General features: G+C 40.2%; 48 protein-coding genes and 1 riboswitch (1 of these 49 cut by a window edge). Of the genes, 26 read left to right on the plus strand and 22 right to left on the minus strand.

All coding sequences use genetic code 11. From position 1 onward, the window contains the following. Window positions 1–127: 127 nt before the first annotated feature. On the plus strand, window positions 128–1,021 hold the full coding sequence (locus FFU37_RS16330) for a bifunctional GNAT family N-acetyltransferase/hotdog fold thioesterase (RefSeq protein ID WP_138489943.1): 894 nt from the start codon (window positions 128–130) through the stop codon (window positions 1,019–1,021). Window positions 1,022–1,093: 72 nt separating this feature from the next. Here FFU37_RS16330 and FFU37_RS16335 read toward each other — a convergent pair whose 3' ends face one another. The 5 genes from FFU37_RS16335 to dapA all read right to left on the minus strand — a co-directional run bounded on the left by FFU37_RS16335 (window position 1,094) and on the right by dapA (window position 6,479). Then, a complete protein-coding gene (locus tag FFU37_RS16335; RefSeq protein ID WP_002958796.1) occupies window positions 1,094–2,128 on the minus strand; it encodes a phospholipase A in 1,035 nt (344 codons plus the stop codon). Window positions 2,129–2,506: 378 nt separating this feature from the next. Next, the gene (locus FFU37_RS16340) at window positions 2,507–3,628 is read right to left on the minus strand and encodes a succinylglutamate desuccinylase/aspartoacylase family protein (RefSeq protein ID WP_039488628.1); all 1,122 of its coding nucleotides are present in this window, start codon (window positions 3,626–3,628) and stop codon (window positions 2,507–2,509) included. 5 nt (window positions 3,629–3,633) lie between these two features. Further along, window positions 3,634–4,839: a PLP-dependent decarboxylase gene (locus tag FFU37_RS16345; protein ID WP_138489944.1), complete on the minus strand. Its 1,206-nt coding sequence runs from the start codon at window positions 4,837–4,839 to the stop codon at window positions 3,634–3,636. After that, window positions 4,839–5,579 carry a 2,3,4,5-tetrahydropyridine-2,6-dicarboxylate N-succinyltransferase gene (locus tag FFU37_RS16350; RefSeq protein WP_002958799.1) on the minus strand — a complete coding sequence of 247 codons (741 nt, stop codon included), beginning with the start codon at window positions 5,577–5,579 and terminating at the stop codon, window positions 4,839–4,841. The genes FFU37_RS16345 and FFU37_RS16350 overlap by 1 nt, the downstream gene beginning before the upstream one ends. Window positions 5,580–5,594: 15 nt before the next feature. Next, window positions 5,595–6,479 (minus strand): 4-hydroxy-tetrahydrodipicolinate synthase, encoded by an 885-nt coding sequence (gene dapA, locus FFU37_RS16355; RefSeq protein WP_002958800.1) that lies wholly within the window; start codon window positions 6,477–6,479, stop codon window positions 5,595–5,597. Between the two features lie 190 nt (window positions 6,480–6,669). Continuing rightward, window positions 6,670–6,870: riboswitch (Lysine riboswitch) on the minus strand. Window positions 6,871–7,061: 191 nt separating this feature from the next. Between dapA and FFU37_RS16360 the strand changes: the two genes are divergently transcribed. From FFU37_RS16360 to FFU37_RS16385, 6 genes are all read left to right on the plus strand, one after another. Continuing rightward, window positions 7,062–7,760: a DNA-3-methyladenine glycosylase I gene (locus FFU37_RS16360; protein ID WP_138489945.1), complete on the plus strand. Its 699-nt coding sequence runs from the start codon at window positions 7,062–7,064 to the stop codon at window positions 7,758–7,760. 8 nt (window positions 7,761–7,768) lie between these two features. Beyond that, window positions 7,769–9,178 carry a protein adenylyltransferase SelO gene (locus tag FFU37_RS16365; RefSeq protein ID WP_138489946.1) on the plus strand — a complete coding sequence of 470 codons (1,410 nt, stop codon included), beginning with the start codon at window positions 7,769–7,771 and terminating at the stop codon, window positions 9,176–9,178. Window positions 9,179–9,568: 390 nt separating this feature from the next. Further along, window positions 9,569–10,624, plus strand: coding sequence for an OmpA family protein (locus FFU37_RS16370; protein ID WP_039488619.1), 1,056 nt, complete (start codon window positions 9,569–9,571; stop codon window positions 10,622–10,624). A 292-nt stretch (window positions 10,625–10,916) separates the two neighbouring features. Next, window positions 10,917–13,514: a bifunctional aconitate hydratase 2/2-methylisocitrate dehydratase gene (gene acnB / locus FFU37_RS16375; protein WP_039488618.1), complete on the plus strand. Its 2,598-nt coding sequence runs from the start codon at window positions 10,917–10,919 to the stop codon at window positions 13,512–13,514. A 200-nt stretch (window positions 13,515–13,714) separates the two neighbouring features. After that, window positions 13,715–14,347, plus strand: coding sequence for a 2OG-Fe dioxygenase family protein (locus FFU37_RS16380; protein ID WP_002958808.1), 633 nt, complete (start codon window positions 13,715–13,717; stop codon window positions 14,345–14,347). An 11-nt stretch (window positions 14,348–14,358) separates the two neighbouring features. Beyond that, window positions 14,359–15,594: a cysteine desulfurase-like protein gene (locus tag FFU37_RS16385; RefSeq protein ID WP_138489947.1), complete on the plus strand. Its 1,236-nt coding sequence runs from the start codon at window positions 14,359–14,361 to the stop codon at window positions 15,592–15,594. A 21-nt stretch (window positions 15,595–15,615) separates the two neighbouring features. Here FFU37_RS16385 and FFU37_RS16390 read toward each other — a convergent pair whose 3' ends face one another. Further along, complete coding sequence (locus FFU37_RS16390) at window positions 15,616–16,320, minus strand: 2OG-Fe(II) oxygenase (protein WP_138489948.1); 705 nt, start codon at window positions 16,318–16,320, stop codon at window positions 15,616–15,618. Window positions 16,321–16,353: 33 nt separating this feature from the next. On the opposite strand from FFU37_RS16390, the gene FFU37_RS16395 reads away from it, so the two are divergent. Continuing rightward, window positions 16,354–16,752, plus strand: a complete 399-nt coding sequence (locus FFU37_RS16395) for an acyl-CoA thioesterase (protein ID WP_039488613.1) — start codon at window positions 16,354–16,356, stop codon at window positions 16,750–16,752. Window positions 16,753–16,895: 143 nt separating this feature from the next. Then, window positions 16,896–17,411 (plus strand): RNA polymerase sigma factor, encoded by a 516-nt coding sequence (locus FFU37_RS16400; protein ID WP_039488612.1) that lies wholly within the window; start codon window positions 16,896–16,898, stop codon window positions 17,409–17,411. Window positions 17,412–17,490: 79 nt separating this feature from the next. Here the strand turns inward: FFU37_RS16400 and FFU37_RS16405 are convergent, their stop codons facing one another. Together FFU37_RS16405 and FFU37_RS16410 are read right to left on the minus strand one after the other, a co-directional pair. Continuing rightward, window positions 17,491–18,375 (minus strand): metallophosphoesterase, encoded by an 885-nt coding sequence (locus FFU37_RS16405; protein ID WP_138489949.1) that lies wholly within the window; start codon window positions 18,373–18,375, stop codon window positions 17,491–17,493. Between the two features lie 54 nt (window positions 18,376–18,429). After that, window positions 18,430–21,126: a TonB-dependent receptor gene (locus FFU37_RS16410; RefSeq protein WP_138489950.1), complete on the minus strand. Its 2,697-nt coding sequence runs from the start codon at window positions 21,124–21,126 to the stop codon at window positions 18,430–18,432. A gap of 416 nt (window positions 21,127–21,542) precedes the next feature. Between FFU37_RS16410 and FFU37_RS16415 the strand changes: the two genes are divergently transcribed. The 6 genes from FFU37_RS16415 to FFU37_RS16440 all read left to right on the plus strand — a co-directional run bounded on the left by FFU37_RS16415 (window position 21,543) and on the right by FFU37_RS16440 (window position 31,937). After that, complete coding sequence (locus FFU37_RS16415) at window positions 21,543–22,517, plus strand: aldose epimerase family protein (RefSeq protein ID WP_138489951.1); 975 nt, start codon at window positions 21,543–21,545, stop codon at window positions 22,515–22,517. Window positions 22,518–22,704: 187 nt separating this feature from the next. Next, on the plus strand, window positions 22,705–25,452 hold the full coding sequence (locus FFU37_RS16420; protein ID WP_138489952.1) for a TonB-dependent receptor: 2,748 nt from the start codon (window positions 22,705–22,707) through the stop codon (window positions 25,450–25,452). A gap of 192 nt (window positions 25,453–25,644) precedes the next feature. Continuing rightward, window positions 25,645–27,171 (plus strand): tryptophan halogenase family protein, encoded by a 1,527-nt coding sequence (locus FFU37_RS16425; protein WP_138489953.1) that lies wholly within the window; start codon window positions 25,645–25,647, stop codon window positions 27,169–27,171. A gap of 12 nt (window positions 27,172–27,183) precedes the next feature. Next, complete coding sequence (locus FFU37_RS16430; RefSeq protein WP_138489954.1) at window positions 27,184–27,945, plus strand: SapC family protein; 762 nt, start codon at window positions 27,184–27,186, stop codon at window positions 27,943–27,945. A gap of 53 nt (window positions 27,946–27,998) precedes the next feature. After that, window positions 27,999–29,483: an SLC5 family protein gene (locus tag FFU37_RS16435; protein ID WP_138489955.1), complete on the plus strand. Its 1,485-nt coding sequence runs from the start codon at window positions 27,999–28,001 to the stop codon at window positions 29,481–29,483. Window positions 29,484–29,804: 321 nt separating this feature from the next. Continuing rightward, complete coding sequence (locus FFU37_RS16440) at window positions 29,805–31,937, plus strand: alpha-galactosidase (RefSeq protein WP_138489956.1); 2,133 nt, start codon at window positions 29,805–29,807, stop codon at window positions 31,935–31,937. A 160-nt stretch (window positions 31,938–32,097) separates the two neighbouring features. Here the strand turns inward: FFU37_RS16440 and recG are convergent, their stop codons facing one another. Genes recG through asnC form a run of 3 tightly spaced genes read right to left on the minus strand, consistent with a single transcriptional unit; the run spans window position 32,098 to window position 35,424 of the window. Further along, window positions 32,098–34,179 (minus strand): ATP-dependent DNA helicase RecG, encoded by a 2,082-nt coding sequence (recG, locus tag FFU37_RS16445; RefSeq protein ID WP_138489957.1) that lies wholly within the window; start codon window positions 34,177–34,179, stop codon window positions 32,098–32,100. 58 nt (window positions 34,180–34,237) lie between these two features. Continuing rightward, complete coding sequence (gene trmH / locus FFU37_RS16450) at window positions 34,238–34,924, minus strand: tRNA (guanosine(18)-2'-O)-methyltransferase TrmH (protein WP_138489958.1); 687 nt, start codon at window positions 34,922–34,924, stop codon at window positions 34,238–34,240. A 41-nt stretch (window positions 34,925–34,965) separates the two neighbouring features. Beyond that, window positions 34,966–35,424: a transcriptional regulator AsnC gene (gene asnC / locus FFU37_RS16455; protein WP_002958822.1), complete on the minus strand. Its 459-nt coding sequence runs from the start codon at window positions 35,422–35,424 to the stop codon at window positions 34,966–34,968. Between the two features lie 197 nt (window positions 35,425–35,621). Here asnC and asnA point away from each other — a divergent pair, with 197 nt between their 5' ends. Continuing rightward, window positions 35,622–36,617: an aspartate--ammonia ligase gene (gene asnA, locus FFU37_RS16460; RefSeq protein ID WP_138489959.1), complete on the plus strand. Its 996-nt coding sequence runs from the start codon at window positions 35,622–35,624 to the stop codon at window positions 36,615–36,617. Window positions 36,618–36,656: 39 nt separating this feature from the next. On the opposite strand, the gene FFU37_RS16465 is transcribed toward asnA, so the two are convergent. The 5 genes from FFU37_RS16465 to gmk form a co-directional block, all read right to left on the minus strand. Then, on the minus strand, window positions 36,657–38,264 hold the full coding sequence (locus tag FFU37_RS16465) for a flagellar assembly protein A (protein WP_138489960.1): 1,608 nt from the start codon (window positions 38,262–38,264) through the stop codon (window positions 36,657–36,659). Between the two features lie 159 nt (window positions 38,265–38,423). Then, window positions 38,424–38,816 carry a deaminase RidA gene (ridA, locus tag FFU37_RS16470; RefSeq protein ID WP_039488601.1) on the minus strand — a complete coding sequence of 131 codons (393 nt, stop codon included), beginning with the start codon at window positions 38,814–38,816 and terminating at the stop codon, window positions 38,424–38,426. 12 nt (window positions 38,817–38,828) lie between these two features. Continuing rightward, window positions 38,829–40,934 (minus strand): bifunctional GTP diphosphokinase/guanosine-3',5'-bis pyrophosphate 3'-pyrophosphohydrolase, encoded by a 2,106-nt coding sequence (spoT, locus tag FFU37_RS16475; RefSeq protein WP_039488599.1) that lies wholly within the window; start codon window positions 40,932–40,934, stop codon window positions 38,829–38,831. Between the two features lie 387 nt (window positions 40,935–41,321). Next, window positions 41,322–41,597, minus strand: coding sequence for a DNA-directed RNA polymerase subunit omega (gene rpoZ, locus FFU37_RS16480; protein WP_002958829.1), 276 nt, complete (start codon window positions 41,595–41,597; stop codon window positions 41,322–41,324). Window positions 41,598–41,721: 124 nt separating this feature from the next. Beyond that, window positions 41,722–42,342 (minus strand): guanylate kinase, encoded by a 621-nt coding sequence (gene gmk / locus FFU37_RS16485; RefSeq protein WP_138489961.1) that lies wholly within the window; start codon window positions 42,340–42,342, stop codon window positions 41,722–41,724. Between the two features lie 239 nt (window positions 42,343–42,581). On the opposite strand from gmk, the gene FFU37_RS16490 reads away from it, so the two are divergent. Then, window positions 42,582–44,057: an NAD(P)H-hydrate dehydratase gene (locus tag FFU37_RS16490; RefSeq protein WP_138489962.1), complete on the plus strand. Its 1,476-nt coding sequence runs from the start codon at window positions 42,582–42,584 to the stop codon at window positions 44,055–44,057. Window positions 44,058–44,079: 22 nt separating this feature from the next. Here FFU37_RS16490 and FFU37_RS16495 read toward each other — a convergent pair whose 3' ends face one another. Together FFU37_RS16495 and FFU37_RS16500 are read right to left on the minus strand one after the other, a co-directional pair. After that, on the minus strand, window positions 44,080–44,496 hold the full coding sequence (locus FFU37_RS16495; protein WP_138489963.1) for a VOC family protein: 417 nt from the start codon (window positions 44,494–44,496) through the stop codon (window positions 44,080–44,082). Window positions 44,497–44,588: 92 nt separating this feature from the next. Further along, window positions 44,589–44,792, minus strand: a complete 204-nt coding sequence (locus tag FFU37_RS16500; RefSeq protein WP_175413879.1) for a hypothetical protein — start codon at window positions 44,790–44,792, stop codon at window positions 44,589–44,591. Window positions 44,793–45,122: 330 nt separating this feature from the next. Here FFU37_RS16500 and FFU37_RS16505 point away from each other — a divergent pair, with 330 nt between their 5' ends. The 4 genes from FFU37_RS16505 (at window position 45,123) to FFU37_RS16520 (ending at window position 49,588) form a co-directional block, all read left to right on the plus strand. After that, window positions 45,123–46,412: a tyrosine-type recombinase/integrase gene (locus FFU37_RS16505; protein ID WP_138489964.1), complete on the plus strand. Its 1,290-nt coding sequence runs from the start codon at window positions 45,123–45,125 to the stop codon at window positions 46,410–46,412. Between the two features lie 16 nt (window positions 46,413–46,428). Next, window positions 46,429–47,934, plus strand: a complete 1,506-nt coding sequence (locus FFU37_RS16510; protein ID WP_138489965.1) for a GIY-YIG nuclease family protein — start codon at window positions 46,429–46,431, stop codon at window positions 47,932–47,934. 128 nt (window positions 47,935–48,062) lie between these two features. Beyond that, window positions 48,063–48,626 carry a recombinase family protein gene (locus FFU37_RS16515; RefSeq protein WP_138489966.1) on the plus strand — a complete coding sequence of 188 codons (564 nt, stop codon included), beginning with the start codon at window positions 48,063–48,065 and terminating at the stop codon, window positions 48,624–48,626. Further along, window positions 48,626–49,588, plus strand: coding sequence for a ParB N-terminal domain-containing protein (locus FFU37_RS16520; RefSeq protein ID WP_138489967.1), 963 nt, complete (start codon window positions 48,626–48,628; stop codon window positions 49,586–49,588). Before FFU37_RS16515 ends, FFU37_RS16520 begins: the two co-directional genes overlap by 1 nt. Before the next feature lie 123 nt (window positions 49,589–49,711). On the opposite strand, the gene FFU37_RS16525 is transcribed toward FFU37_RS16520, so the two are convergent. The 4 genes from FFU37_RS16525 to FFU37_RS16540 all read right to left on the minus strand — a co-directional run bounded on the left by FFU37_RS16525 (window position 49,712) and on the right by FFU37_RS16540 (window position 53,395). Further along, on the minus strand, window positions 49,712–50,464 hold the full coding sequence (locus FFU37_RS16525; protein ID WP_175413912.1) for a hypothetical protein: 753 nt from the start codon (window positions 50,462–50,464) through the stop codon (window positions 49,712–49,714). A 358-nt stretch (window positions 50,465–50,822) separates the two neighbouring features. After that, window positions 50,823–52,472 carry a chaperonin GroEL gene (gene groL, locus FFU37_RS16530; protein WP_138489968.1) on the minus strand — a complete coding sequence of 550 codons (1,650 nt, stop codon included), beginning with the start codon at window positions 52,470–52,472 and terminating at the stop codon, window positions 50,823–50,825. Between the two features lie 48 nt (window positions 52,473–52,520). Beyond that, a complete protein-coding gene (locus FFU37_RS16535) occupies window positions 52,521–52,808 on the minus strand; it encodes a co-chaperone GroES (RefSeq protein ID WP_002958836.1) in 288 nt (95 codons plus the stop codon). Between the two features lie 110 nt (window positions 52,809–52,918). Then, window positions 52,919–53,395: an FxsA family protein gene (locus tag FFU37_RS16540; protein WP_002958838.1), complete on the minus strand. Its 477-nt coding sequence runs from the start codon at window positions 53,393–53,395 to the stop codon at window positions 52,919–52,921. A 178-nt stretch (window positions 53,396–53,573) separates the two neighbouring features. Between FFU37_RS16540 and cutA the strand changes: the two genes are divergently transcribed. The 5 genes from cutA to accC form a co-directional block, all read left to right on the plus strand. Next, complete coding sequence (gene cutA, locus FFU37_RS16545; protein WP_002958839.1) at window positions 53,574–53,894, plus strand: divalent-cation tolerance protein CutA; 321 nt, start codon at window positions 53,574–53,576, stop codon at window positions 53,892–53,894. Next, window positions 53,894–55,723, plus strand: coding sequence for a protein-disulfide reductase DsbD (locus FFU37_RS16550; protein ID WP_138489969.1), 1,830 nt, complete (start codon window positions 53,894–53,896; stop codon window positions 55,721–55,723). Before cutA ends, FFU37_RS16550 begins: the two co-directional genes overlap by 1 nt. 228 nt (window positions 55,724–55,951) lie before the next feature. Further along, window positions 55,952–56,404, plus strand: coding sequence for a type II 3-dehydroquinate dehydratase (gene aroQ / locus FFU37_RS16555; RefSeq protein WP_138489970.1), 453 nt, complete (start codon window positions 55,952–55,954; stop codon window positions 56,402–56,404). 38 nt (window positions 56,405–56,442) lie between these two features. Beyond that, window positions 56,443–56,907 (plus strand): acetyl-CoA carboxylase biotin carboxyl carrier protein, encoded by a 465-nt coding sequence (gene accB, locus FFU37_RS16560; protein WP_002958842.1) that lies wholly within the window; start codon window positions 56,443–56,445, stop codon window positions 56,905–56,907. Between the two features lie 26 nt (window positions 56,908–56,933). Continuing rightward, window positions 56,934–57,671, plus strand: the 5' portion of a protein-coding gene (gene accC / locus FFU37_RS16565; RefSeq protein ID WP_002958843.1) for an acetyl-CoA carboxylase biotin carboxylase subunit. Its footprint extends 603 nt past the window's final position; the window shows 738 of its 1,341 coding nt (coding positions 1–738); its start codon is at window positions 56,934–56,936; its stop codon lies off the right edge, out of view.

Raw genomic sequence — 57,671 nt, forward strand, 5'->3', positions numbered from 1 at the left:
GCCATAAATAATACCAACGGACTTAATTATTTAAGCTTTTTAGTTTGGTAGATAATCAATACTATTAGTATAGCGCCGTAGCCTTTTTTGACTTTTATTTACGGCTTATATAACAACAGGAGTATGTATGTTTCAGGTAAGCACCCCACAAAGTAGCGAAGATTGGCAAGCGTATTACCAATTGCGTTGGCAGGTATTACGCGCGCCTTGGGGCGAGCCACGTGGCTCTGAACAAGACGATATGGAACAAGACTCTGAGCACCGCTTTATAAAAAATAAAGAAGGTGAAGTGCTAGGTGTAGCACGTTTGCACTTTAACAATCATGAGCAAGCACAAGTGCGCTATATGGCGGTTGCAGAGGGTAATCGTAACCAGCATATTGGTAGTCGCTTACTGCACGAGCTTGAAAAAATTGCATGGGTTCAAAACGCAGGTGAGCTTGTATTGTTTGCACGCGAACGAGCGCTTGAATTTTATAAACGCCACGGTTACGAATTAAAAGAAAAAGCGCACTTAGCGTATGGCGATGTTCAACACTTTAAAATGGTAAAGCAAAAACCGTCTGAGCCAGGTTGGTTTCGTCACCCTAATTGGACGCAAGTACTACAAAATACGTGGCGTGAGTCTATTCCAATTAGTGACGCGATGGGTATTAAGGTAGAAAGTTATACCGATTGGCAATTTACAACCAGCGCCGACCTAGACGCTAACTTAAACCTACATAAAACTATGTTTGCAGGTTCTATTTATAGCTTGGCCACGCTAACAGGTTGGGGCGCTACGTACTTAGCACTTAAAGAAGCTGGGCTTGAAGGTAATATTGTATTAGCCGATGCTAACATTAAGTACTTAAAACCGCTTACTACCGACCCACGTGGTTGTGTCGATATACAAACCTGTAAGGGCAAGTTAAGCGATTTAGAAACCGATGGTAAAGCAAGTTACGTAGTGCCTGTAACTATTTACGATGGTGATAATGTGGTTGCAGAATTTGAAGGGCAGTTTGTAGTAAAAAAATAACTGTTTAGCTGCTCTAAACACAAAAAAGCCAAGCAATGCTTGGCTTTTTTGTGCGTAAAACTTAGGGAAGTATCACAGCAGATCGGTTAATAATATACCGACACCAATACGTTCTACATCCGCATTGTAATCAATTAAGCTTTCGCCATAACCGTTAAAGTATTGTGCATAACCACGAACGCGACCCCATAAAGGAAACGACCAGTCGAGTTGAATTGCACCACGATTATCTGAATTTAAATTGTTACGTGTCATAAAGCTAAATTCATGGTCATGAAAACGATACGCGCCGCTAAACTCAAAGTAACCCATGTATTTATATATGTCTGGGTTGTCGTCGCCATTGGCTTCTAAAATATCTTCTTTTTCGTCCTCAGCTATTCGGTACCAAGGTTTAAAGCTAAAAACAAAGCCTCTGTTTTCCCAGATAAAGTCTGCATAAATACGGTTCCACGAACGCGAGTTTGGTTGGCTTCGACCATTTGATTGATGCGAAATACCTAATGCGATTGCCATTTCGTCGCCCCATAATACGTTTTCTGGGTCGAGGTAATTTATCCAAAATATCTCTGGTTCGTAGTTTGTTTCACGAAATGGAGACGAAATTTCTGAGTTATAAATTTGCCAATATGATTGCAGTGTAAAGCCAAAAAATATGGCTTGGTCTTTATCCGAAAAATCATCGTAAAGAGGCACTTTTATCGATAGCTGATATTTTGCTTCTAGGTTGTCGAGCGGTTCACCATCGTTGTCGTCGGTTAGTGCATCAAAGCCATCAAATGGGCGATCGTTTGGGTGTGATACGTACGAAAGCGGTAAAATATAGTTACGCTTATGTGGCGTAATTACATTTCTATTTTTTTTACCTACTTCTTCACGAGCTTGGCGTTTATCAAGCGCGGTAAGTTGTTTATTTTCTTCAAGAGCTGAACACTTTTTACGAAGGTCGTCTAATGTCTGTTTACCATCCCCGCCAATTACCTCATTTAAAATACACTGTTTTACAAGCTCGATGTCGTTATCTTGCTCGTTTGTAGCAACTTCTTCTTGTGCGAAGGTAGCGGTACTAATTAAAGCAGAAAGAGTTATCCAGTGGCGCCAGCTCATTGTAATTCCTTGTGAGTTTGGGTTGTTGTATGCGTTAATTTAATTATAACGTCTTTTTACATATGTAACGGTGAACTTTTACTGAATTTGCATTTATAACAAGTTTTATACGTATACAAAGTAAGTATAGATCAAAAGAAAAGCGGCCTAAGCCGCTTTTCTAATGCAAATTAACTTTTTTAGTTAATTTATACCAATTTTATTAAAAACATGATCATTCTAGCGTATTAAATAACTCACTAACTACGTTAAAAATTATTTATATAGAACAACTATGTACCATAATTTTAGCCTTGTTATTAAGCTATTTTCTTATCGCTATAATAGATCACTAATTTAATGCAATTGGTATTACTCTCACGCAATGAGAAGGGTGAGCTAAAGCTCAAATATGTTAGTAAAAAACTTATAAAGCTCGGTACCTTGATTAACACTCGCTGAGGCAAAGTGCAAAATAGCAATTGCATCGCAATCAAGAGTAAGTGTTTGCAGTGGTTGCTCACTTAAGTAGCGCTCCATGCGTAAAATATTGGCAATAGGCTCACCAGCTTTAATGTGCCCGCCAAGTGGGGCTAAGTATTCAACCATGCCGCCAATAGGGGCATAATAGGCAAAGTAGTCATCTAAATTACATGCATAACGAGTGATATTAGCTGGCGTATGCGGTGCGTTTTGTAATACGCCTTTGTGATTTAAGTAACTTAAAATGCTGTTTGCATCGTTTAATGCTTCTTTTAAGTCTATTTTTTCTTGGCTGCCTAGCTCTACAGTAAATGCTTCTACAGGTATTGATAATTCGCGACCTTGTCCGCTAAGTGCATCACTTAAATGCCACCATGGGCAAAAGTTAGCTTCATCCATAGCGCCGTCAAAATCACTAGGAATAAGCAATACATGTTCAATATTAAAGTAACGTGCGCTGTCGGTTGCATAGCTTGGGCAGTACAGATGCTTGCTTGAAATAGGGCCTGTGTGTAAATCGAGTACTATATCAGCCTGATGAGCGAGCTTTTGTAAGTTAAGCGCAATGCGTTTACCCGTATTGAGTAAATAAGCCGGGCCGTTAAGCTTGCTGTCTACTTCGTCAATAAGTGCCTGTTTGAAGTTACTTTTTAATGTAGCGTCGTCATACTGAGTATGATTTTGTGCAAACTGTGCCACTAAATTTTTATTGTAGTGATACATGCGATTCCAATTAGTGCCCGTAATCGGATCGAACCTGCCAAGGGTAAACTCGCCAGATTTTTGATTACAACCAATCGGATTTGCATAAGGTACAAGGGTAATATCGCCACTAAGGTTAAGGTGTTTTAATTGCTCAAGCAGCTGAAAAATAACTGCGTTACCTTGCACTTCAGCGCCATGCATATTGGCCTGAATGTAAACACTTGGCCCTGTGCCATCGCCTTTTAAACGATACACAGGAATTGTAAGCGGTAAGCCGTTTGCAACTTCCCCTACTACAATGTTCTCTTGGCTAATGTGTGTTGTATTACTCATACTTGTTACCTTAAATAATGGCTGGCATTTTCGGCTTGGCGAACACAGGTAAGTGTACCGTTTTGCAAGGTGTACTCAGCAGCTAGCTCATGGCATAAAAAATACGGCATACTTTCGGTAAAGCCGTAAGCACCGCATTGGCTAAACACTAGCCAGTCGTGCTCATTTAAATCGCTTGGTAAGTTATGTTCACCCAAGCAATCAAGCGCTGTACAAAGTGGGCCGTATAAAGTGACCGCTTGAGTTTTAGCACTGGATTCACGCAGTAATGCAGCAGGAAAGTCTTGGCTGGTAACAGCAGGGCGTAATAAGTGATTTATACCGCCGCTTAAAATTACTTGTTCTTGATTGTAGTTTTGTTTGCGCTCTACTACTGGGTTTGCGTAATGACCGCATTCGCCAACGGCATAGCGACCAAGTTCCATCCATAATTCTTCTACACCCGCATCATTTTTAATTTTAGCGAGCGCAGCAATTAAGTCATCCCAATCAAGTGTTGCTTCGTTTTGTGTATAAGGAATACCTAAACCGCCACCTAAATCTAAAATTTTAAGGCTAATATTTAAATCGCTGGCAAGTTGGCTAAGAGGTGCAATCATTTGTGACCACAAGTCGCTTAGTTTTTGCGTGCTAAGCATGTTGCCCCACTGAAAAATATGCAGGCCGTCAAATTTAAGCGCAGGGTAGTCAGCTACATTGAGTGCTTGCCATTCATTACAACCCAAACCAAACGGTGTAAGGCTGTCGCCGCCCAGTGGGTTTTTTTCACCTTCAGGCCAACGTAATTGTACACGCAGTAATACTTGTAACTGCGTGTTTTGTAGTTGCGCTTGTTGGTTTAACCAACGTACTTGATTGAGGCTTTCTGCTACGAATATACGCACGCCGCGCTCAATAAAGTGTTTTATTTGTTTAGGGCTTTTTGCAGGCCCTGTGTTGAGCACGCGCTGCGAGCTAATACCTTGTGCTAGTACTTGCTCAAGCTCACCTTTACTTGCTACGTCAAAATTAAAGCCAGCACTGTCTAAGCTTTGAATAATTTTAGACAGTGGGTTTGCTTTTACCGCGTACCACAGTTTTACATCGGTTTGCGCAACTAAACGCGCAAGATGCGTGTTTAGTTGATCTAAATCGTAAACAAAAAAAGGTGTATCAATTTGTTGTGTAATAGTATTTACAGCGGTTTTGATATGCGTGCTTAAAAAGCTCATTATCGTAAAACCTCTTCAAGCAATAACGATGCATCGCTTTTCTCGTCGCGGTATTTAACTATTAACGCACACGACATGCTTAGGCCTTGCTCGCGCGCCCATTCGTTTGACGCAGGGCGAGAGCCCGGTATTACAATCGCGTACTCTGGGATTGGCTCGCCTTTATCTAGTTGGCGCTCGTTTACGCAGTCGTATACCGGAATAGTTGCTGATAAACGCACGCCAGGGGCAAGTACTGCGCCTTTTTTAATGACTACGCCTTCAACAATAATACAGCCAGCGCCAATAAAGGCGTCGTCTTCTACAACTACTGGGCTTGCACCGATTGGCTCAAGTACACCACCAAGCTGAACTGCAGCACTTAAATGTACGTTTTTACCTACTTGTGCACACGAGCCAACTAATGCGTGGCTATCTACCATTGTGCCTTCGTCGATATATGCACCAATGTTTACATACGCTGGTGGCATAATAATCGTGCCTTTAGCAACATAAGCACCACGGCGAACACTTGAGCCACCTGGTACCATACGAACGCCATCATCAGTACTAAATTCTTGCGGAGCTAAGTTATGTTTATCAACAAAGCCGCCTGCAAACTCAGTATTAGTGCCATTTTTAAAGGCTTCTAAAATGCCTTGCTTTACTTCTACGTTAGCTTGCCATTGGCCGCTTTCGTTTTGTGATGCTGCGCGTACTGCGCCCGATTCTAAATTATTTAATAGTTCTAACCAGCTCATTATAAAAACCTGTATTTAATGCCAAGATAAAATGGTGTTGTTTGCAGTTGTGATGCAATCGGTTTGAGTTAACTCAAGATGTGTTAAAGGTGGACGAAGTTGCGGGCTGCTTAAGCGGCCTTGCAAATGCATCAGTACCTTTACGGGAATAGGGTTTGCGACAGCAAATAGGCTATTAATAGCGCTTGACCACTGGGCAAATAAGTTAGGGTGTTGACCACTTAAACTGCGCTTAACAAACTCGTGAGTTTGTTCAGGCCATGCGTTTGCAGCTACCGACACCAAACCTTTTGCGCCAGCTTGAGCAAAATAAGGCATTAGCGCATCGTCGCCACTAAAAATAGCTAAATTAGGCGCCGCTTGGCGGTAAGCTTCAAACTGAGCAATACTGCCGCTCGCTTCTTTTAACGCCCATAAATTTTTATTGTTTTGTAAGTTTTGAATTGTTGCCGCTGGGATGCTAACAGCGCTTCGACCCGGTACGTTATAAAGCATACATGGGTGAGCGCTTGCATTTAGTAGGCTTTCAAACCAATGAGTTTGACCTATAGCACCAGGCTTTGCATAAAGCGGTGAGCCAAGTAAAAAGCTATGAATTGGTAGTGTATTACAGTAATTAACCCACTCAATTTGTTGCTTTAAGTTACTACCGCCCACAGCAACCATGAGTGGTACTGTTGGTTTTAGCTGGCATACGTGTTCAACAATGGCTTGTTGCTCTTTTAGCGTTAGTGCTAAACCTTCGCCCGTACTGCCAAGTAGCAAAATACCGTTATGTGCCGCTTCTTGATCGCTAACCAGCTTAGTTAACGTGTTGTAGTCAACATCGCCGTGTTGATCAAATGGCGTAACGAGCGCGGTCCACAGTGAGTAGTCGTTTAAATTGAAGTTGTTGATCATCTCTCACGAACTTATAATTTGTACCAACTTTATTAAAAACGTGATCATTTTAGCGATAACTAATTTAATGCAATTGGTATTATTCGAAGAGTTAAAAAGCTTTATGGAAGGAGCCGCATTAACGTCGTTCGAACTAATAATTCGAAGAGCGAATGGGCTTAAAATAATAGGGCGCACGGCCTTAATATTTAAGACCAGAAGCTCTCCACCAAACTAACAAGCTGCTTTTTATAAGCAGCTATTGGTGACAGTCGCTAGGGTTCAACCTAGTCGCCCGAAATAAACACCTCGCAAAAGTGGTTACTTCTCGGCGTTAATTCCCCTCACGTATGCTTACTGGAGTTTGCGCTCCTAACATACGCTACCTGAATAACGCACCTCTTCTAGCCCTTTGCACCTGTTTGTAGGGTAAAACTTACAAACCTGTGCAATTTAAATAGGGTAATTACGGCGATTAAAGCATTTTAGCCGTCTAGGTGTCAAGCGACTAAATACAGATTAATTCATCGAAAAGAGGGGTGGTTACGTATTAGGTGCTTTTCTCGTACACTAGCAATATAAGTAGTGAGGTATTTAATTAGTATGGAAAAATTTAGCGATATTTATAAGCGAGCGGTAGAGCGAAAAGGCTCTGAAAAAATGCTTAAGTTATTACTTGCAAAACCGCTATCTAAAAAACAACTAAGCACGTTAAGTGACGACGATTGGCTTGAAGAATTTACTCGAAAAGTATTTCAAAGCGGCTTTTATTGGTCAGTCATAAATAATAAGTGGGCAGGCTTTAGAGAGGTTTTTTGGGATTTTAGCGTTGATAAGTTATTAATGATGCCACCCGATATGCTGGAACAAAAAGCAACGGATGAGCGCATTGTTCGTAACTATAAAAAAGTAAAAACAATTACCGAAAATGCTTACATGATCCACGAAATAGCAGGGGAACATGGCAGTTTTAGTCAGTTTATCGCTAATTGGCCAACAGACGATATTATTGGTTTATGGGCGTATTTAAAAAAACATGGTTCGCGTTTAGGCGGAAATACAGGGCCTTACGCGTTGCGAGCACTTGGTAAAGATACATTTTTACTATCACGCGATGTAGAGAATTATTTGCGTGCCCATAAAATTATAGACGGCGGCTTACAAACTAAAAAGTCACTAAATGCAGCCCAAGCTTTTTTTAACGAAATGCAAAAGCAAAGCGGCTTAAGTATGCAAGAGTTAAGCTTAATTGTTGCTTATGGCGTAGGTGACAACCGTGTTGGTATAAGTCAGCAACAATAGGAATTACCATGAAATTAGTGCCGAGATACACAGATGTTGCGGAAAACTTCGCGATAGAAGATTTCCCTGCAAGTGTCGCCTCTCCTCAGTTATTGCTGTGGAACGAGAGTTTAGCAAAACAATTTAATATTAACATTGCGGCTGATTTGCGTGCCAGCACTTTTAGCGGTAACGAAAAACAGGCGATTCCTGCAGTAGCACTTGGTTACTCTGGGCACCAATTTGGACATTTTTCACCACGCTTAGGCGATGGACGAGCGCACTTACTGGGCGCTATTAGTGATGATGAAAACCAGTTATGGGATATTCAATTAAAAGGCTCTGGTGCTACTCCTTACTCAAGAGGTGGGGATGGACGTTGCGCACTTGGCCCTGCTATTCGTGAATACGTAATGAGCGAGGCAATGCATGCACTGGGAGTTAAAACCACACGCTGCTTAGCGGTTGTTGGTAGTGGTGAAACGGTTTATCGTAATCCGCCACAAGCTGGGGCTATCGTTACGCGTGTAGCAACTAGCCATATTCGTGTTGGCTCGTTTCAATATTTAGCGACGCAAGGCGATGTTGAAGGGCTTAAAAATTTAGCCGATTTAGCTATAGAGCGTCACTACCCAGAAATAACAGATACAGGTTCGCAGCGATATTTAGCATTTTTAGGCGCTGTGATTAAAAACCAAGTTAAGCTAGTTGTGAGCTGGATGCGTGTTGGATTTATTCACGGAGTAATGAATACAGATAATACGCTAGTAAGCGGAGAGACCATTGATTACGGCCCGTGTGCCATGATGAATAGCTTTGATTTTGATACCGTATTTAGCTCTATAGACAAACAAGGTCGGTATGCATTTGGTAATCAACCTAATATAGCTAACTGGAACTGCGCACGCTTAGCTGAGAGTTTAATACCACTCATTAGCGATGATGACGAGCAAGCGGTTTCATTAATGACGCCATTTATTAATAGTTTTGCTGAGCAGTTTAATACTGAGTTTACGGCTATGTGGGCACAAAAACTGGGTTTAAATGAATCTAGCGATAGTAGTGGCGAGTTAATAGCAGAGTTGTTAACGCTATTAAAAGATAATCAGCTCGACTACACCAATGCCTTTGATGCGCTTACTGAATCCTTAAAAGGAGAAAAAAGCGTACCTGAGTCGCTAATTGAATGGAGAGCTAAGTGGGTAAGCTTAACTGACGATAATAGTTATGAAGTAATGAGAGCTGCAAATCCTCGTGTTATACCGCGAAATCATGTGATCGAAGAAATAATTGCACAATATAACGCTACAGGATCTAGCGAGTTACTACAGCGCTTTATAAAAATAGCCGGCAATCCATACTCTAACGGTGAAGAATTATCAGAATTTTGCTCTCCACCGACTAATGATAATGACTACCAGACTTTTTGTGGTACTTAATACTTAACTTTAAATATAACCGCATGATTAAAAAGAGTCATTTTTTAATCAAACATGCGCATATACCTAGGGGAATGCTAATTCTGGTGGTATTATGCGCACAATATAAAGCAAGCAATATTTCTTTGCATTTATAAGTGCATTCAATTTAATTGCTCTTACATTCCTTGCTAAGTACTAATTTACAAAAACTACTATATTTATTTTTCAATAAAGTTTTAATTTCGCCTATAGTAAGTGGATGTGTGTTGTGACAAGGCATAGAAAAAAAGTTATAAACTTTATTTTTCGTTAAGTATTGATTAACAAAGGCTCAGTTAGTCTATATAAAACTGATTGAGCTAGTATCGATTAGCTACAATTTAAAATTGTTCAAATGGGAAGAAAACAATGAAATTAAAAACACTTACAATTGCAATCGCGTTGGCTGCAACTAGCGCATCTACATTCGCTGCTGATAAAGAAGAAGGTTTCTACATTGGCGCATTTGGTGACTACTATGACGCATCTTGGAAAAACATGCGTGATCAAGCCGGTCTTGACGTAAACGAATCAACTGGCTGGGGTGTTGAAGCTGGTTACCGTTTCAGTGATTACTGGAGCGCACGTCTTGAATATGCAGACATGGATTTTAATGCTTTTGATAAAGTTGCTGGCAACCGTAACAATATTGATGGCGAGCGTTACGGTATTGATGCTCTTTACCATTTAGACGGCGGTCCTTTCTATGGTCTTTTCGGTATTAAAGAAATTGACGTAGTTGATGACAACACATTCTTAAATGCAGGTGTTGGTTACCAGCATTTCATTACAGATGGCTTATTTGTAAATGCTGAAACAGCTGTATATCAAGGTCTTGACCGTGGTTATACAGATGTTGGCGCTAAAATTGGTATTAACTACTTATTTGGCCAAAACTCTGCACCGGTTGAGCAAGTTAAACCTGCTCCTGAAGTTGTTGAAGTAGCTGTAGCCCCTGCAGACAGCGATAACGATAATATTGCTGATACAGATGATAAGTGTCCTAACACACCTATGACTGATGCTGTAGATGGTACTGGTTGTACTTTATATGAAGATAAAGAAGTAACAGTAAGCTTATTAGTGACTTTCCCTAACAATGCTTCTGCAGTATCTACTCAATACTTAAATGATATTGAAAAAGTATCTGCATTCTTAAAAGAGTACCCAGATACAACAGTACTATTAGAAGGTCACACTTCTGCTGTAGGTAAAGCAACTTACAACAAATGGTTATCTAAAAAACGTGCTGATGCTGTAGCTAAGCAACTTGTTGCTGATGGTATTGCTGAAGATCGTATTACTACAGTTGGTTTAGGTGAAGAGCGTCTTAAAAATGATGCAAACACTAAAGCTGCAAACGCAGAAAACCGTCGTGTAGAAGCGCATATCAAAACTATCAAAAACGTTAAAGTTTTACGTTAATTAAATAGTTTGTAATAAAAACCCAGCCAAGTGCTGGGTTTTTTTATGCCTGTAATAAATTAATACTAGTTAATGGTAATGATTCTTACTTAACAAGTATTCATGAAAATAGTTTTTACCACAACCACTATTCATAGTATTTATAATCGGTATAATCAGTTGCGCAACTGGATGGATTTTCATCTATCCATAAAAGCTTTATAATTACGCGTTAGAATACTATAAGTATTGGGTAACTTATTTGCGCCCAAAGCGCTACCGGATACTTTCACGTCACCAAGAGGGCAATATTGTGCTACAAGAATATCGTAAACACGTAGAAGAACGTGCCGCGTTAGGTATCGTACCAGCGCCATTAGATGCTCAGCAAACTGCTGATCTTATTGAATTAATAAAAAACCCACCTGCAGGTGAAGAAGAATTCATTTTAGATTTGTTCATTCAGCGTATACCAGCTGGTGTTGATGATGCTGCTTATATTAAAGCGGGATTTTTAGCAGCTGTAGCTAAAGGTGAAGCTAATTCTCCACTTGTTTCTAAAGAAAAAGCGGCAGAATTATTAGGTACAATGCTGGGCGGTTACAATATCGCGCCAATGATTGACCTACTTGATGACGAAACACTTGCACCAATCGTAGTTAAAGGCCTTTCAAATACATTACTTATGTTTGATGCGTTCTACGATGTTGAAGAAAAAGCAAAAGCGGGTAATACATTCGCTAAGCAAATTATTGAGTCTTGGGCAAATGCAGAATGGTTTACTAATAAGCCAGCTGTTGCTGAAAAGATCTCAGTTACTGTATTTAAAGTAACTGGCGAGACAAATACTGATGACTTATCACCAGCACCAGATGCATGGTCTCGTCCAGATATCCCACTTCATGCTTTAGCAATGCTAAAAATTGAACGTGATGGAATTACACCAGACAAGCCAGGCGAAGTAGGTCCAATCTCTCAGCTTGAAGAATTAAAAACTAAAGGCTTACCACTTGCATATGTAGGTGACGTTGTTGGTACTGGTTCTTCTCGTAAGTCTGCAACTAACTCTGTACTTTGGTTCATGGGCGATGATATCCCATTCGTACCAAACAAGCGTGTTGGCGGTGTATGTCTAGGTAATAAAATTGCTCCAATCTTCTTCAATACAATGGAAGATTCAGGTGCATTACCAATCGAATTAAATGTTGATGAGCTTAACATGGGTGAGCAAATCGATATTTACCCGTACGAAGGTGTTGTTAAGAGCCACGGTACTGACAAAGTAATCTCAACTTTTGAACTTAAATCTGATGTAATTTTAGATGAAGTTCGTGCTGGTGGTCGTATACCACTTATCATTGGTCGTGGTTTAACTGATAAAGCACGTACATCACTTGGCCTAGGTCCAACTGATGTATTTAAAGTACCAACAGTGACAGAAGTTTCTGAAAAAGGCTTCACACTAGCGCAAAAAATGGTTGGTAAAGCGTGTAACGTTCCAGGTATTCGCCCAGGCCAATATTGTGAACCTAAAATGACAACTGTTGGCTCGCAAGATACAACAGGTCCTATGACACGTGACGAACTTAAAGACTTAGCATGTTTAGGTTTTTCTGCAGATTTAACAATGCAGTCTTTCTGTCATACGTCGGCTTACCCTAAACCAATCGATGTAAACACTCACCATACGCTTCCTGATTTCATCATGAACCGTGGCGGTGTGTCACTTCGCCCAGGTGATGGTGTAATTCACTCATGGTTAAACCGTATGTTATTACCAGATACTGTAGGTACTGGTGGTGATTCACATACACGTTTCCCATTAGGTATTTCATTCCCAGCAGGTTCGGGTGCAGTAGCATTCGCAGCAGCTACAGGTGTTATGCCTCTTGATATGCCTGAGTCAATTTTGGTTCGCTTTAAAGGTGAAATGCAACCAGGTATCACTTTACGTGACCTTGTACATGCAATCCCTTACTTCGGTATTAAAGAAGGTTTATTAACAGTTGAGAAAAAAGGTAAAATTAACGAATTCTCTGGTCGTGTACTAGAAATTGAAGGCGTTGAACACCTAACTGTTGAGCAAGCGTTCGAACTATCAGATGCATCTGCAGAGCGTTCTGCAGCAGGTTGTGCGGTTAAACTTTCTAAAGAGTCTATCGCAGAATACCTAGAATCAAACATTGTTATGCTTAAATGGATGATCTCTGAAGGTTACGGCGATGTACGTACTATTGAGCGTCGTATTACTGCAATGCAAGATTGGTTAGCTAACCCAGAACTAATGGAAGCTGACGCTGATGCAGAGTACAAACATGTACTTGAAATCGATTTAGCAGATATTAAAGAGCCAATCCTTTGTGCTCCAAATGACCCAGATGATGCACGTTTATTATCTGATGTTACTGGCGAGAAAATCGACGAAGTATTCATCGGTTCTTGTATGACTAACATCGGTCACTTCCGCGCAGCAGGTAAGTTACTAGATGGCTTTAAAGGTCGTATCCCAACTCAGCTTTGGGTTGCCCCGCCAACTAAGATGGATAAAGATCAGCTTACAGACGAAGGTTACTACGGTATCTTTGGTCGTGTAGGTGCACGTATCGAAACTCCAGGTTGTTCACTATGTATGGGTAACCAAGCACGCGTTGCAGACAAAGCAACGGTTGTGTCTACCTCTACACGTAACTTCCCTAACCGTTTAGGTAATGGCGCGAACGTATTCTTAGCTTCAGCAGAACTTGCTGCAGTAGCGGCTATTTTAGGTAAACTACCTACTCCAGCTGAGTACCAAGAATACGCAGCGAAGATTAATGCAACGGCTGCAGATACTTACCGTTACTTAAACTTCCACCGTATGCCTGCTTACACTAAAAAAGCAGACAACGTGATTATTCAACAAGCTGTATAACTTTTAGAGTTTGTTTAAAAACCCGCTTCGGCGGGTTTTTTATTGGCTAAAACAAATATTAGATAGTTCATGCTTCTTTTTTTGTATTATTGTATTAACTCTAGTCTTAAATTACTTTTAAAGTAATTAATCGCGCAAAAATTCCTATCAAAATGCATTAAAATCCTTATCAATATTCTCATTATTTTAGGCGAGATTTTATGACAGCATTAAACAACCAGAATTTATTGCAACTACGTTTTGTTAACCAAGCAAATATTGATTTGGTTAAACCTTCTTTTGATAACCTTCCTGCAAACCTTTATGCAGATGGTGCCTTTCGTAAACGTCGTTATTCAGTAGTAAAAATGCAAAATGGTGAAATAAAGCTACAGCAAGCCAAAGCATTTGTTCAAGATGATTCAATTAATACTTTTCAAGGTAATGTAGAGCGTACTTACGAAAATTTAGAGCAAAGTTTACTTGAGTCAGAGGGCATGAAAAGCATTGTAAATGAATTTCGCCAACTTACCGGTATTGATGAGCAGCGTGATATTGAAATTCATCAGTTCCGCATGCTTGCCATCGATAGCGATACACCTGCAGCGCCAGAAGGCGTGCATCAAGATGGTTTTGACCATGTATGTATATGCGGTGTTTCTCACGAGAACTTAGAAGGCGGCGAACTGCTTGTATACGAAAACAAGCAAGCTGAGCCTTGTTTTAAAATGGAAATAAAAGACGGCATGTTTGCATTAATAAACGACCGTCAAGTGTGGCATAACGCAACACCTATGAACAAAATTGATGCTAGCAAACCAGGTTACCTGGATTGTTTTGTATTAACGTCTTAAGGAAGTTAGGCATGAACATAACGCAATTACGTGAGCAGTTTCCAGCATTAATGCAGAACGTTGATGGTAAATCGCCAATATTTTTAGACGGACCAGGTGGCTCGCAGGTACCAACATCGGTGCTTACTGCGATGACAGCTTATTTAGGTCATTATAATTCGAACTTAGGTGGCGCGTTTTTTTCAAGTGATAAAACGGTTGAGTTGATGGCGAATGCGCGTCAAGCAGCCGCTGATTTACTTAATGCACCTAGCTCACAACAAATTGTGTTTGGTCCAAACATGACCAGCCTAACATTTAGCTTTAGCCGTGCTATTTCACGCGACTGGCAGGCTGGCGATGAAATAATTGTAACCAATGCCGATCACTTCTCGAATGTATCGTCGTGGCAACAAGCTGCAGAAGATAAAGACGTTAAAGTTAATACGGCTTTAATTAACGAAGCTGATTGCAGCTTAGATATGGCGCAATTTGAAAGCTTATTAAACAGCAACACTAAGCTTGTAGCGGTTACTTACGCTTCAAATACCACAGGTTCAATTAATAATATTAAACGTATTGTTGAGCTTGCTCACGCTGTAGGTGCACTTGTTTATGTTGATGCCGTACATTATGCACCGCACGAACTTGTTGACGTGCAAGCACTTGATTGCGACTTCTTAGCGTGCTCTGCGTATAAGTTTTTTGGCCCGCATTTAGGTATGGTTTACGGTAAAAAAGAACATTTAGACGGGTTTACGCCTTACAAGGTTGAGCCAGCTAAAGACGTAGCACCAGGTCGCTGGGAAACCGGCACGCAAAGCTTTGAAGCAATGGCTGGTTTTATCGCAGCTGTTGATTACATTGCGGCGATTAGCGAGCTTGATAATAGCCATTCACGTCGCGAAAAGTTAAGTGTGGCTTTTGCTAAAACTAAGCAGCACGAAATGGCGCTTAGCGAACACTTTTTAACGCGCTTAGTTAATTATCCACGTATTAAGTTATTTGGTATTGATGATTTTGATCGCCTTAATGAGCGTACACCTACTTTTGCTTTAATTTTTGAAGGGCTTGAGCCACGCGCCGTTTCAGGATTTCTAGGTAAGCAGCATATTTGCGTGTGGGATGGTAATTTTTACGCGCAAGGGTTGTGCAAGCAATTAGATGTGCTTGATAAAGGCGGTGTAGTGCGCATTGGTTGTATGCACTACAACACCATTGAAGAGCTAGATCAGTTGTTTAATTTATTTGATGAACTGCTCGGTTAAATAATACTGATTTTTGGTGCGCTAACTCTTAGGCGCACCATATATTTGTTCTGCACGGTTAAACAGTACCCACGAGGTTAAAATATACTTATCGTTTGATACTGGCTTATTGCCTCTATGAGTATGTGTAAAGTAGCCAGGTGCTATCACCATAGTGCCTTTTTGAGGGGCTATTTTACGGTTTTGATAATAAAACTCTGTTTCACCACCTTCTTCTACATCGTTTAAGTAAAACATAAATAACAACACGCGATGCAAAGCTTCATTGTGCTGTAGCTGCGGATAAACTTCACTGTGCCAGTAAGGGTAGCCACCTTTGTTTACTTCGTATTTTTGCGCTTGAATGTTACCGAGTCTAAAAATTTGCTGAACTAAAACGGGTAATTGCGGTTTACCCACTTCTTCAAAATTCTCTTGGGTTAAATCGACTACCTCACCTGTTTTTGGGTGATAAACTTTTAAGCCAAATGCCCCAATCATCATAAAAATATGCTCTTCAACATACTTAAAAACATGCTGTGCAGTCGTTTGTTGTATATGTTTTAATTGTTGTGCATATTCGGGGTGATTATTTAAGTGCAGGTCGTGGCTGTCTTTTTTCTTTAAGTCGACACCGCCCGATGTTACCCCTTGTCTTACATGCGGGCTTTGCGCGAATGTGGAAATAAATTCATCGCAAAACTCATCGCTTAATGCGTTATCAATAACGCGTATAAAGTCCGTCATGGTTTACCTTTATATAATTATTATTGGATTTTTATGTTTATTGAAAAAGTGATGCCGCGCTTTAGCGAAACAGATGCACTCGGACACATTAACAATACCGTACTCCCTGTATGGTTTGAAGTCGCACGTGGACCTATTTTTAAGTTTTTTACACCGGACTTAAATCCACATGATTGGAAATTGATTATCGCCAAAGTTGAAGTGTCGTTTGTAGGCGAATTATTTTATGGCCACGAAGTGACCGTAAAAACCTCTGTAGAGCATATAGGAACTAGCTCTTTTACGCTTAGGCAAGAAGCATGGCAACACGATAAATGCTGCGCAATAGGCAAAGCTGTGATGGTGAGGTACGATTTTATTGCTAAATCAAAGCAAGCGCTTAGCATTGACGAAAAAGCAGCGCTTAACGAGCACATTACTGCTGAGTTATAACTTAGCTAATAAATGACCTTTTAGTGACAAACGCTTGGTTTGTCATATTCTTAGCATAATTGAATGCTAAATTAATCCTCTTAAATACAACTGCTAACACAGTTGTTTTTACTTTTGAATTAAAAGGTTTTTAAGGTCATTTTATGATTATCGAATCATTTTTTGAAAAGTTATATACCGAGCACAACGGTGAACTAAACCGTAGAGTCCGTGATTTTTTTGGGGCAAGCCTTAGCGATCATGAAGATTTAGTGCAAGAAGCATTTAGTAATATGTTATCGCATCAGCATATTGATAAAATAGAGTTTCCGAAAGCTTATCTGCTTCGTTCAGCTATTAACATTGGTTTAAATTATCGTTCTCGCTTTAAAAACACTCAACATTTTTTAGACGATACCCGCGATAATATTGATGAGCCACTATGTACGCAAGGTAGCCCTGAGGATCTATGTAGCATGAATTTACGAATTGAATATATTTCAGATGCGATGAATACGCTTACAGATAAGCAGCGAGACCTTATTGTACGTAGTCGTATTCATGGTGAAACATATCAACAAATTAAAGTGGCAACAGGGTTTAGCCTAGGTGATATAAGCCGCCAAATGCAAAGTGCTATTGAGCAATTGCATAGCTACATAAGTGCCAAAAATGCGTAACTAAGTTCCCTAGTCACGTTAATTCTCTCCTTGTACGCGTTATTATATAGAGCCATAGGTTATCTTTGTTTTATTGCGGTTATTTAATGGGAAGAACCATTGAAGGCTGCCTCCCTTGACCATTAATTTTAAGTTGGGTTGGCGAAAATTCAAGAGTGCTAAATGCAGTTGTATCGGTATCAAGCATCGCATGAAAAGTTACAAAGTGAATGCCGTCTTTTTTTGCGTAATTACCTACATGGTTATGACCATTAAACCATGCTTTAACGGTTGAATACTGGCTAATAAGGGTTAGCACTTCTTGCGCGTTCCATAGGTTATGGTTGTTCTCAGGAAAAATAGGGAAGTGGCTCAGTAGTACAACAGGTTGCTCTTTTACTTGCGCTACTTTTAGTTTTTCTTCTAACCACTTAAGTTGTTTTATACCAATTGCGCCATTCCAATCTTCGTGCCCTTTATATTTAGAGTTAAACAAGGTCATATTTTGTTGATGTTTGTTACTATTTTTAGGCCATGCGTAAGTGCTCACATCGTTGCCATCTAATGCGATAAAGAGCCAGTTGTTTATTTCAAAACTGTAATAGCGAGATGGCATGTTTAAAGTGTTAGTTATGCGCATTTTAAACTTATCATCTACCGAGAATTCATGGTTTCCTAATACATGATAAAGGGGAGTATTAAGCGACGATGATATTGTATTTAACGGGGTAAAACTTTTAAATTCACGGTCGATAAAGTCGCCTAAATGCAATACACCCGATAAAGGCAGAGCATTAAATTGCCCAACTGCCGTACTCAATTTTTGAGGGCAAGATGTATAGTGTCGAGTACCTTTATTGGCTTGTTCTGCATATTGGCAATCGGCAATAACACCTAAAGTAAATGTGTCATTTGCAGCAATTGATGGGCAGAAAACTAAAAGCAATAATAAATTAATGAGAAATGAAATAGTGTATTTTTTCATAACTTTTTTCCTTAAAGTAACTGGCTGCAAAAGCAGCCAGTTTAGAGGTGAGAGCTAAAATTTATACGACATACCTAACGCAAAATTACGACCACTTTGTGAGTAAGATTGAGTTCTGTGATCAAGGAATTGGCGAATTGCTTCATCCGTTAAATTTGTTGCTTCAAAGGTTATTTTTACTTGCTCTGTAATATTCATGAACGATTTAAAATCAACAAACGTTGTTTCATCGTATCCTGCAACAATGTTTTGCTCTGAGCCTTCCCCTGTAATGTATTCATCACGATAAGAGCTCGAAACACGCATGCCCCAGCGCGGCGTTTCATAATAAAGGGTAAAATTGTGAGACAGCTCAGATAAGCCAGGAGGAGTAACGCTTATGCGTTCACCTTCGTTAAATAAAATAGTTTCGCCATCAGCAATGGTTACATTGCCCAGCATTCCTAAGTAATTAAATGGCTCTGGTAAAAAATCAAAGTCCATTTGAAACGCAACTTCTAAACCAGTGACATCTGTAGAATCACCATTTATCGGTTGTGAAACGGTAAACTCAGATTGCGCATTTACGCGAGGGTCAAAGTCTAAAAATTCTAGAGGGTAACCCGTTTGCTCATAAGGTAGAGTCACTGATTGCTGGACAATAAATGACTCCATATCTTTATGAAACACTGCAATAGCTAAGCTTGACGAATTACCATAAAACTCAAATGATGTTTCGAATGAATCAGCAACAAAGCGCTCTAAGTTAGGGTTACCAGCACTAATAAATTGATCTGCAACACCCACTTGTCCTGCGGCCTTTAATTGATTTAAATTAGGTCGAGAAATATTGCGATTTGCACCAAAGCGTACTAACCAATTATCAGAAATATCAGCAACAACATTTAAGCTTGGTAGTAAATCGGAATAGGTTTTACTAAATTCAATTTGTTCAAAACCGGTTCCAGTATTAACTTCCCCGCTCGATGTTTGTTCAGTTTCGTACCAACGTAAACCTAAGTTACCTCTAATTGGGAAGTTACTTATTTCGGTGTTCCATACATACTGTGCATAAACCCCAATAGTATCTTCTTCAATTTGATATACAGTACCAGGGCGATTATGAGAGGCGTCTAACTCGCGAGAAATTAAACCTGTTGCAACAACACGCTCAAAAGTAGCTTGGTTATCTGCAATAACATAGTCATATAAAATTGGAATACTAGTTATTTGAAAAACAGCTTCAGGTGAATTTGGGTCATTTTCCCAATCAACACGGTCTCTGCGTTCAAAACCATCTGATTGATAGTTTTTAGACTGAAGACCAAACTTAAATGAATGCACATCATTAAGTTCGTAATTAAAATCAACTTGATACGTGTTGTATTCATTGCTTATTTCATCTTCGCGGACATCAGTTCGCATTAATGCCCACTGGTCGATATCGGTAATATCAAAGTCGTAAGTATTTTGACCATATTTAGCATTGCGCCAATCAACAGAAAACGCATGATCGACAGATTCACTAAAAACTTTATCGTTTATAGGCTGCTCAAAAGTAGATTTTGATAAACCAAACATGGTTGTCATGTATAGTTTATCGGTTAGTTCAAAATTACCACTGAGTGATATTTGGTGAAAATCAGTTTCGCCAAAACTTACTTTTGACTCAGTACGCAAATCAAGACCTTCAAATGAGGCGTATACTAAATCGTCACCTTCAATGGCTGCATCAACGAGTAATTGATTTGCTGTCACATCGCCAGTAAATGCGTTTGTGCCCGCTGTTGATAATTGATTTTCAATGCGATCGTTAGATAGCTTTCCGTACAAAATATCCAAATCGAAAGACATTGCATCAGAAGATTGCCACTGAAATGCAGCGGTAATACCGGTACGTTTTCGAGTATTAGCCCAAGATGCAATGTTATTAGCGCGAGATACAAACACACGGTCATTACCCGTGGCGTTGACTAAACGGTTTTTGATATCGCCGTCAACTGAATCTGCAACATTATCATCACCAAAGCTCGCTTGCTTCCAAGACCACACATGATAGCCTTCTTCAATCGTATCTACTTCAGAATAAGCAACCGATACGAGCGCACCAAAATTCCCCCAAGTATTCGATAACAAACCAGCAAAGCGAGGGTCTGAATGCTCTGTTCTATCATTATAAATACCTTTTACACTTACAGCACCTTGTAGTCCTTCTTCAGAATTATCAAAAGGTTTTGCAGTATGTAAGTCAACAGTACCGGCAATACCCCCTTCATCTAATGATGCATCATACGATTTATACACATCTACGCGATTAAATAGTTCTGAGGCAAAAATACTGAAATCAAAATCTCGAGAGCGGGATGCACCGCCACGTTGGTCAATACCTGAATCGCTTGTAAAAAGTGCTTCCATGCCATTTAAGCGTGTGCGTGTAAAATTAGGACCCAAGCCACGTAGCGATATTTGACGACCTTCACCTGAGTCACGCGAAATAGATACACCCGGTACTCGCTGTAATGACTCTGCTAAGTTAGCATCAGGGAATTCGCCAATGTCTTCAGCGAGTATGCTGTCTTGCGAGCCAATGGCATTTTTTTTGAGCTCTTTACTACGGGCTAGGTTAGAGCGGTAGCCTGTTACCGTGATCGCTTCCATTTCTTGCTGAACTTTATCACTTTGAGCTGCATGTATAGGGCTGCTTGCTAATACAAATGTGCCAGATACAGCGCCAACTAATATGCTCAGTTTATTAAGTTTAAATGGGATCATAATTCCTTTCTTCTCTCAGTTAATGTTTATAAATACTAAAAACAAAGTGCACACGCAGCGATTAAGCTGGATTAAATGGTGCAGACATCAACTAAACAAACTAGGACTGATAATTTTCCAAATAAAAGAGAGGTTTAATAAAAACTTAACATATGTCAATTAATTGAGTTGCTTAAGTCTACACTTGCATTGAACTTTTTATTTGATGGTTAATTAAGAGGCTTTGGGGGTAAAAACGATAAATATTCAATCTACTCGCCTCGTGTAAATAAATAATGGCAGCTGTAAATTTTTGTCGTGATTTTTTAACGCATTTAGATTGAGTTGCAGGCTTCAATTATATATTATTTATATTATATATTGTTGCGCCGTTATAACACAAAATGTTAATTCGGTAATTTGATTGGAGTATGCGTGTGACATCTATTGCCAGTAACCAGCCTTTACAAGTTATTCAGCTCAGTGATGGTGAGAATTTAGCAGCTGAAATTTTGCCGTTTGGCGCAATAATAAAAAGCATTAAATTTAAAAAACAAGAAATGACGCTTAGCGTCGATGACCCTCAATACTATCTTGAAAACCCATTTTACTTAGGCGCTACAGTAGGTCGATACGCTAATCGTATTGCAAAGGGGCGTTTTAGCTTATCTGGTACGCAGTATCAACTAGAGGCAAATAACGGTCCTAATAGCCTACATGGCGGTGTTAAAGGTTTTAATAAAGTACTTTGGCAAGTAACTAAACAAACTGAAAGTGAAGTTGAGCTTTATTATTGCTCGCCCGACGGAGAACAAGGTTTCCCCGGTGAGTTGCAGGTTTGGCAAACTATTAGCGCTAAAAACGGCGAGCTTACTCTGCACTTTAAAGCGATAACCAATAAAGAAACGCTCGTTAACTTTACCAACCATTGCTACTTTAATCTTGATGGCAGTGAATCAATTAATGAGCATCTTGTTCAAATTAATACCGATCGTTACCTTCCTATTGATACAACTAGTATTCCACTTAATGAAGCCGCTTTAGTTTGCGGTACCTGCTTTGACTTTACTAAGCCAGCTCAAGTTGGTGAGGCCTTAAGCGCCGTTCATCCTCAGCTAGAAGCTGGAAATGGCTTTGATCACTGCTATATTTTTAATGATGACAGCAGTTTAAAGACGATGGCTACATTAACTTCGCCACACACGAACGTTAGTTTAACCCTTAAAAGTACACAGCCAGGCATGCAGCTTTATACCGCAAACTTTGTTGGTTCGCCTTTTAAAGCACGGCAAGCTTTGTGTTTTGAAGCGCAAAATTGGCCAGATGCGCCAAATCGTGAAAATTTTCCAAAGGCTAATTTATTGCCAGCAGAGAAATACGAACAGGTTATTATTTACGCTTTTTCTGAGTGAATACAGCTCTTTAATGTTAATTAAAAGAAAATCAAAAGAAAATATACGGTAATTAAATGCTATCCATAATTAAGGAAAAGGTTGCACTTTTTGCCAGTTTAAAGTATTTATAATATAAATAGTATTTGAAACTATACGCACTACCACAACGACACAACGACTACACACAATCAGGAGTTTTTAAAAAATGATAATTAACAATAAGTTATCGTTCAACAAGAAAACCGCGCTCAGTATTGCTATCACTGGTATATTGGCAAGCGGAAGCGTTGCAGCTCAAGGCGCTGAAGGCAATACGCCTACAGTAGTAAATGAAGATGTTGAAGTTATCGCAGTAACGGGTATCCGCAGCAGCTTACGTTCATCAATGTTAGATAAAAAAGCATCTAATGTTGTTACAGACGGGATTAAAGCAGAAGATCTTGGTAAATTTCCTGATTTAAACGTAGCAGAATCTCTGCAACGTATTACAGGTGTAGCAATTGACCGCAGTGGTGGTGAAGGCCAAGCGGTAACTATTCGTGGTTTTGGTCCACAATTTAATACTGTACTTGTTAATGGTCGTCAAATTGCGACAGACAGTGCAGGTCGTGAATTTAATTTTGATGTATTAGCAGCAGATCAAATCACCGGTGCTGATATTTATAAAAGTAATACAGCAACGCTTCAAGAAGGCGGCATTGGTGGTACGGTTAACGTAACTACAGCACGCCCTTTTGATTTTGGTGGTTTACATATTTTAGGTTCAGTTAAAGGTATGTACGAAAGCCTTTCTGAAGAAGTATCTCCATCAACATCATTTTTAATAAGTAATACGTTTAACGATGACAAGCTAGGTGTGCTTTTTGCCATCACTAATCAGCAACGTAAACTTCAAAACAACCAAATTTTAACGGCAGGTTGGCGCGGTGGCCAAACAATATCTAACCCAACTGATGGTGTATTGTTTGAAAATGCCTACATTCCACGTAACTGGGACCAAGTAGTTGATGAGCAAGACCGTGAACGTACAAACGCAAGTTTAGTACTTCAATATGCACCGTCTGACGATGTTACGATTACGGTTGATGGAATGATTTCAAAATTTGAAGTTGATTCGTCAGTGCGTGATTTAGCATCTTGGTTCGAACCAGACCGTGTAGGCAGCGCAACAATTGATGCTGAAACGGGTACGCTTTTAACTTTCTCTCAAGAAGTTGGCTTAGGCGCGCCAAGTGGCGACCCTGCAAGTGATTTTGTATCACACACGCGTAACTCACGTGACGTAACCAACAAAGCATTTGGTATTAACGTTGACTGGCAAGTAAATGATTCATTAAAAGCAAAATTTGATGTATCTCGCTCAACAGCTGAAAACGACCGTGCAGGTAATGATCGTTTTAACGTAGTGGGTATTATTAACAGCTATACTTTTGATGGTACAGGCAGCATTCCTACCGTACAGCATGATGGCTTTGAAAATGGTTCATTGCCAGATCCTAGCCTAGCGCGTCTTCACTACAACGAAATTGGTAACCAATTTACTGATGAAGATGAAATCACTGAAGTAAAAGCCGATTTTGAATACGTGCCAGATAAAGGCCCAGTAGAGCGTATTAACTTTGGTGCTTATCGCCAAGAGCGTGAAAAATCTAGCTTCCAAATTTTTGGTAGCCAATGTCAATTTTGTGGTTACGGTACACAAGCACCGCTTGATGAAATTGATTTTGAAGCATACACAGCGAGTAATTACTTCCCTGGTTTGATCGATACATTTTATAGCTACGATGGCGATAAAATGCTTGATTACTTAGCCGATCAAGGTTTTCCAGTAGAGCCAACGCTACAAAATAACCGTTACACAATTAACGAAGACATCACTAGCTTATACATGGACTTTACGCTTGGTTTTGACTTAGCTGATATGCCAGTAACCGTTAATATGGGTGCTCGTTACTCAGAAACCGATATTGAAGTTGCTGCAATACAAAGCTTTATTAGCGATGTAGTTCCAACTTCAGATGCGACATTGTTTGCTAACGTATTTGGCCCTGCGACTAATATTGAACAAGGTACTAGCTACTCAAACTTACTACCGTCTTTCAACGTTAAGCTTGAGCTACAAGATAATATGATTTTACGTTTTGCCGCGTACGATAGTATTACTCGTCCAACTATGTCTCAGTTATCTCCAGCAACAAACTTTAACGAACCACGTCGTCAAAACTTAACGGCAAGTGGTGGCAATCCAGCACTTAAACCATTCCAATCAGAAAACTGGGATATCTCTTACGAGTGGTACTACAACGATGCTAACTTATTTAGCTTTGCAGTATTTAGTAAAGAAGTTGACGACTTTATTGTTACGTTAACGGGTGCAGAAACATACGAAATGTCTGACCGTTCAGGTCCTGATTTTGCGTGTACTACATGTACAGACCAAACAGATGACGAACTTATTGGTAGCTCAGAAGTTTACACTGTAAGCCGTCCTCAAAATGGTGAGTCTGCAACTGTAACCGGCTTCGAAGTGGGTGTTACTCACATGTTTGAAAATGGCTTTGGTTTTATTGCCAATGCGACTGTTGTGAATAGCGACATTAGTGTAGGTGATGATACAACTCAAACATTTGCACTAGAAGGTTTGGGCGATTCACAAAACTTAGTATTGTTTTATGAGCAAGACAACTGGCAAGCACGTGTTGCATTTAACAACCGTGAAGGCTTTTTACGCTTAGTTGATAACGGCTTCAATGGTGAACCAGTGAACGTAGAAACGTACGGCCAGTGGGATATTAGTGCAAGCTACGATATTAACGAAAACTTCACTATTTTTGCTGAAGGCATCAATATCACTGAAGAAGAGTTAGTACAAACAGGTCGTTTTGCTAACCAAATTTATTCAGTGGAAGATAATGGCTCACGTTACGCGTTTGGTATTCGCGGATCGTTTTAATTAATGTTTGAGGCGAACTTCTCGCCTCTTGTTTCATTGCAGCACATTAGTGCTAATACCAATTAGGTTAATTTAACAGTAATGTATATTAGTTAACCTAATTGTCTAAAATGAAGCCACATTAAATCCAAATGCCCTACCGGGCATTTGTTGTATAAAACGTTATCAAAGATACTCAAAGAGTAGTCCATTATGAATAAAGCAATAAAAACAATCGCAGTAATTGGTGGCGGCACAGCAGGATGGTTGAGCGCTGCAATTATAGCTTCGTATCACCAAGGTAAAAATGGTGATGGCTTAAAAGTGATGTTGGTTGAATCGTCAGATATTCCAACAATTGGTGTAGGTGAAGGTACCTGGCCCACTATGAAAAACACACTTCAGCAAATAGGTTTGCGTGAAGTTGATGTATTTAAAGCCTGTAACGCTACCTTTAAGCAAGGTGGTAAATTTGTAAATTGGACGCACGGCAACAACGACTTTTACTACCATCCATTTACTGTACCGCTAGGCTACGGCCGCATAGATTTAGCCCCATATTTAGATAATGTTGAAGACTTTGCACAGCAAACTAATTTTCAACATGATATTTGCGAAGCAAGCTTAGCCCCAAGAGGTATAGCGCAAGGTGAATATCAAGGTAATTGTAATTACGCTTATCACTTAGATGCCGGCGCTTTTGCAGAAATGCTTAAACAGCATTGTAAAAGTAAGCTTGGCGTAGAGCATATTATTGGTACTGTTGATCAGGTAAAACTTGATGACGATGGTGCAATAAATGAGCTTACTCTAAAAGATCAAACCCGCATTATAAGCGCCGATTTATTTATAGACTGTACTGGTTTTTCATCATTGTTATTAGGCCAAGCGCTCAACGTACCGTTTAAAAAAATGGACCACGTGCTATTTAACGACAGCGCACTGGCGATGCAAGTCCCTTACGATGAAAACGATGACTCCTTAGCCAGCCATACCATAGCAACAGCGCAAAATGCTGGATGGATTTGGGATATAGGTTTAACGCATCGCCGTGGTGTAGGGCATGTTTATTCAAGCAAATTTTTATCAGACGATGAAGCAGAGCAAAACTTACGAAACTATTTAGGCGATGCAGCAAACGGTTTAACTGCCCGTAAAATTAGCTTTGAGTCGGGCTACCGTGAGAAGTTTTGGCATAAAAACTGTGTTGCAGTGGGTATGTCAGCAGGGTTTGTAGAGCCGCTTGAAGCAACCGCTATTATGCTTGTTGAAATTTCAGCACGCTTTGTAGCAGAGCATATGCCAGCAGATACACAAGTAATGCCTATTGTAGCTAAACGCTTTAACGAGCAAATGGACTACCGCTGGCAGCGCATTATCGACTTTTTAAAGCTCCATTACATGCTAACCAAGCGCCCAGAACCTTACTGGCAAGCACATGTACATCCGGACACTATTCCACAAACCCTGCAAGAAGATTTACTGCTTTGGGGAAGCCGTGGCCCGCTTATTCAAGATTTTCATGGCGCATTAGAGTTATTCCCAGCCGCCAGCTACCAGTACGTTTTATATGGTATGGGCTTCAAACCAGACTTTACTAAACAGGCTTATTTGTATTCACAAGACGCGCAAGCCAAACAAATAATTGAACGTAACAGCCAGCTTACACAGCAGATGTTGCAAACTTTGCCGCCACACCGCGCTTATATTGAGCAGTGGTTAGCGGCTAACCCAGTTTAAGGATGTGTAACTATGGCTATTAGTGAACTAGTAAACACCGAACACCAAACATTAAAAATTAACCCTAATGCAGGTATTGAATATGCAAAAACGCAGCATTTAGTTAATTTAAGAGCTAACGAAGTAGCAAAAGCTGCATGCGACTTACCTATATTTTTAGCGCGAAATGCGCAAAACGGCAGTTATACCGTATCGGGTTTAACAAGCTTTAGTGCTGGGCAAAGTTTATTGGTTAATAACAACCAGTGGCAGGCGCTTTACACACCGGTATGTATACAAACTCACCCTCTTTATTTAATGACCCGTGAAGCAAATAGCAGCGACTACTTTATTGCGATTGATGATCAAAGCTCAGCCGTAAATACGCAGCAAGGCGAGGCACTATTTGATGCTAAAGGTAACCCAAGCTTATTTTTAAATTCACAGCAAAAGCTACTTGAGAGCGATTTAAAAAATGATTATCAAACGTATCAATTTACCCAAGAAGTAGCGCGCTTAGGGCTTATTAAAAACATAGATATTGTATTGCAGTTTGAACAAGGCGAAACCCAAACTATTCAAGGTTTGAGCACCGTTGATGAAGACAAGCTGCAAACTTTAGATAGCGATACCGTTGCAAGCTTACACAATCAAGGTTACCTAAGTGTGCTTAACAGTATGCTTATTTCACTGTTGCAGTTAAATGCATTGGTAAAGCTGCACAACCAACGTCCCGAACTTATGCCTTTAAAGCAAATTAAGTTAGAACTAAGTCGAGATGCGCACGCGCTGTAGCGTGCACTTTTTTATTACACAGACATTGCGCGTAACGCGTAGGAGACACACACATGTCAGATAACATTTTACAGCTGGTGGTTTTTGTTTTTGTCACCGCTTTAATTGGTGGCCTTACTTATTGGAAATGCCGAGGCCAAAATCGTAATAACGGACAAAGCCAAACCAAAGAGTATTTTTTAGCGGGCGGTGGCCTTACTTGGATGTTTGTTGCAGGTTCAATAACACTTACTAACTTAAGTACCGACCAACTAGTGGGTATGAATGGTAACCAAATGGCTTTGCTTGTTTGGTGGGAGCTTGCGGCGATTATTGGCTTAATTATTTTAGCTAAGGTCTTCATTCCTGTTTATTACAAATACAATTGTACTACCACCACAGAGCTTTTAGAAAAGCGCTATAACAATAAACATATTCGCGCTGTTATTGGGGGATTATTCTTTTTAGGTAATGCACTTATTTACATGCCAGCGGTAATTTACTCAGGTGCGCTGTTTATGCAAACCATGTTTAAGGTTGATATTCCGCTAATGTATATTGCCACCGCATTTGCCATTGTAGGTGCTATTTATGCGTTTTTTGGTGGTCTACGTGCAGTTGCAGTGTCTGATACTTACAACGGCTTACTGGTACTGGGTATGGCGGTTTTAGTGGTGTTTTTAGCATTAAATGCCATTGACTACGACTTTACGGGCATTCCAGAGGAGCGCTTAACACTCATCGGCGATGCTGATTCACCTATTCCATGGCCAACACTTTTAACCGGTATGATCTTTATTCAAATGTATTACTGGGGTACTAATCAAACAATTACACAACGAGCCATGGCTGCTCCTAATGTTAAAGAAGCACAAAAAGGGATATTTGCCGCAGCGGGAATTCGTTTTTTAATCGTCCCTGCCATTGTGGTATTACCGGGTATTATTTCGTTTAAACTTTACGGCGATATTGGCGACGCTGCTTATGGTCGAATTGTAGGCGATGTAATGCCAGCATGGTTAACCGGTGTGTTTGCAGCGGCAATGGCAGCCGCTGTACTCTCTACTTACAACAGCTTATTAAATTCAGCTACAGCACTATACGTGTGTGACATTCACGAAGCTTACTTTAATAAAGAGCCAAGTGTTGTAAAGCTAAGTGGTTACGTAACATTGCTACTAACAAGCTTAACACTGGTACTTGTACCAATTTACCAGCAAGCCGACAGTATTATTAACTTACTACAGCAATTAAACGGCTTATTAAGTATGCCTATATTCTCAATTTTTGTAGTGGGCTTATTATTTAAAAATGTTGATGCACGTGCAGGTATTGCAGCAGTAATTTTAGGTGTTGTAATGTACGGCATGCTTACGTTTGCAAACTCACCACTACATACTGACATTCATTACATTCATTTAATGCCAATTACACTGATTGTATGTGTAGCTTTTGCATTGATAGTAAATAAAGTGGTATTTGGTTTGAATGCGCAGTGGGCAGGTAAAACACCGGCACTTGATGACGCAGGACAAGTACAAGTACAAGCACAAAAATAGGTTGTAAATAGTTTAAGCTGACAAAATCGGTCATGGGGCAACTCTGGCCGATTTTTTATATATATTAAAAGCAATAATATAGCTTTAAAGTGAGGGTTGGTTTAATACTTTTTATTACAGTGGTACTTCCAGTGAGTTTATCTGACTATTTGCGATGTAAAGACTATCAAAACCTAATTTGTATGATATATACTATTATTGTTGAGTGTCACCATCTGATAGATTGTGGCTCAAGCAAAGAGATACATTTAGTAAATAGTGTAGCTTACTAATTTTCGTTATATTTATAACTCACACAATGAACAAGAGGATAGGAAAATCATGGCCGACACTAAATCATTTTATCGATTAGACAGTGTAAACAGCACCGTTATTTTCGACTGCCAGAGCAAAACACCGGCGTTACTGTACTTTGGTAAGCGCCTATCTGAGCAAACAACAGAAACAATGCTTACTCAGCTTGCTACCCGTCAAGAAGTAAAATGTGCCGTGGTTGAAGAAGCGCCTATTTCTCTATCTCCTTTATTAGGCGAAGGCTTTACTGGCGCGCCAGGGCTTGAGCTAGTAAATGACTCAATCGCATGGTCAGTTGGGCCAGAGCTTCAAGAAGTGCGTCAGCCTTCAAGTGCGACTGTTGAGTTTGTAAGTGTAGATAAGCTTCGTGGTATTGAAGTCGTGCACAGCATTACGCTTGACAACAACAGTGACGTATTAAGTGCACATACTGTATTAACTAATTTAGGTGACTCACCACTGAGCGTTAATTTCTGCGCCGCGCCAACATTTCAATTGCCAGACAGCGTAAGTAAAATAGTGAGCTTTGAAGGTCGTTGGTCAAACGAATTCCAGCGTCAATCTGTTGATTTAGTGCTTGGTAGCTTTGTACGTGAAAACCGTAAAGGCAAAACATCACACGATGTGTTTCCTGGTTTATTAGTGCATAACGAAAATGCAGGCGAGCAACACGGCGAATGTTACGGCTTTCATTTAGGTTGGAGCGGCAACAATAAACTACGCGCAGAGCTTCTAGCTGAAGGTCGTCGTTATGTACAAATGGGTGAGCTATTACTTCCTGGTGAGCTTACGCTTGCTAAAGGTCAAACGTATCAAAGCCCGAGCATTTATGGCTCGTTTTCAAGTGAAGGTTTTAGCGCGCTTTCTCGTAATTTTCATCGTTTTGTTAAAGCTAATTTACTTAGCCAAGCTCAACGTGAAAAAGCGCGCCCTGTGCATTACAACACGTGGGAAGGTATTTACTTTGATCACGACGTAGACACGCTTAAGCAGTTAGCCGACAAAGTAGCGCCGTTAGGTATTGAGCGTTTTGTACTTGATGATGGCTGGTTCAAAGGCCGCCGTGGCGACAATGCAGGCTTAGGTGATTGGACAGTAGATTACAAAATTTACCCAGATGGCTTATCGCCAGTCATTGATCATGTTAATAGCTTAGGTATGGAGTTTGGTATTTGGTTTGAACCAGAAATGGTCAACCCTGATAGCGATTTATACCGCGCGCATCCAGATTGGGTTTTAGGATCTGAAAATAACGAGCAGTTAAGCTTTAGAAATCAGCTAGTACTTGATTTAACGCGCTCTGAGGTTGTTGAGTACCTATATAAAGCGATTGACGATATTTTAGTTGAATACCCAACTATTAAGTACATTAAATGGGATATGAACCGCGATATTAACCATGCGGGTAATTTTGATGGCAAGCCTGCTGTGCATCAGCAAACATTAGCACTTTATCGTTTAATTGACCGTATTAAAGCGGCGCACCCAGGGCTTGAAATAGAAAGCTGTTCGTCAGGTGGTGCACGTGTAGATTACGGCGTACTTGCACACACAGACCGTGTATGGACGTCAGATTCAAATGATGCGCTTGATCGCCTTGAAATACAGCGTGGATGTTCGTTCTTTTTCCCATCGTCGGTTATGGGTGCACACGTAGGCCCACGCGATTGCCATATCACAGGGCGTAATGTAAGTATTGAAATGCGTGCTGCGGTATCAATGTTTGGCCACATGGGAATCGAAATGGACCCACGTGAGCTGAACGATCACGAATACAATGCACTTAAAGCGGCAATAGCACTTCACAAAGAGCATCGTGAGTTTATTCATAGCGCCGATTTATACCGCCTAGATAGCGACGATTTATCAATTAACTTTGGTTTAATCGATGCGCAAAAAACAAAAGCGTTATTTGCCTATAACAGCGTTCGCGAAACACCGCGTACAGCGCCTAATAAGCTTCGTTTTGTTGGCCTAGATGCCGATGCGCAGTACACACTTAATTTAGTGTGGCCGGTAAAATTTGAAGAGTATCGCCCATCTTCTATTGCTGCGGTAAATGGTCAAACATTTACCGGTGAAGCGCTAATGCAGTTTGGTTTACAAATGCCAATTTCATTCCCGCAAACATCGCTTATATTTGAGCTCAACAAAGCGTAAATTTAACTAAGAGCAGTAAAGGGTGAAAATCGCTTTTATGCTGCTCTATTGAGATATCAGGAGTCAGCTCTATATTGTTTAGAGCTGACTTTTTTATATCTTTAGTAAGCTAATTTAGTAAATTAACTTAGTAAACTCAGAAGTATAGAAAATAAAGTGGTTACGCTTGCGCGTAATTTTGCTTGTTACCCAACCAACGTTGAATTAGTGGGTCAACAACCTCTGGATGTTGCTTAAGCATTTGCTGTGCAATTGGCCTTACTTGATTAAGTATGTGCTTATCACGAGTAAGATCGGCAATTTTAAACTCGGCTAACCCTGTTTGTTTTGTACCGAGTACTTCACCAGGGCCACGAATTTCTAAATCGCGCTCTGCTATCACAAAGCCATCGTTACTATCGCGTAGTACACCTAATCGCTTTTGAGCGGTATGAGACAGTGGTGCGTGGTATAAAAGCACGCAATGCGATGCAGTAGCGCCACGGCCAACTCGCCCACGTAACTGATGCAGCTGTGCTAAGCCTAAGCGCTCAGGGTTTTCTATAATGATTAAGCTCGCATTAGGGACATCTACACCAACTTCAATAACCGTAGTGGCTACTAATACGTGTATGTTTCCTGCTTTAAACTCGCTCATAATGGCTTGTTTTTCAGCTGATTTCATTCGCCCATGTACTAAGCCTACGTTTAGCTCTGGTAGCGCTTCTTTTAACTGTAGTGCACTATCTTCGGCGGCTTGGCATTGCAGTACTTCAGATTCATCAATCAGTGTACACACCCAATAAACTTGGCGGCCTTGCTCGTTACACGCTAATTTAACGCGGGCAATAATATCGTCTCTGCGAGTATCAGGAAGTGCCACTGTTGTGATTGGCGTACGCCCAGGTGGCAGCTCATCAATCACAGAGGTTTCTAAGTCGGCATAGGCGGTCATAGCGAGTGTACGTGGAATGGGTGTTGCGGTCATGACTAGTTGATGAGGGTAACAATCACCAAACTTACCTTTTTCACGCAGTGATAAACGCTGGTGGACACCAAAGCGGTGTTGCTCGTCAATAACGATAAGCACTAAGTTATTAAACTTAACTTCATCTTGAAATAAAGCGTGAGTACCTACAATCATTTGCGCTTCACCAGAGGCTATTTTTTCAAGTGTTGCTACGCGCTCTTTGCCTTTTGTTTTACCGCCAAGCCAAGCAACTGTTATACCTAGTTGATTAAACCACGTTGTAAAATTAACACCATGTTGCTCTGATAAAATTTCAGTAGGAGCCATTAAAGCGACTTGAAAGCCCTGCGCAATGGCTGTTAGTGCACTAAGTGCTGCTACTAGGGTTTTACCTGAGCCTACATCGCCCTGTACTAAACGCATCATGGGATACGCGTGTTGCATGTCACCTTTAATCTCAGCAACTACGCGGCTTTGCGCATTTGTGGGTGCAAAAGGAAGCTGCTCTAAAAATTGGCTTTCTAATGTGTTTACTGGATTTAATGCCACGGCTTTAACTTGTTGCCCTTGCTCTCGCACTTTTAATAAGCTGAGGTTTTGAGCAAGTAACTCCTCGAATACAAGGCGCTGTTGAGCAGGGTGAGTACCTTGCTCTAATGCAGTTACATCAACATCATTTGGTGGGCGGTGCAGTAATAATAAGGCGTCACTTAGCGGCATATTTGATGGCTGCCACTGTGAAGGCAGTAGTTCTTCTACTGAGTATTTATTTAGTAAATCAATAGCCTGTTCGCTTAAAGCTCTAATCGATAGTTGCTTCAAACCTTCGGTTGTTGAATAAACGGGCGTTAATGTTGTCGCTACCGGCTGCTCGTTAGAGGTATCGCTGATGCTGTATTCAGGATGACTCATTTCAAAGCCAACACGGCCACGGCGCACTTCACCAAAACAACGTATTATTTTACCAGCGCTAAATGCGTTTTTTTGTGCGGCGGTAAAATTAAAAAATCGTAATGTTAGTCTGCCAGTACCATCATTGATTTGGCAAACAAGCATACGCCTTTTACCAAACGTAATTTGGCTTGTTTCAATTGTTGCTTCAACACTCACGTGGCTGTGCAGTGACAACTCATTAATCGCGTATAAGCGAGTGCGATCTTCATAGCGAAGTGGCAAATGAAAAAGCATATCTTGCACAGTTAAAATACCTAGCTTTGACAAACGCTCAGCCATTTTTGGGCCGACCCCTTTGAGCTCTGTAATTGGGTATTGATTTAAGCTAGGTTTAGACAAATTATATCAATCTTATTATTTGTGAATAAGTTAAGTGTACTTACAGAGCTTTAGTCCATCAAGTATGTTTTAAAGCTTGCCAAAATTGCTCGTCAGCGACTATTTCGCCGTTTTCATCAAGTGCAGGATAAGGTAATTTTTTTTGTTTACACAGCCTTGCGATAATAGGGTGGCAGCCTTCAAAGTAAAGTGGATGTTTAACTTCGGCGCTCAACATATCTCTATTATATAAACCAGCCAGCTCGCGTTGGCGCTGTGCTTCAAACAATATTAGCGCAGCAGCAACTGAAACATTTAGCGATTGCACCATGCCTTGCATTGGAATAATAATATTTTGATCGGCATATTCTAGGGCTTTTTCTGATATCCCTGTTTTTTCTTGTCCAACAATAATAGCCGTTGGCTTGGTGTAATCTACTTCTCTAAAATCAACGGCATCTTCTGATAAGTGAGTTGCTAATATTTGTATTTCTGGATTGCGTTCACGCATTGCAGTAACAGCATCATCAATATTTCTATGTAAGTGCGTCTCTAGCCAGTTTTTACTGCCGCCTGAGGTATTGTTTGTTAGCCATTTTTGCTTTTCAGGCCATACAGCATGTACGTGATGGCAACCAACCGCATCAGCACTTCGTACTATTGCAGATAAGTTATGGTGTTTGTGCACGTCTTCTAAGCACACGGTTAAGTCTGTTTGACGGCGCGAAAGTACGTCTTCGATTCTTTGATAGCGAGTTTGCTGCATGGTTATCCTCTTTTTTCGGCAATTATACGAGATTTTTGCAGTTAAGGCATTACCGTACGGCTAATTGGATTTTGTAGAGAAATAAGAGTTTCTGTTGACTGAATAGCTTCTATTGCCTGTATTTTATTAATCAGCACATCTTGTAAGTGATCAATGGACTTTGTCATTACCTTTATAAATATACTGTAGTTACCTGTTGTGTAATAAGCCTCTACCACTTCCTCCAATGCTTCTAGCTTTATAAGCGTTTGTGGGTAATCACGTGCGTTATTTAAATTAATACCTATAAAGCAACACACATCGTAGCCTAGCTGTTTAGTATTAATCGTTAATTGGGTGCCTGTAATGATCCCTGCTTGCTTCATTTTTTCAATTCTTACGTGAATTGTCCCTGCGCTTACATTAAATCTTTTTGCTAATTCGGCGTACGCAGTACGGGCATTTGCCATTAACGCATGAAGTATCTGTTTATCGAGATTATCGATTAAATAATTTTCCATTATATTTTTCTCATAAAATTATCGAATATATGATTTTTATACCACTTAATTGATGGTTTTAATATGTTAAAGCTATTTTTGTTGTGGGATATTGAATTAATACATCAAATCGTTACATTAACCTCATTAAAGGCGCTCATTAGGGCGCTTTTTATCAATTAAGCAAGTAACAATAACTGGGAATGAGGCCAATTATTATGAGTTCACACTATGTGCAGCAACAGCAGCAAATAAGTAAAGTTAAGCATTTTTTTTCACAGCAACTTGAAACCCAACTTGGGCTGGTTGAGGTTCAAGCCCCTATTTTGGCTAAAGTAGGTGACGGCACGCAAGATAACTTAAGCGGCCATGAAAACGCAGTTGCTGTAAATGTGAAAGCGATTACAGATAGCCGCTACGAAGTGGTGCATTCACTGGCTAAGTGGAAACGTAAAACACTCGCAACTTATGGCTTTGGTGTTGGTGAGGGTATTTATACTCAAATGAAAGCTTTGCGCCCAGATGAAGATTCATTAAGTCCTATTCATTCTGTATATGTTGATCAATGGGATTGGGAAAAAGTAATTAACGAAACCACAGAGCGTTCGCTGGCGACACTAAAGCAAACTGTTCAATCTATTTATAAAGGGATAAAAGAGACGGAAGCTTTTGTAAGTGAGTCTTATGGTTTGACGCCTTTTTTACCGAGCGATATTAAGTTTGTGCACAGTGAAGAGCTACGTAAAATGTACCCTGACTTTAGCGCTAAACAGCGCGAAAAAGCCATTGCACAAGAATATGGTGCTGTATTTTTAATTGGTATTGGTGGCGCGCTTGGTGATGGCAAAATCCATGATGTAAGAGCCCCAGATTACGATGATTGGTCTACGCCGACATGCGAGCAATACATGGGTTTAAATGGTGATATTTTAGTATGGAACCCAGTACTTGAAGACGCCTTTGAAATTTCATCAATGGGTATACGTGTAAGTCCTGAGGTTTTAAAAGCGCAGTTAAGGGTTACTGGAGATGAAGACCGCTTAGAGTTTGATTGGCATAAAGCGCTACTACAAAGTAAATTTCCGCAAACAATTGGCGGTGGAATAGGGCAGTCGCGCTTGGCTATGCTCTTGCTACAAAAGCAGCATATTGGTCAAGTACAAGTGGGTGTATGGCCGCAGCAAACACATGCTGAGGTAAGCGGTTTACTTTAAATGTGAATAAATTTGAGTGCTCAATAGAGCACTCAGTTATTAGCTTGTTTTGAACTCTATTTCAATTTTGTTATTCAAAAGTTTAACGTTGCACGGAGGGTAATTGCGGATTGTTTTGAGTACTTTATCAAAAATATGAATTTCTACACCTGAATGCAAAACAGAATTCACCGCTAAATTAGCGTCGTTAAGTAAATCGTGTAAGTCGTGATCTAAGTTTGAAAGACGTTTTTCTAATTGCTCTGCCTGCTCACAATAATGCTTTTGAGTAGCACCAATTTTAGTAATTAATATTTTTTTCTTTTCGGCATCTTTCACTAAATCAGTTTTTTCTAGCGCTGCTTGCAACGTGTCTAGCTGTGCATCTGTTTTAGCTAAGTCTTTAAAGCAATTATCAGTATCTGCTGTTATTTCGGCGCCAGAAGCCGCTAGGTTAATAATCATTTTAGCGCCTGATTCATTCCCAATTTCGCCAGCAATGAGAGTTGTTGCATCAAGTATTTCGCCACCAAATATTTTACCCTTAGGTAAGTCGGATTGACCAACTTGCAGTAAGCGTTTAGCTTTCATTACACAGTGGCTTGTTTGGCGATCAATAAAAATATTATTTGCTTCTAGGTAGCAATACTGTGAATGAGAGACGTGAATATCACCTCGTGCAATAAGCTTACAAGACAGGGATTGTTCGTCGGCTTTTTGATGGCCAATAATGCCTTGTTTAACGGTGATGTTTCCGCCTGCGGTAAGCTCTCCTGATTCAACCGTGCCAAATATAGTAATATCGCCTTTGGCTGTTACTTTCATTCCAGGGTCTATATTGCGGGTAACAATAACACTGCCTTGAAAGTCAATGTGGCCGCTTTTTACGTTTACATCTGAAATGGTAAAAATATCGTCGACACGCATACCATTATTAATTTCAACCGGAACACCTGCAATAGTAGAGACTAGTTCAAGCGGATTCAGCTTTGATATTTCGGTGCCTTCGCCTGCCACTAATTGTTTATTTTCTCCGGGTTTTGCGGTCAGTATGTCACCTATTACGGTGAAGCCTTCTTTACCAGGGGTTGCTGGTTGTTGGCGAATAAGCACAGAGCCTGGCTCTACGCTTGCAAGCTTGCCAAAGTCGCGCATGTCCACGCTGCCATCTTCTTTGAGCTTGGGAGTTTTTAAACGGTCTTTTAAAGTCTCTACAGTTGTTATTAGTTTAGTGGCCAAACCATCACTTGGTAGTCTGCCTTTAGCTAATACTCCCTTAACAACAGAACCCGCTGTATGCTCAAACTGTTTTTGTAGTAGCAACTCTAAAAATACTTGCTTATAGCCACGCACAATTCCTGCTTTAACGAGTTGTTTTTTTGCATCTTCTAAACTTAATAATTTTCCGCCTTGGGCAAGGGTTAGCTCGCCAATGGCCAGCATTTTATCGTCGCTAATTGTTACATTTAAAGTGGCATTGTGTTTTGTTGCTACAACCAGAGTGTGTTGTGTGTTTTCGTTTTTAAAAAAATCATTAATAGCGTCATGATCTATTTTGCAGTCGCAAAAAGCTGACTTTTCGAGAGCCTCTAAAATAAATGCAGCGCTGGGAGGAATATGTTCTTTTACATCAAGTAAAACATTTCCATTGTTAGCAAGCTTAAACACGAGTTAATCCTTTTTTACTACTTAAGTTAAGTTTGTTTTGTAAAACACAACTACAGATTCACAGATTGCTAGAAATTCACTTATGAGTCAAGAAGTCACAGAGAACGAAGTGCTAAGAGGGAAAGAAAGGCTATAGAGAGGCTCTATAGCCTGTAATACTTAATTGGTAGAAGGAAGTTCCATTATTCCATCTATTTCAACTTGTGCACCTTTTGGAAGTGCACGAACACCTAATGCAGCCCTCGCTGGGTAAGGTTGCTTAAAGTATTGGCTCATCACTTCATTTACAGTCGCGAAGTTAGACAAATCAGTTAGATAAATATTTATTTTCACTAAATCTTGAATTTGCCCGCCTGCTTTTTCACATACCGCAGTGATATTTTTAAATACCTGATGCGTTTGCTCACTAAAGTCTTCTGAAATCATTTCCATCGTTTCTGGCACTAATGGAATTTGACCAGATAAATAAACAGCGGTGCCTACTTTAACTGCTTGGCTGTAAGTGCCAATGGCAGCAGGTGCTTTGTCGGTAGAGATAAATGCTTTATTCATGTGTTTCCTATTTTACTTTTTACGATAGACTTTTTGTACATCAGGCATAACGCGAATGCGGCGCATAATGTTAGCAACGTGGATACGGTTTTTAACGGTAACCCCTAAATCTATCACGTATAAATTACTTTCTTTTTCATCGGTGGTAATTTCTACAATATTGGCTTGGGTTGTAGTAACAACATTGGTTAATTTAGCCAGGGCCCCTTGATGATTAATAATTTCAACTCTCAGAGCTGCAATATATTCTTTCTCTGGGTTATCGTCCCATTTTACAACTAAGTATTTAGAGCGCTCATTTTCCCAGCCACGGATGTTTTTACATTCTTGGCGGTGAACGGTCAGGCCCTTACCTTGGCTTACATGAGCTGTAATAGCATCGCCAGGTACAGGTCGGCAACACTTAGAGTAGTTAACTAGCATGCCCTCAGTACCAATAATGGTCGCTTTGGCTTGGCTGGTAATATCAGTTAAGTCGTCACTGTCATTTTGTAATAGGCGTTTGGCAATTAACATGCTCATTAGGTTACCAGAGCCAATTTCTACAAGTAATTCAAGAAGCGTTGTTAGTTCTTGCTCCTCAAGTACTCTTGCTATATTTTCATCAGCAATGCTATCTAGTTTGTTTTCACCTAATGCTGAATCAAGTAAGCGGCGCCCTAAAAGCATAGCTTCTTCATGATGCTGGCTTCTAAGGTAATTACGAACGCCCAAACGCGCTTTACCAGTAACAATAAAGTTTAGCCATGTTGCATTAGGGTGGGCACCTGAGCTTGTTATTATCTCTATAGTTTGCCCTGTATCTAAGGGCCTACTTAAAGGGTGCGGCTTGCGATTAACGCGCGCGCCTACGCAGGTGTTGCCTACATCTGTATGCACGGCATAAGCAAAATCGACTGCGGTAGCACCCATCGGTAGCTCAACAATACGCCCATCTGGTGTAAATACGTAAATTTCTTCTGGGAATAGCTCAGTTTTTACATTTTCAATAAATTCAAATGATGAACCCGCACTTTGCTGAAGCTCTAATAAGCTCTGCATCCATTGGCGAGCACGTTGCTGCGAAGTATTACCTGCGCCATCACCTGCTTTTTTATACATCCAATGCGCCGCTACACCTTTGTCGGCCATATGATCCATATCGTGAGTACGAATTTGAATTTCAACAGGTATACCGTGTGGGCCAACTAATGAAGTATGAAGCGATTGGTAACCGTTTGTTTTTGGTACTGCAATATAATCTTTAAAGCGTGTTTCAATAGGTTTATAAAGGCTATGAGCTACACCTAATACACGATAACACGTATCCATAGAGTCAACTGCAATTCTAAACGCGTAAATATCCATAACTTCGTTAAATAGCAGTTCTTTATTAAGCATTTTTTTATAAATACTATATAAATGTTTTTCACGGCCTGACACAGTTGCTTTAATGCCTGATTCTTCAAGACGTGCTTCTATTTCATGCTGGATATTAGTAATAACTTCTTTGCGATTACCGCGTGCTTTAGCAACTTCCGATTTAAGTGCGCGATGACGCATAGGATATAAAGCTTGAAAACCTAAGTCTTCAAGTTCATTTTTAATATCGTGAATACCTAAGCGGTTTGCAATTGGTGCGTAAATTTCTAGTGTTTCACGCGCTATTCTGCGGCGCTTATCTGGGCGCAATGCGCCTAAAGTACGCATGTTATGTGTTCTATCAGCAAGCTTGATTAAAATGACTCGAATATCCTGAGTCATTGCCATAATCATTTTGCGGTAGTTTTCAGCTTGGAATTCTTTTTTATCTTTAAAGCTAAGCTTATCGAGCTTACTCACACCTTCAACTAGCTCTGCAACAGTTTCGCCAAATATCTCGGCTAAATCTTGTTGACTAAAATCAGTATCTTCAATTACATCATGCATTAGCGCGGCCATGAGTGTTTCATGATCAAGATGCATGCCTGCAAGAATTTGGGTTACTTCTACTGGGTGCGTTATGTAAGGTTCGCCACTCGAGCGAGTTTGTCCTTCATGGGCCTCTCGGGCTACCACGTAAGATTTTTGAACCAGCTCTACATCAGCAGCGGGCAAGTATTCTGAGATTTTCTTTTTAAGACCTTCAAAAAGATACATTCACACTCCAATGTTCTAGGGCCTGTTGACCTTTCAGGATTAAAATTTGTTCAATCTAGGGGCGATTTAATCGCGGCGCGAGGTTTTTAGCCTAGCGGGCTAAGCAAAAATCGAGCAACAAAGAGTAAAGTGCCCCTAGGCAGAACCCTTTAGGCAGCGCATATTTTGCATTTATGCTGCGTTATCGCCTATTTATGGGGAATAACCACACTACATAGGCTCTGCCTTGCCTAAATACCAAACATACTACTGCAAATTTAACCTCGAAAGATAAACAGCCCTAGTGAAGCAAATTAGGTAAGCTACGAATATACGATGAAAAGAGAGGATTGCCAACGGCTATAGTAGAAATACTGCGCCGTTGGCTAAATCAGACCGGGAGGTCGATTATTGGTTGCCACCAACAATAGCGGCAACAGCAGCTAATTCAGCTGCTTCTTGGTGTTGTTGTTCTTCACGGTCAATTAAGTCCATTGAAGAGCTATCAACTAAACCTAGTTCAATTTCACGTAAAGCAACTACCGTTGGCTTATCGTTTTCAGGGTCTACTAGTGGAGTTTTACCACCAACAGCAATTTGGCGGGCACGACGAGCCGCAACTAAAATTAAGTCAAAACGATTACCAACTGCATCTACTGCATCTTCAACTGTTACGCGGGCCATCACAGCACTCCAAAAATAATTTAAATCAAAGACGTAGTTTACTGCAAGCAGCCACTTTCGCCAATAGCCAGTGTTCAATTTTTATCAGTTTTACTTGTCTAAGCCTGATTTAAATAGACTTAAATTATTTAAGCAGGCTATTTAGTAAAACTTGATGGCGTTCTTCTTGCGCTTTTAGGGTTAAGCGCTGAGCCATTACAATCACTTCTATGTCGCCAAGCGCAGTCTCAAAGTCATCATTAACAATTACATAGTCGTATTCGTTATAATGTGATGTTTCAGATTGTGCTTTTGCCATACGAGAGGCAATAACCTCAGCCGAATCTTGGCCACGATTATTTAAGCGTTGCTCTAACTCTTCTTTTGAAGGAGGTAGTATAAAAATAGTTTTTACGCTTGGCATTATTTCGCGCACTTGTTGCGCGCCTTGCCAATCAATATCTAAAAACACATCAATACCCGCATCAAGTTGCGACTCAATAGCCTGCTTTGATGTGCCGTAGTAATTGTCAAACACTTGGGCCCATTCAAAAAAGTCATCTTTGGCAATAAGCGCTTTAAACTCATCTGTAGATGCAAAGTGATAATGCACACCATTTTCTTCGCCTGGGCGAGGGGCGCGAGTTGTATGTGATACAGATACTTTCATATCAGCGTGCTTTTTTAATAACGCATTGATTAAGCTTGATTTACCAGCACCTGAAGGGGCTGATAAAATAAATAAGTTACCGCGAGTTTGTGCCATGCTTTTCTCTACCTAAAAATAAACAGGCTTGGATTACAAGTAAACCAAGCCTTTAATTAACTGCATTGTACTTTAATTAGCTCACCTTGCTCAAGTTAGACGTGCTCAAGTGAGCCATGCCCAAATTGAAGTGGGAGTGTTAGACTTTAAATAAAATTGCAATTTAAAATTGCCTACAGAACTAGCCGCTAGATATAAGTATTTGATAAGGTGAAGTATCACCTATTAAAGGAGCCTTTATGCTTAATAAAACCTTATTTACCGCACAACAAGTAAGAGATAATGAAGCTTTAGCGGCTAAAAATAGTCATTGCGATTTATTTAACTTAATGCAGCGGGCAGGAGAGGCTGTATATAAGCAATGGCAGTTATTTGATGCACAGCATACATTAGTCATTGTGGGCCATGGTAACAACGCTGGAGACGGTTACGTTGTAGCTAGGCTTATTATGCAATCAGGTAAAAAGGTAACAGTATGCGCTGCTGAACCTGATAAGACATTAAACGGTGATGCTGCAAAAGCGCAGCAGCTATGGATAGAAGCGGGTGGGGTGGTTTCTCATTTTACAAAAGATGCTCTTAATGAGTGCGATATCGTTATTGATGCGCTCCTTGGTACTGGGCTTAATAGCGCCGTACGCGATAATTTTGCGAATATAATTAACGCTGTAAATAACAGTGGTAAGCCCGTAATAAGCATCGATATTCCATCAGGTATTGAAGCAAATACAGGACAGCCTTTAGGGTGCGCAGTACAAGCTACTTCAACCGTTACTTTTGTAGGTATAAAGCAAGGGCTCACAACGACGGCAGGTAAACAATATAGCGGTCAGTTAGTTTTTGATGATTTAGCAATTGGCGATGCGTTTACTTGTATAGCTCAATCATCAGGTACCTTGATAAATATTAATAGCTTTAAAGGAATTGCCACGCGGGCAATCAATAGTCACAAAGGCAGCCATGGCAAGCTTTTATGTGTTGGTGGCAATCAAGGTACTGCAGGTGCAATTAGGTTAAGTAGTGAAGCAGCTCTTAGAACGGGTGCTGGCATGGTAAGAGTGTATACACACGAAAGCTCAATAGCGCCTATTAGCATTGGCAGACCAGAACTTATGGTAAGCAGTAATAACTTACATCAAGCGCTAGAGTGGGCAAGCTGTGTTGTTATTGGACCAGGGCTTGGGCAAAACGAGTGGGCGCAACAAACATTCGATGAAGTAATGCAATATTGCCAAAACAATAAAATGCCATTGGTTATAGATGCAGACGCCCTTAATTTACTGGCTAAGCAAGCTTCATCGTATATGTTAGAGCAATGCGTACTTACGCCACATCCAGGCGAAGCTTCGCGACTGCTAAGTGTTAGTACCAGCGACATAGAATCAGACCGCTTTAATTATGCCCGCCTTTGCGCCAAGCGCTATAACGCGACTTGTGTATTAAAAGGCGCAGGAACATTAATAGCTAATGCCCAGCACACGTGGGTGTGTGAAGATGGCAACCCAGCACTGGCCGTTGGCGGCAGTGGCGATGTACTCACTGGTATTATTGGGGCATTACTTGCTCAAGGTTTAAATATTGATGAAGCAGCACGCTATGGCGTAACACTGCACGCTAAAGCCGGTGATATCGCAAGTGAGCGAGATGGGCAAAGGGGAATGCTACCCAGTGATCTATTCCCAATTGTAAGAGAGTTAGTTAATAAAGTGACGTGAGTTAAAGCGTCACTTTACATAACTAATTATTAGGCTGCAGTAAATCCCATTTTGTACCATATAGGTCTTCAAAAACCACTACGGTGCCATAGGGTTCTACTCTAGGCTCTTCGTTAAATGTAACGCCTTTAGAAAGCATTAAATTATAATCTCGCCAGAAATCATTAGTATGCAAAAATAAAAACACGCGACCACCCGTTTGATTACCAATAGCACTGATCTGTTCGGGTGTTGTGGCTTTAGCAAGTAGTAGATTAGTCCTGCTCGAATTAGCCCTGTTTGAATTTGGAGGTGAAATTAACACCCAGCGTTTACCATCACCTAAATCAGTATCTTCGACTAACTCAAAATTAAGCTTTTGAGTATAAAACTCAATTGCCTCGTCGTAGTCTTTAACAACTAATGCAATGCTGCCGATATGCTGTTGAGCGTTAGTCATGTTTGGTTTACTCCGTACTATTAAATAAATGTGCTTTTTATCATATTAGTTAGCTACTACGCAGGGTATATGCCCGCAGTATGTAATATGTATTAACTTACGAGTTCGTCTTCATCATCTTCATCATCGGGTGGATCACCTGAGTCTTCTTTGCGTTTTCTTTGTTCTTGTTTTGCTTTTTGTACATTTTCGTATGTAGGCGGTGGGATAGGAATAATAGAAATAAGCGGAAAGAATGCTAAAAATAAATAAGCCCCCTTAGACATACTTTTACCCCACGTTACCATTTTCAGCATAGCCCAAACTACGAATGAAAATAACCCAGTCACAAGAGCAACAAAAACAAAGAAGATGAATATTTCGTTATTATTTAATAAATCCATTTAATATAAATCTTAGTTATACGTAACTTAGGTATGGGTATAAATTAAACAATATCAATGATTTTTATACTAAAAAGCAAAAAACCAGCCGAAGCTGGTTTTTTATATAAACAAGGGCTTAAACGGTGATGTTTATCACATCATGCCTTCTAAATCTGCATTGAACCTCTGTGTGTACTGTAAATAAAGGGTTGTGGTATTATTTGTCTCTACATTGGTCTCCACTTTTGGGCATATTCAACAATGGCAGAAGCTAGTAATAACAAATACCTTAAAAAACGTAAGAATCGTGATGTCTGGATGTTTCAAATAAGAATACCTAAGGAAGTTAGGCACTTATATGACGGTAAAGATATTTACGTAAAGTCACTTCAAACGAGCTGCATTAAGACTGCTAGGTTACGTAGAGACAGTTTGTTGGGGCAGTTAGCTGTACAGAAGGAACAAGCTATTGATGGTGGGCGCAGTACCTTTATGAGCTTTTATAATAGCTTAGAGCAAGCAAAGCGTGATGCTAGGGGTGATAAATACGAGGCATATTATCAGCTTGAAGACTCTATTTTGGTTGGAACAGAAGAACACCCAGAGGTACGACAAGAAGCAGCTAAAGCAGTTAAGACTGGGATAATACCTGTAAAATATACCTATTCCATGAGAGAAGCTCTTAATGATTGGCTGCGTAAAAACAAACAGAGAAACCAAGATACTATAGTCAAAATGAAGTCTACTGCTAGTCGTTTCTTGAGGCACCTAAACGTACATGATATGCCACTAATGGGTATTGAAAGAAAGCAGGTGATTAGTTTTATAGACGAACTCATTCAGGAGGTAGCAGTAAGCACAGTTAAGGGTCATTTGAGTAGATTGAAAAGTATCTACGAGCATGCTTGGAGAATTGCAGAAATTGATAAACGCGAGAACCCTTTCGACTCTCACATACTTACTCATTATGAAGAAGACAAGATTGTAGAAAAGAAGCAGCTATTTAGTCGTGAGGAAATTCGCGAAATAATTAGCTGGGCTGACTCAGAAAATGAAGGTATCAAAGCTCTCGTTTATTTAGGTTTATTCACTGGATGTCGCATATCTGAAATATGTGCTGTAACTAAAGATGATGTGTATATCGAGGGTGAGCTAATGGCTTTATATATAAGAAAGGGTAAGACGACCGCAGCGACTAGAACTGTTCCACTTCCTAAGAGGGTTCATGACATCGTAAAGAGGCGTTTAGAGGTCTCTGAAGTAGGTCAAAGCATCATTGGAATGGATGGTAAACAAGCCTCTAGAGTTTTTAGTAACTTTAAATCAGCCAAGGTGACTAAAGACAAGAGTCGAACATTTCATTCGTTCAGGGTGCATATGAGTACGGCCTATCAAAGGGCTGGTATAGACGAAAGCAGCGCCGCATTTGCTGTAGGCCATAAAGGTGGTAAAACAATGACGTATGGCTATTATGCTAAGGGTGAAGAGTTAAAGGTATTATGTCAACATGCTGAGCAAGCGGCAAAAATCATAAAAAGAGACTGGCTGTAATCAAGGAGTTTTCAAAATGGCAAAGCAAGGGATTGAGGTAGATGGGATTGCTTATTCTAGTATCTCTGAAGCATCTGAACAGTACTATCTTAACCCCAAACTAATAGCAGGTCGTTTAAGAAGCGGTTGGTCTACTGAAGAGGCCTTTGAGTTAGTTCCAAGACGCAAGTTAGAGCCTAATAGACGCCAATCTATCTCTGTAAAGGTTAATGGTAAATTAAAAAGCTATTCAACCATTAAGGAGGCCGCTGACGAATACGGGATAGAGCCCAAATTAGTTAGAGCTAGGTTGACTAACTTTAACTGGACTCCTGAAGAAGCATTAGGAATTATTGATCGGGATTCAAAACGTATTGCTCATAATAGGAAAGAAGTTAAATTCTCAATTAATGGAGTTGACTATCACTTTTTATCTATAACAGAGGCTGCTAAATCTCAAGGACTAAACGAGTTCCTTGTTTTCAATAGATTAAATAGTAGAGGATGGTCAATAGAGCAAGCTCTAGAGTTAGCAACACCACCAGCACATACCAAAAAATGCTATGGCTACATTTATTTGATAAAAAACAGCATCAATAGCAAGTATTACGTAGGGCAGACTATGTCGCCAGTTACTAAAAGGTGGAAAAGTCACGTAGGTTTAGCTTTAAAAGGAAAAACCAAAAGCAAGCACACTCTCTCTGCAGCTATTTTGAGATATGGAGCTGATGCCTTTGATATTACAATTATAGATCATGCTGACTCAATCAATGAATTGAATAAACTAGAGAGGTATTGGATTAAGGAATTAAAAACAAAGTACCCTGACGGATATAATCTTAATCGTGGAGGTAGTGGTTTTAGCAAAGGCCGTTCTGTAGCCTTAGAAAACTTAACTTTCCCATCTGTAAGTGAGGCTGCTAGGGCTTACGGTTTTAAGTATACACTTGTTGCTGACAGGCTTCGCTATGGATGGACACTAGAGCAAGCCTTTGAGCTTGCACCACCTCCAGAAACACACAAATTTGCTGGAAGAAAATTTACAATCAAAGATTCAGGAAATATGCTTACCTTTAATTCTGTTGGTGAATTAGCAAGTAGTTATAACCTTCCCACTGCAAGAGTTCTACAACGGCTAGTTAAGCTGAACTGGACACCTGAGCAAGCTGTAGGTTTGGTAGAACCACCCAAATGGGTGCATCCAATGCATTCATTTCAATTAGAGATAAATGGTAAAATTCGAAGGTTTAAGTCTAAAGCTGAAGCTGCTGCATTTCATGGATTTGATAGGTGGGAAACTATTAGAAAAAGGCTCTCAAGAGGGTGGACTCTAGAGCAATCTTTAGGTTTGGAGACACCTCCCATAAATAAACATGCTACTAAAGTAATTGACGTTGAAATAAACGGTAACAAAGTAAAATACTCTTCAATGAGCAAAGCTGCTGAGGCAAATGGTGTATGCTTCAAAAGAGTCAGCGCAAGATTAAAATTAGGTTGGAGTTATGAAGAAGCTCTTGAGATCCGTCCAAGATCTAAAAGTTGATTTGTATTCATTTGCCTATACCTAAACAGGTATGGTCATAACGTGATCAAACAGTACCTGTTAGGGTTTACTTTAAATTAAGACCACATTATTATTTCCCGCCTCTTAGAATTAAACGAGTACAGGATTTGGCACACATAGCTTATATGAGGGTCTCTTCTACAGACCAAAACACGGAACGACAACTTGCTGACGTAGAGATCAGTTTTACAAAGAAGTTTGTTGATAAATGTAGTGGCGGCTCTGCTCAACGACCAGCCTTAAATGAGCTAAAGGAATACATCAGGGAAGGTGACACTGTACATATCCATAGCATTGATAGACTTGCACGTAACCTCTTAGACTTGAAGCAGATTGTTACTGATTGGAATGGTAGAGGGGTCAAAGTGAAGTTTCATAAGGAAGGCCTCTGTTTTAAAGCTGGTGGCTCTGACCCAATGTCTGAGTTAATGCTGAGTATGTTGGGGGCAGTTGCTCAATTCGAGTTATCTATGATTCAAGAGAGAAGGCAGGAAGGCATCGAAAAAGCCAAGGCTGCTGGTAAATACCGTGGCCGTCCTACCAATAAGACTAACCACCAGCAAATCAGGCTATTACGCTCTCAGGGTATATCTTTGCGTAAAATAGCTAAAGAGGTTGGTGTTTCCCTTTCCACAGTACAAAGAGCTCTAGAAGCGACAGAGAAGCCTTAATGAACCAATACATGTCTGATAGTGGTTTTATAGACATTAACCCAAGAGAAGTGATTTTAGACCCTGCTATGCAAGGGCGAGACACTAATTTAATTAGAGATAAGAACACAAGACGCGCTCAAGAGCTTAAGCAAGAGAGCCAATCAAAAGAAATCTTAGACGACCTTCACAATGGAGTAGGAATAAAGCAACCAATAACTGTGTTTGAGGTTTCTGGAAAGAAGCTTGTTATAGATGGTTTTCATCGTATTAGTGCATCCTTAGAGTACATGGACAAAGCTAAATGTGATGATTTTAGGGTAAAAGCTAGGCTAATTAGAAACAGAACATACACGGAGGCTTTTCTTGCGGCTCAAGAAGTTAACCAAGGGCATGGTGTTGGGGTTACTAAGGACGAAGTCAATCAGTCTAAGTTTAGATCATTAGTAATAGCTGGAAAATATGATTACAGTGTTAGTGAGCTTACAAAGCTTATTGGCTGCAGTCGAGGACAAGCAAACCATGTAATGAGAGCCCTTAGAGCTTGTGCAGAAGCTATTCAAGGTGAGCTGGAAGATTATAGCTCTCTTGATAGTTTTACCCGTCAGCTACAAAAAAACCTCGAGAATAGATATACAGAAGCAGCTAAAAGCTCCACTTGGGATGCAAGAGGGTTTCCAAAGATTAGAAGGCTCTCTGATATTGTCTCAGGAAAAAGCTACACCCCTAAGGATATGGATAATGAAGAATACAGACATTATCTAATAGAAGAGGCATATACCAAGATAGATAGTCTAATAGAATCTGTAGGTGAAGATAACTTTAGGGAAGCCCTACGTAAAACTGCTAGAGGCTCTACCCTTGGGATTTCTATTACCAGAAGGGATAAATGGCTTGAGCAAGCAGGAACGTTAGAGAGTGACGAAGCGCCTGATAATTGGGATGGCGTATCAATACCTGATAGCTCATATGACGCCTTTTAGATGTCGTTGAATAGCCATCAAAGGAAGACCGCACATAGTCTTTATAAGGAAATAGAGCCTAATGTACACATGTGTACAGTGTGGTTTCCTTGGTGTACACAACAGGTTTACAGGTAAGTTAAATCAACATGCTAAGCGAAGTCTAGTCGAAAGTATGAACTCTCTATGTAGCTCAAATAGTTCTGTTGCTAAGTCATTTAGCTCACTAATTTGCTCACTAACATTATCTGGCCAGTCGTATGAACCTCTGTATCTATCTGGAATACAAGAGAACACATCGCCATTACCAATAGGATAAGACTTAACAGCGAGGGTATAAATAAAATGCTTTACCTTACCTAAAAAATGACTTCTTTTAGACTCAAGCTCTTCATCTAAGAAGGATTTTTGAGCGTTGTCCCACGTATTAACAAACTTCTCTAAAGAATCAAAACTACCTCTATAATGAGCATTACCAAAGTCATGGTCTTTTAATGTGCATACATCAAGGCCATCTGCAGGTAATAAAGCAGCGAATTCTATAAATAATTTTTTATCTACATCTATTTGAGCCTGTTTCTTATTTTGAGATAGTTGCTCAGTCATATATATGAGGACTCGATAAGCAATATTGTGTAGTAGGGCTAAAAAGATTAAACCAAACCCTAAAGAATAATCAGCTGTACTGTTTTGCAAATCTGATAGGGTATAAGGAATACCAGAGTTTAAATTAAAGGTATCTACCAGCCAATTGTAAAATAGGTGTTTAAAAGGGGTTGGGGTTAAAATGATTGCTGCTCCAGTACCCCCAATGAACCAAGTGAGTTTGTTAGAAAAGTCTGGGAATAGCCATTTTTTCCATATGATTTCTTTAACTTCCTTTTTGTTATACACCATAGCTCCAATATGAATATGACTTTTATAGCTAAGCTTAACGCACTTATCATACTTGCTCTACATTTATAAAAAAACAGATAAATATAAAACACGTTTTTTTTAAGCGTAGTGAGTCGATGCAATCGCAAAGGTGGTTTAGTACCCCTAATACTCCCCCCTATGGCTTAATATATGTAGTGAGCTAATCTAAATAATTTAAAAGAAGGTCTGAAGAAGTAGTTTTATTTGCTAGGTAGAATAGGAAAGTAGGGCAGGTGTATACCTAAGTATACAAAAGGGTTTATCCATGTCTCTACATATGTCTCTACGCAGAGTGGATAAACCCTTATAAATCAATGGTTAATATGGGTTGTGATGATTACATCATTCCGCCCATACCACCCATTCCGCCCATGCCACCCATATCAGGTGCACCAGCAGATTCGTCTTTAGGGATTTCAGCTACCATTGCTTCAGTAGTGATCATTAGACCCGCAATAGACCCAGCAAACTGTAGCGCAGAGCGTGTTACTTTAGTTGGATCTAGGATACCCATTTCAATCATGTCGTTGTATTCGCCCGTTGCTGCGTTGTAACCGTAGTTACCATCGCCGCCTTTAACTGCGTTAATTACAACTGATGCTTCGTCGCCTGCGTTAGTTACGATTTGACGAAGTGGCGCTTCCATCGCACGAAGTGCAACTTTAATACCGTGGTTTTGATCTTCGTTGTCGCCAACTAAATCAACTAGCTTGCTAGCAGCACGTACAAGTGCAACACCGCCGCCAGGTACTACGCCTTCTTCAACCGCTGCACGAGTTGCATTTAATGCATCTTCAACGCGGTCTTTTTTCTCTTTCATTTCGATTTCAGTAGCAGCACCTACTTTGATAACTGCAACACCGCCAGCTAGTTTAGCCATGCGCTCTTGAAGTTTTTCTTTATCGTAGTCAGATGTAGCTTCTTCAATTTGTGCTTTAATTTGAGAAACACGACCAGTAATACCCGCTTCTTCTCCAGCACCGTCAATGATAGTTGTATCATCTTTAGTGATAATTACGCGTTTAGCTGTACCTAGGTCTTCAACTGTTGCTTTTTCAAGCTCTAAGCCGATTTCTTCAGAAATAACAGTACCGCCAGTTAATACAGCGATATCTTGTAGCATTGCTTTACGACGATCGCCAAAGCCAGGTGCTTTAACAGCTGATACTTTAACAATACCGCGCATGTTATTAACTACTAATGTAGCTAGTGCTTCGCCTTCAAGGTCTTCTGCAATGATTAGTAGTGGTTTGCTTGCTTTAGCAACCGCTTCTAATGTTGGTAATAATTCGCGGATGTTAGATATTTTTTTATCTACAAGTAGAATAAATGGGTTATCTAGCTCAACAGTGCCTTTTTCTGGGCTGTTGATAAAGTAAGGAGATAAGTAACCACGGTCAAACTGCATGCCTTCAACAACATCTAGTTCGTTTTCAAGTGATTGACCTTCTTCTACAGTAATAACACCACTGTTGCGGCCTACTTTTTCCATTGCTTGTGCAATGATGTCGCCAATCTCTTGATCAGAGTTAGCTGAAATAGTACCTACTTGTGCAATTGCTTTAGTATCAGAACAAGGAACAGATAACGCTTTAAGCTCTGCAACAGCAGCAATAACTGCTTTATCGATGCCGCGCTTAAGATCCATTGGATTCATGCCTGCTGCAACAGCTTTAAGGCCTTCATTAACAATAGACTGTGCAAGTACTGTAGCGGTAGTTGTACCATCGCCGGCTGCATCATTTGCTTTAGATGCAACTTCTTTAACCATTTGTGCGCCCATGTTTTCAAACTTGTCTTCAAGTTCGATTTCTTTTGCTACAGATACACCATCTTTAGTGATAACTGGAGAGCCAAATGATTTGTCTAGTACAACGTTACGGCCTTTAGGACCTAATGTAACTTTTACTGCGTTTGCCAGGATGTTTACGCCAGTTAGCATTTTAGCGCGTGCGTCACCTGCAAAAAGTACTTCTTTTGCTGCCATGTTTTAAATTCCTCTAAATTCTTAAATGTTTATAAACGAAAAGTAGGTTTAGCCTACAATGCCTAAAATATTATCTTCACGCATGATCAGGTACTCTTGACCTTCGATCTTTTCAACTTTTTCAACATATGAGCCAAATAACACAGTGTCACCGGCTTTAACTTCTAACGCTCTCACGTCACCGTTATCTAAAACGCGACCATTACCTACGGCTACAACTTCTCCGCGAGTTGATTTTTCAGCTGCAGAGCCAGTTAATACAATACCGCCAGCAGATTTTGTTTCTTCTTCTAGACGTTTAACGATTACGCGATCTTGTAAAGGACGAATGTTCATGTTTTTTAGTTCTCCTAACAGTTTCTGAACAGTACAGAAAAAAGCTTTTCTAATTTGCATTCATTAATGGGGGTAGAGTGTAAAATTCCAAGAGAAAAAATGATAAATTTTTAATCTTTTCGCTCATATTCGCCATCAATAGTCGTTGGTCGTTCCATTTGCCCTTGCTCTCGTTCAGCATGTTGCTGCCCAGCAAACGGCGATGGCCCTTGTTGCCTACCTGCGCTCATTCTAACCGTTGCTTGGCTAGCAAGGCCTGCGGCCAGTTTGTTACGAATTGCAGGCGTTAATAATAGTAACCCAAACACGTCGGTCATAATGCCAGGGGTAAGTAATAATACCCCTGCAATTACAACGCATATTCCGGTAAATAATTCTTTGGCTGGCATTTGCCCTTGCGCCATTTGCGCTTGTACGTTTTGCAGCGCACCCATACCTTGTGTTTTAACCATTTTGGCACCTAAAATCGCGGTAATAACAACAAGTGCAATTGTTGCAAATCCGCCAATCACATCGCTTACTTGAATCAGTAAGGCGATTTCGATAATAGGGATGATGATAAACAACACAAATAAAAATCTAAACATAGCGCTCTCTAAATAATGACACTCAAAAGAGTTGATGAAATATAAATGAGGGTGACTAGGTCTCTTTTCAAGGTTAGGGCATAGGTATAGTCATTTTACTGATATTCAAGCGTCTACACATTGTATCGGCTATCAGATACTATGAAGCTAGACACTGTCCAATAAGTATAGGTTCATAATGACTACGCATTTTAAAATGATTTTTACGACCTGCAAAGACGAAGCAGAAGCACGCAGCCTAGCAAGGGCGTTGGTAGAAAAAAAGCTAGCAGCTTGTGTAAATATTTTACCTAACATGGGCTCTATTTATATGTGGGAGGGCGAAGTAGCAGAAGCAACTGAAGCCAAGCTACTTATAAAAACAAAAGCAGATAAAATGAACGATGTGTTTTTAACAATAAAAGAGCTACATAGCTACGAAGTGCCGGAGATTCAGGTTGTAGAAGTTTCAACTGGTAATTTGGCGTATTTTAATTGGATGGACGAGGTACTGAATTAATGCGTTTTTTCTTTTTATTGTTGGTTACATTATTAACCGTACCCGTAAAGGCTGCGACTAATAATGTGCTTGGTGATCTACTTGGGCCTCCGCAACAGACTTTTTTACCTGTAGACCAAGCGTTTGTTTTTGATTTTGACCAACAAGGCAGTACCTTGTTTGTAGGTTGGGATATAGCACCAGACTATTATTTATATAAAAAGAAAATAGAAATTATCGCCAAAGGTGCAAACATTCAAGTAGGCGACTCCGGCAGTGGCGAAATTATTGAAGATGAATTTTTTGGTAAAACAGAGGTTTTTTTTAATTCCGCGAGTGTTATTAGTAAGCTAAGTAATGTAACCGAAGGCGCTGTGGTTAAAGTTCGTTACCAAGGCTGTGCAAAAGCAGGGCTTTGCTATCCACCAGAAGTAATCAGCATCCCACTTAGTGTTATTAGTGGCGCACAGGTTAAAAATGTAGATAAAAATAGCGCCACCGATGAAGCGGCAACAGCGCAAAGTACATTTGCAGCACTCAACGAGCCAACTACTGAACCTACAACAAATTCGGATGATACCGAAAAAGACCTTACTTTTACTGAACAATTAGCAAGTCAGGGCTTAATAACTAATTTACTCATATTTTTTGTTGTTGGTGTAGGCCTTGCTTTCACGCCTTGCGTATTCCCAATGTTTCCTATTTTGTCGAGCTTAATTGCGGGTCAGCAAAACCTTTCAACTAAAAAAGCGTTTGCGTTGTCATTTGTATATATACAAGGCATGGCAGTTACCTATGCAGCACTAGGCTTAGTTGTTGCGGCGCTTGGTGGGCAAGTGCAGGGGTATTTACAGCATCCATTTGTATTAGTTAGCTTTAGTTTACTATTTGTATTATTGGCTATGTCGATGTTTGGTTGGTACGAAATTAAATTGCCAAGCAGTATGATGAGCAAGCTAACTCAGGTAAGTAACAATCAAAAAGGCGGCAACTACGTTGGCGTATTTTTAATGGGCGTACTGTCGGGGCTAATTGCATCACCGTGTACTACAGCGCCACTGTCGGCGGCGCTCTTATTTGTTGCGCAAAGTGGTGATTACTTAGTAGGTGGGTTAACGCTATACGTGCTTAGTTTAGGTATGGGGTTACCACTTTTATTACTTGGTACATCTGGCGGTAAGTTGCTTCCTAAAGCAGGTGGTTGGATGGAGCAAGTTAAAACTTTGTTTGGCTTTGTAATGCTTGTTGTGCCGCTTATATTACTTGAGCGCCTAATCAGCGCCGACATTATATTATTAATGGCAGGTGTGCTTGCATTAGCAACAGCACTTTACCTACATCACTGGCAAAGTAGCCAAACACAAAGCAAGTTAAAAACTGCATTGTGGTTTGCTGCAACGCTATTAGTTATGACAGGGTTTACGTTAACTAAAAACTACTTTTGGCCAGCACAAGCTGTGCAAGTAAGCTCGCAAAGTAATGAGTTTAAAAAGGTGGCGGATTTAGCTGAGCTAAAAGAAGCCGTAGCGCAAGCCAGTAATGAAGGTCGAATGGTTATGGTCGACTTATATGCTGACTGGTGTGTGGCGTGTAAAGAGTTTGAGCATTACACGTTTCCAGATGCCAAAGTGCAAAGTGAATTTAGCCATTATCAGCTAATTCAAGTTGATTTAACTAACAGTGACAATAAAACAATTGAGCTAATGGAAGAGTACACCGTGTTTGGTTTACCTAGTATTTTGTTTTTTAACACCCAAGGTAAAGAACTAACTACACAACGTGTAACCGGCTTTTTAAACGCAGAAGATTTTGCTAAACACCTTGCTAAAGTGCGCGCCAGCGCACAATAATAGTGCAATAGAGCCACTTGGATATACCAAGTGGCTTACGACTCCCTCCTAGTTGTTCGTTCCCAAAATAGAGATTGGACCAGTATTTTGCTGCTATTTACATCGAAATCACTATAATAGTTGGTTAACGTGAGAATTTGTTGCTACATTACTTTTTTCTGCTTACTTAAAAGCGAAAAACTACTTAGCAACCGCTTAACTCATTACTTATAGGATATATCGCGTATTATGGCTGCAAAATTTAACCTTTTAGTTATAAATGGTCCAAATTTGAACATGCTTGGCAAACGTGAACCGGATAAATACGGTTTTCAAACGCTAAGTGAAATTATGAGCGAACTAACCAATGCCGCTGATAGTCTAGATGTTGAGTTAGCACATTTTCAAAGTAATAGTGAGCAAGCCCTCATTGAGCGAATACACAGTGCTTGGCAAGCGGTTGATTACATAATAATTAACCCTGCTGCATTTACGCATACAAGCGTTGCATTACGTGATGCATTGCTAAGTGTTGATATTCCGTTTTTTGAAGTGCACTTAAGTAATGTGCACGCACGTGAAGCCTTTCGTCATCATTCGTATTTTTCTGATGTGGCACAAGGCGTGATATGTGGATTAGGTGCAATGGGTTACCACGCAGCATTAAATGCCGCTGTGAGCCGGTTGAAAAACTCGATTTAATTTTAAATTAACACACAAACAAACAGGCGGGTCGTGTAATGGATATTCGCAAGATAAAGAAGCTTATCGAATTAGTAGAAGAATCAGGTATTGCTGAGCTAGAAATCACTGAAGGTGAAGAATCAGTACGTATTAACCGTAACAACATGAGCGCAGGCCCTGGTTACCCGCAATTTGCTCCACAGCAATATGCACCAGCGCCAGCAGCCCCTGCTCCAGTTGCAGCAGCTCCTGTAGCAGTTGAAGCAGCAGCTCCAGCAGAACCTACTGGCCATCAAGTTAAATCACCAATGGTTGGATCTTTCTATGCAGCAGCGTCTCCTGAAGCTCCAGCGTATGTAGAAGTTGGTCAGCAAGTTAAAGTTGGCGATACGCTTTGTATTATCGAAGCTATGAAAATGATGAACCAAATTGAGTCAGATAAAGCCGGTACAGTAAGAGCTATCTTAGCTGAAAATGGCGAGCCAATAGAATTTGATCAACCTCTATTCATCATTGAATAATAGCGTAACCTAAAAGGCCAACTCTAATGTTAGATAAAGTAGTCATTGCAAACCGAGGTGAAATTGCACTTCGTATATTGCGCGCCTGCAAAGAGCTTGGGATCAAAACGGTTGCTGTGCATTCAACGGCGGATCGCGATCTTAAGCATGTATTGCTTGCAGATGAAACCATCTGTATTGGTAGACCATCAGCAACTGAAAGTTATTTAGATATCCCGCGCATTATTGCTGCGGCTGAAATAACTGACGCTGTAGCGATTCATCCAGGTTACGGTTTCCTTGCAGAAAACGCTGATTTTGCCGACCAAGTTGAGCAAAGTGGTTTTGTATTTATTGGTCCAAAAGGTGACACTATTCGCCTTATGGGTGATAAAGTTTCTGCTATTTCAGCAATGCGTAAAGCAGGCGTTCCATGTGTACCAGGGTCTGATGGTCCGGTATCAGATGATAAAGAACGTAACATGCAAATCGCCAAGCGAATCGGTTACCCGGTAATCATCAAAGCCGCTGGTGGCGGTGGTGGTCGTGGTATGCGTGTTGTTCGTAGCGAATCTGAACTTATTGATTCAATTGCATTAACACAGCAAGAAGCTAAGCAGTTCTTTGGTAATAGCATGGTTTACATGGAGAAATTCCTTGAAAACCCACGCCATATCGAAGTTCAAGTATTAGCAGATGGCCAAGGTAATGCAGTACATTTAGGTGAACGTGATTGTTCTATGCAACGTCGTCACCAAAAAGTAGTTGAAGAAGCACCAGCGCCA

The organism is Pseudoalteromonas distincta, assembly GCF_005877035.1.
Classification (GTDB): domain Bacteria; phylum Pseudomonadota; class Gammaproteobacteria; order Enterobacterales; family Alteromonadaceae; genus Pseudoalteromonas; species Pseudoalteromonas distincta.

What these genes read in the sequence shown, in the direction of transcription:
- FFU37_RS16330 (WP_138489943.1), top strand. Translation starts at nt 128, where the DNA reads ATGTTTCAGGTAAGCACCCCACAAAGTAGCGAAGATTGGCAAGCGTAT.
- FFU37_RS16335 (WP_002958796.1), bottom strand. Translation starts at nt 2,128, where the DNA reads ATGAGCTGGCGCCACTGGATAACTCTTTCTGCTTTAATTAGTACCGCT.
- FFU37_RS16340 (WP_039488628.1), bottom strand. Translation starts at nt 3,628, where the DNA reads ATGAGTAATACAACACACATTAGCCAAGAGAACATTGTAGTAGGGGAA.
- FFU37_RS16345 (WP_138489944.1), bottom strand. Translation starts at nt 4,839, where the DNA reads ATGAGCTTTTTAAGCACGCATATCAAAACCGCTGTAAATACTATTACA.
- FFU37_RS16350 (WP_002958799.1), bottom strand. Translation starts at nt 5,579, where the DNA reads ATGAGCTGGTTAGAACTATTAAATAATTTAGAATCGGGCGCAGTACGC.
- dapA (WP_002958800.1), bottom strand. Translation starts at nt 6,479, where the DNA reads ATGATCAACAACTTCAATTTAAACGACTACTCACTGTGGACCGCGCTC.
- FFU37_RS16360 (WP_138489945.1), top strand. Translation starts at nt 7,062, where the DNA reads ATGGAAAAATTTAGCGATATTTATAAGCGAGCGGTAGAGCGAAAAGGC.
- FFU37_RS16365 (WP_138489946.1), top strand. Translation starts at nt 7,769, where the DNA reads ATGAAATTAGTGCCGAGATACACAGATGTTGCGGAAAACTTCGCGATA.
- FFU37_RS16370 (WP_039488619.1), top strand. Translation starts at nt 9,569, where the DNA reads ATGAAATTAAAAACACTTACAATTGCAATCGCGTTGGCTGCAACTAGC.
- FFU37_RS16380 (WP_002958808.1), top strand. Translation starts at nt 13,715, where the DNA reads ATGACAGCATTAAACAACCAGAATTTATTGCAACTACGTTTTGTTAAC.
- FFU37_RS16385 (WP_138489947.1), top strand. Translation starts at nt 14,359, where the DNA reads ATGAACATAACGCAATTACGTGAGCAGTTTCCAGCATTAATGCAGAAC.
- FFU37_RS16390 (WP_138489948.1), bottom strand. Translation starts at nt 16,320, where the DNA reads ATGACGGACTTTATACGCGTTATTGATAACGCATTAAGCGATGAGTTT.
- FFU37_RS16395 (WP_039488613.1), top strand. Translation starts at nt 16,354, where the DNA reads ATGTTTATTGAAAAAGTGATGCCGCGCTTTAGCGAAACAGATGCACTC.
- FFU37_RS16400 (WP_039488612.1), top strand. Translation starts at nt 16,896, where the DNA reads ATGATTATCGAATCATTTTTTGAAAAGTTATATACCGAGCACAACGGT.
- FFU37_RS16405 (WP_138489949.1), bottom strand. Translation starts at nt 18,375, where the DNA reads ATGAAAAAATACACTATTTCATTTCTCATTAATTTATTATTGCTTTTA.
- FFU37_RS16410 (WP_138489950.1), bottom strand. Translation starts at nt 21,126, where the DNA reads ATGATCCCATTTAAACTTAATAAACTGAGCATATTAGTTGGCGCTGTA.
- FFU37_RS16420 (WP_138489952.1), top strand. Translation starts at nt 22,705, where the DNA reads ATGATAATTAACAATAAGTTATCGTTCAACAAGAAAACCGCGCTCAGT.
- FFU37_RS16425 (WP_138489953.1), top strand. Translation starts at nt 25,645, where the DNA reads ATGAATAAAGCAATAAAAACAATCGCAGTAATTGGTGGCGGCACAGCA.
- FFU37_RS16430 (WP_138489954.1), top strand. Translation starts at nt 27,184, where the DNA reads ATGGCTATTAGTGAACTAGTAAACACCGAACACCAAACATTAAAAATT.
- FFU37_RS16435 (WP_138489955.1), top strand. Translation starts at nt 27,999, where the DNA reads ATGTCAGATAACATTTTACAGCTGGTGGTTTTTGTTTTTGTCACCGCT.
- FFU37_RS16440 (WP_138489956.1), top strand. Translation starts at nt 29,805, where the DNA reads ATGGCCGACACTAAATCATTTTATCGATTAGACAGTGTAAACAGCACC.
- trmH (WP_138489958.1), bottom strand. Translation starts at nt 34,924, where the DNA reads ATGCAGCAAACTCGCTATCAAAGAATCGAAGACGTACTTTCGCGCCGT.
- asnC (WP_002958822.1), bottom strand. Translation starts at nt 35,424, where the DNA reads ATGGAAAATTATTTAATCGATAATCTCGATAAACAGATACTTCATGCG.
- asnA (WP_138489959.1), top strand. Translation starts at nt 35,622, where the DNA reads ATGAGTTCACACTATGTGCAGCAACAGCAGCAAATAAGTAAAGTTAAG.
- ridA (WP_039488601.1), bottom strand. Translation starts at nt 38,816, where the DNA reads ATGAATAAAGCATTTATCTCTACCGACAAAGCACCTGCTGCCATTGGC.
- spoT (WP_039488599.1), bottom strand. Translation starts at nt 40,934, where the DNA reads ATGTATCTTTTTGAAGGTCTTAAAAAGAAAATCTCAGAATACTTGCCC.
- rpoZ (WP_002958829.1), bottom strand. Translation starts at nt 41,597, where the DNA reads ATGGCCCGCGTAACAGTTGAAGATGCAGTAGATGCAGTTGGTAATCGT.
- gmk (WP_138489961.1), bottom strand. Translation starts at nt 42,342, where the DNA reads ATGGCACAAACTCGCGGTAACTTATTTATTTTATCAGCCCCTTCAGGT.
- FFU37_RS16490 (WP_138489962.1), top strand. Translation starts at nt 42,582, where the DNA reads ATGCTTAATAAAACCTTATTTACCGCACAACAAGTAAGAGATAATGAA.
- FFU37_RS16495 (WP_138489963.1), bottom strand. Translation starts at nt 44,496, where the DNA reads ATGACTAACGCTCAACAGCATATCGGCAGCATTGCATTAGTTGTTAAA.
- FFU37_RS16500 (WP_175413879.1), bottom strand. Translation starts at nt 44,792, where the DNA reads ATGCTGAAAATGGTAACGTGGGGTAAAAGTATGTCTAAGGGGGCTTAT.
- FFU37_RS16505 (WP_138489964.1), top strand. Translation starts at nt 45,123, where the DNA reads ATGGCAGAAGCTAGTAATAACAAATACCTTAAAAAACGTAAGAATCGT.
- FFU37_RS16510 (WP_138489965.1), top strand. Translation starts at nt 46,429, where the DNA reads ATGGCAAAGCAAGGGATTGAGGTAGATGGGATTGCTTATTCTAGTATC.
- FFU37_RS16520 (WP_138489967.1), top strand. Translation starts at nt 48,626, where the DNA reads ATGAACCAATACATGTCTGATAGTGGTTTTATAGACATTAACCCAAGA.
- FFU37_RS16525 (WP_175413912.1), bottom strand. Translation starts at nt 50,464, where the DNA reads ATGGTGTATAACAAAAAGGAAGTTAAAGAAATCATATGGAAAAAATGG.
- groL (WP_138489968.1), bottom strand. Translation starts at nt 52,472, where the DNA reads ATGGCAGCAAAAGAAGTACTTTTTGCAGGTGACGCACGCGCTAAAATG.
- FFU37_RS16535 (WP_002958836.1), bottom strand. Translation starts at nt 52,808, where the DNA reads ATGAACATTCGTCCTTTACAAGATCGCGTAATCGTTAAACGTCTAGAA.
- FFU37_RS16540 (WP_002958838.1), bottom strand. Translation starts at nt 53,395, where the DNA reads ATGTTTAGATTTTTATTTGTGTTGTTTATCATCATCCCTATTATCGAA.
- cutA (WP_002958839.1), top strand. Translation starts at nt 53,574, where the DNA reads ATGACTACGCATTTTAAAATGATTTTTACGACCTGCAAAGACGAAGCA.
- FFU37_RS16550 (WP_138489969.1), top strand. Translation starts at nt 53,894, where the DNA reads ATGCGTTTTTTCTTTTTATTGTTGGTTACATTATTAACCGTACCCGTA.
- aroQ (WP_138489970.1), top strand. Translation starts at nt 55,952, where the DNA reads ATGGCTGCAAAATTTAACCTTTTAGTTATAAATGGTCCAAATTTGAAC.
- accB (WP_002958842.1), top strand. Translation starts at nt 56,443, where the DNA reads ATGGATATTCGCAAGATAAAGAAGCTTATCGAATTAGTAGAAGAATCA.